The following is a 44694-nucleotide window of genomic DNA, read 5'->3' as shown; positions in this document are numbered from 1 at the left end:
GCCGACAGCGGCGGAGACCGTGTGGCCGCCGAAGGTGTAGCCGTGCAAGAAGGTGTTGTCGCCCTTGTAGCCCTTCCCTCCCCTCCCTCCCTCCCCCCCCCCCCCCCCCCCCCTCCCCTCCCCCCCCTCCCCCCCCCCCCCCCCCCCCCCCCCCACCCGGGCGGCCACTGCCGCCTACCAGGCGAATGCGGTGCTTTTCCCCGCATCCGTCCGGCCCCGGGGTCGTTGGCCCAGACGTGCACGCATACGATCCCTCACCCCACCGGCCGTACCAGAGCCCCATCCCGTCCATGCGCACGGCGCAGGACGTCTCGGGCGCCCACTCGGCCACGCCGATCTACGACGCGCTGTACTCGGAGTACATGAGGGCGTTCCGCGCCCTGCCCGGCGACCGGATCGGCGAGGAGGAACTCAGGTTCAACGCGTTCGGCACCGCGCCCTACGGCAGCCAGCACGGCGCCGGTCAGCACGACGCCCGGTACGAACCGCGCCACCCGGTCCGGCACGACCCGCGCTACGACCCCCGGCACGACCCCCGGCACAGCCCCTTCCACGTCGCCCGCTACGGCCAGCCGAGCCAGGCCGACCACACCGGCTACGGCCAGCTCTTCCCGGCGGCGCTCCCGCCGGGCCCGCGCCGCGAGCGCTGACGCCGGGCGCCGCGGGCCCCGCCCCCACAAGCCGATGCCCGGCCTTCCCCGTGGAAGGCCGGGCATCGTCGCGTGCGCGCGCTCGGGGGCGGGCACGCCCCCTGCCTCGTACCGCCGTTACTTCTTCTTCTGGGTCTTCTGGCCGCGCTTCTCGCGCACCCGCACCGAGATGTGGATCGGGGTGCCCTCGAAGCCGAACTCCTCACGGAGCCTGCGCTCCACGAAGCGGCGGTAGCCGTGCTCGATGAAGCCCGAGGCGAAGAGCACGAACCGCGGCGGCTTCGTGCCCGCCTGGGTGCCGAACAGGATGCGGGGCTGCTTGCCGCCGCGGACCGGGTGCGGGTGGGCGGCGATCAGCTCGCCGAGGAAGGCGTTCAGACGCCCCGTCGGCACGCGCGTCTCCCAGCCGTCCAGGGCCGTCTCGATCGCCGGGACCAGCTTCTCCATGTGCCGGCCCGTGCGCGCCGAGACGTTCACCCGCGGCGCCCAGGCGACCTGCGCGAGCTCCGTCTCGATCTCCCGCTCCAGGTAGTAGCGGCGCTCCTCGTCGAGGGTGTCCCACTTGTTGTACGCGAGGACGACGGCGCGGCCCGCCTCCACGGCCATGGTGACGATGCGCTGGTCCTGCACACTGATCGACTCGCTGGCGTCGATCAGGATGACGGCGACCTCGGCCTTCTCGACGGCGGCGGCGGTGCGCAGCGAGGCGTAGTAGTCGGCGCCCTGCTGCAGGTGCACGCGCTTGCGGATACCGGCGGTGTCGACGAACTTCCAGGTGACGCCGCCGAGTTCGATGAGCTCGTCGACCGGGTCGCGGGTGGTGCCCGCCAGTTCGTTGACAACGACGCGCTCCTCGTTCGCGACCTTGTTCAGGAGCGAGGACTTGCCGACGTTCGGGCGGCCGATGAGCGCGATGCGGCGCGGGCCGCCGATGGCCGTGCCGAAGCTCTGCTCGGGCGCCTCCGGCAGCGCCTCCAGGACGGCGTCCAGCATGTCGCCGGTGCCGCGGCCGTGCAGCGCGGAGACCGGGTGCGGCTCGCCGAGGCCGAGCGACCACAGCATCGCCGCGTCCGCCTCGGCGGAGGGGCCGTCGACCTTGTTGGCGCACAGCACGACGGGCTTGCCCGCCTTGCGCAGGAGGCGCACGACGGCCTCGTCGGTGTCCGTCGCGCCGACGGTGGCGTCCACGACGAAGACGACGGCGTCGGCCGCCTCGATCGCGTACTCCGCCTGGGCGGCCACGGACGCGTCGATGCCGAGGACGTCCTGCTCCCAGCCGCCGGTGTCGACGACCTTGAAGCGGCGGCCCGCCCACTCGGCCTCATAGGTGACGCGGTCGCGGGTGACGCCCGGCTTGTCCTCGACGACGGCCTCGCGGCGGCCGATGATGCGGTTCACGAGCGTCGACTTGCCGACATTGGGGCGGCCGACGACGGCGAGCACCGGCAGCGGGCCGTGCCCGGCCGCCTCGATGGCGCCCTCGACGTCCTCGATGTCGAAGCCCTCTTCGGCGGCGAGCTCCATGAACGCTGCATACTCGGCGTCGCCAAGCGCACCGTGGTCGTGCTCGGCGTGCTGGGCCGAGCCCTCGCCCTCGGGCTGGATCTGGTCGTTCATGAAGTCCGTACCTCGTCGTTCATCGTGGTGATCGGTGGCCGCCGCGCGGCGGTCCACTACTGAAAGTCTTACTCAGCGCCCGGTGAGGCGCCTGGCGTTCTCCAGGTGGGCGGTGAGCTGCCCCTGGATGCGCACGGTGGCCTCGTCGAGCGCCTTGCGCGTACGCCGCCCGCTGCCGTCGCCCGCGTCGAACGGGTCGCCGAAGACGACGTCGACGCGGCTGCGCAGCGGTGGCAGCTGCTTTATGAGGCGGCCGCGCCGCTCCGTGCTGCCGAGGACGGCCACGGGCACGATCGGCGCCCCGGAGCGCACCGCGAAGTACGCGAGGCCCGCCCGCAGCGAGGCGAAGTCGCCGTCGCCCCGGGTGCCCTCGGGGAAGATCCCGAGGACCCCGCCCTGGTCCAGGACGGCCAGCGCGTCCGTGATGGCCGTGCGGTCGGCCGTGGTCCGGTCGACCTGGAGCTGGCCGATGCCCCGCAGGAACGGGCCGAGCGGCCCGACGAACGCTTCCTTCTTGATCAGGAAGTGCGTCGGCCGGGGCGCCACGCCCATGACCATGGGGCCGTCGACGTTGTGCGAGTGGTTCACGGCGAGGATCACCGGGCCGGTCGCGGGGACCCGCCAGGCGCCCAGGACGCGGGGCTTCCACAGGCCGTACATGAGGCCCACGCCGATGCGGCGGCCGACGTCGGCGCCGCGCTCGGAGGGGGCGACGCGCGGGGCGGACGCACCGCGCGTCGATGGAACCGGACTCACTTCCCGGCCCGCTTCTCCTCGACGAGCGTGACGACGCACTCGATGACCTGCTGCAGCGTGAGCTCGGTGGTGTCCACCTCGACGGCGTCGTCCGCCTTGGCGAGGGGCGAGGTCTTGCGGCTGGAGTCGGCGGCGTCCCGCTTGATGAGGGCCTCGCGGGTGGTGGCGACGTCGGCGCCCTTCAGCTCGCCGGAGCGGCGGGCGGCGCGGGCCTCCGGGGACGCCGTCAGGAAGATCTTGAGGTCGGCGTCGGGCAGCACCGTGGTGCCGATGTCCCGGCCCTCGACGACGATGCCGAGCTCGGCCGCGGCGGCGATCGAGCGCTGCAGCTCGGTGATCCGGGTGCGCACCTCGGGGACGGCGCTGACCGCGCTCACCTTGGAGGTGACCTCGGGGGTGCGGATCGGGCCCGCGACGTCCGTGCCGTCGACGGTGATGGTCGGGGCGGACGGGTCGGTGCCCGAGACGATCTCCGCCTTGCCGGCCGCGGCGGCGATGGCGGACGGGTCCGTGAGGTCGATGCCGTTGGCCACCATCCACCACGTGATCGCCCGGTACTGGGCGCCGGTGTCCAGGTAGCTCAGGCCGAGCTGGGCCGCGACGGCCTTGGACGTGCTGGACTTCCCCGTGCCGGAGGGCCCGTCGATGGCGACGATCACGGGGGCCGGGCCTGCGGCGGCGGTCTTTTCCACGGATTCCACGGGGAGCGGACACCTTTCTCGGTGCGGGGGACGGGGTGGGCCGCCTGCTCGGCGCCCCGCACAAGGTTACTGGCTCCTGAGTGGGGCCCTTCCCGGTCCCGGGCCGAGGCCCGCCCGGAGGCTCCGGGCGGCGCCCCCGGCCTGCCCCGCCCCCGGGCCGTGAGCCCCCCGCGCCCCTCACTGCCGCAGCGACCAGCCGCGCTCCCGCAGCCCCGCCGCGAGCCCCGGTGCCGCCTGCGGCTCGACCATGAGCTGGACGAGGCCCGCCTGCTGGCCGGTGGCGTGCTCGATGCGGACGTCCTCGACGTTGACGCCGGCCCGCTCCGCGTCGGCGAAGATCCGGGCGAGCTGGCCGGGCTGGTCGTCGATGAGGACGGCCACGATCTCGTACACGGCGGGTGCGGAGCCGTGCTTGCCGGGGACGCGGGCCTGGCCCGCGTTGCCGCGCCGCAGCACGCCCTCGACGCCGGTGACGCCGTCCTGCCGCTTGGACTCGTCGGCGGACTGCAGGCCGCGCAGCGCGGTCACGGCCTCGTCGAGGTCGGAGGCGACCTCCGCGAGCAGGTCGGCCACCGGGCCGGGGTTCGCGGACAGGATGTCGATCCACATCCGCGGGTCGGACGCCGCGATGCGGGTGACGTCGCGGATGCCCTGGCCGCAGAGGCGTACCGCCGCCTCCTCCGCGTTCTCCAGGCGGGCGGCGACCATGCTGGCGACGAGGTGCGGCATGTGCGAGACGAGCGCGACCGCCCGGTCGTGGGCGTCGGCGTCCATGACGACGGGCACGGCCCGGCACAGCGCGACCAGCTCCAGGGCCAGGTTCAGGACCTCGGTGTCGGTGTCCCGCGTCGGCGTGAGGACCCACGGCCGCCCCTCGAAGAGGTCGGCGGTGGCCGCGAGGGGCCCGCTGCGCTCCCGCCCCGACATCGGATGCGTACCGATGTACGGCGTGAGGTCCAGGCCGAGGGACTCCAGCTCCCGGCGCGGCCCGCCCTTGACGCTGGCCACGTCGAGGTAGCCGCGCGCCGATCCGCGCCGCATCTCCTCGGCGAGGGTGGCGGCGACGTGCGCGGGCGGCACGGCGACCACGCACAGGTCGACGGGTCCGGCCGGGGGCTCGCTGGTGCCCGCCCCGAGCGCGGCCGCGGTGCGTGCCTGCTCCGGGTCGTGGTCGGCGAGGTGGACGGTGACGCCGCGGCGGGCCAGGGCCTGGGCGGCGGAGGTGCCGATGAGGCCGGTGCCGATGACGAGGGCGCTTCTCACTGGGCGATGTCCTTGCGGAGTGCGGCGGCCGCGCCGAGGTAGACGTGTGCGATCCCGGACCTCGGCCGGTCGGACTCGACGTGGGCGAGGATCCGCACGACGCGCGGCATGGCCCCGTCGATGTCGAGTTCCTGGGCGCAGATCAGCGGCACGTCGGCGAGGCCGAGCTCGCGGGCCACGGCGGCCGGGAAGGCGCTGTGCAGGTCGGGGGTCGCCGTGAACCAGATGGAGATCAGGTCGGCGGCGGTCAGTCCGTTCCGCTCAAGGACGGCGGTGAGCAGCGCGCCGACCTGCTCACTCATGTGGTCGGCCGCGTCCCGCTCCAGTTGGACGGCGCCCCGCACCGCTCGTACCGCCACCGTGCTGCTCCTCGCTCGCGTGCGCTGTTCTTTCTGTACGGCAAGGGTAGTCAGGCCCCCGGACACGCGTGCACGGCGCCCGTCTGCCGAGACGGCCGCCGCGCACCTCGCGTCCGCGTCAGAGCTGCTGCTGGCGGATGATGTCCTCCAGGGACCCGGACGGCACCTGGCCGTCCGGGGTGAGCTGGTCGACGGCCCCCGGCAGCGCCTGGGCGATCTCGTCCGCGGCCTGCTCGGGCGAGACGCCCGCCTGCTCGGCGACCTGCCGGAGCGTGTCGTCGGGCACCGCCTGCCGCACCTGCTCGCCGTTCACCGGCTGGTTCTCGCCGGGGCCCACCCACGACTGGGCCTGGTCGGCGAACCCGGCCTTGGTCAGCCCGTCCAGGAGTCCGCCCAGCGGGTTGTTGCCGCCGCCCTTGCTCATCAACGCGCCGAGCAGCGCGCCGAGGATGTTGGCGCCGCCTCCGGACGCGGCCCCGCCCTGTCGGCCGCCGCCGAGAAGACCGCCGAGAAGACCGCCCAGATCGTTACCCGCCATGGTCGTACTGCCTTTCGGTTCGTGGCCGGGCCCCGCCCGCGCGGGCAGGGGCCCCGGACCTTGCCAATGTCACCCGCGGCGACGCCCCCCGCCACTTGGCGCAACCGGCGCGCGCCCCACCCGCACCACGGGCGCACAGCCTCCGTGCGCCTCTGGACGCCGGGGTGCGGGTCGGCTTGCATGGAGGGTCAGGCCACGCGCCTCGGGGGGCACGTATGAAGCGCTCAGGACCCTTGTTCACGCTGCTCGCGGGGCTGGTGCTGGCCCTGTTCATGCTGTCGGTCAACGCGACGTCGGGGACGGGCAGTTCGTCGTACTCGGACTCCTCGTCCGACACGGTCGAACCGGCCGCGTCACCCACCACGAGCGCCCCGGGCGACCGCCCGAACCCCAGCCGCACGCCCTCGCCCAAGCCCACCGAGAAGCCCCCGGCCGACGCCCGGTACGCGGGCCGCACCGACGACGACTCGGCCTCGATCGCCATCACGCTCCGTGACGGCGAGGCGGTCGCGTACTTCTGCGACGGCCGCACCACCGAGTCCTGGCTCAAGGGCGATGTCGAGGACGACGGGTCGATGCGTCTGACCGGCAAGCACGGCGCGAAGCTGGACGGCAGGATCGTCGGCGACAAGGTCCGCGGCACCGTCGACATCCGCAAGCGGACCTGGGCGTTCACCGCCCCGAAGACCCGCAAGCCTGCGGGGGTGTACCGGGCCACGTCCGAGGTGCGCGGCGAGAAGCTCGACGGCGGCTGGATCGTCCAGGCCGACGGCAGCCAGGTCGGCATCCTCACCCGCGACGGGGAGCCCGCCGAGGCCCCCCGGCTCGACCCGGCCACCGGAGCCGTCGCCCTGGCCGACGGCGGCCGCCTCACCGCACGCCCCGTGGTGCCCTGACCCCGCCCGCACGCGACCCCGCGTCCCCCAGGGAGCCCTCATGAGCGTCGACCCGAACGCCCCCACCCAGGGCGGTTTCCCCGTGCCGCCCGGCGCCGGCGGCCCGCCCCGCGCGCACCCGGCCCGCTATCTGGTGCCCGCCCTGGTCGCCGCCGTGGTCGCGGTGGGCCTCGGGGCGTACGGCAAGGTCCACGACCCGGAGGGCACCGCCTTCAACCTGGCCGGGTTCAGCAGCACCGGCGCCGTGAAGTCCTGGCTCGGCACGACGGCCCTCGGCTTCGCGGTGCTCCAGGTCGTGTCGGCCCTGATGGTGTACGGCAAGCTGCCGGGCCCGTCCTGGTCGGCGGGGCTGCACCGCTGGTCGGGCCGGGTGGCGTTCCTGGTGGCGGTGCCGGTCGCGGTGCACTGCCTGTACGCCTTCGGGTACCAGACAACGACGACGCGCGTCCTGTGGCACTCCGCCCTCGGCTGCTTCTTCTTCGGGGCGTTCAGCGCCAAGATGCTCCTGCTCCGCTCGGAACGGCTGCCCGGCTGGCTGCTCCCGGTGGTGGGCGGGCTCGTCTTCGCGGTGCTCACGGTGGTGTGGCTGACGTCGGCGCTGTGGTTCTTCCGTACGTTCGGGGTGAGCACGTGAGCGGCGGCGGGCGCCCCACCCGGCGCACGGCCCTGGCGGCGGGAGCGCTGGCCGCCGCCGCGGCCACCGGGTGCTCGAAGTACGGCGACGAGGGCGCGGAGCCGGAGCCGCCGCCCAGCAGCCCGGCCGCGTCCCGGTCCGGCGGCTCGTCCGACGCGACCGGCGAGGCGCCCAAGGGGCCGGTGCTCGCGAAGACGTCGGACATCCCGGTCGGCGGCGGCAAGGTCTTCAAGGACGAGAAGGTCGTCGTCACCCAGCCCGCCGAGGGCGACTTCAAGGCCTTCTCGGCGGTCTGCACGCATTCGGGCTGCACGGTCCGGGACGTCGACGGCGGCACGGTCAACTGCCCGTGCCACGGCAGTAGGTTCCGGGTGGCGGACGGGACGGTCGCGGGCGGCCCTGCGCCGCGCCCGCTGCCGCCGCGCGGCATCGACGTCAGCGGAAATTCCATCAGGCTCACCTGAGCGAGGCCGTACCCTCCGGGCATGAACCCGGCGCCGCTCCCCCCGGACCCGCTCGACCCGCACGACCTGGTGCGCGACCACACGATCTACGCCTGCGTCATGGGCTCGCGCGCCTTCGGCCTGGCCACGGACGACAGCGACACCGACCGTCGCGGGGTGTTCCTCGCGCCGACCCCGCTGTTCTGGCGCTTCGAGAAGCCCCCGACGCACGTGGACGGCCCCGCCGACGAGCAGTTCGGCTGGGAGCTGGAACGCTTCTGCGAGCTGGCTCTGCGCGCCAACCCGAACGTCCTGGAGTGCCTGCACTCCCCGCTCGTCGAGCACGTCACCGACACCGGCCGCGAACTCCTCGCCCTGCGCACGGCCTTCCTGTCCCGCCAGGCCCACGAGACCTTCGCCCGCTACGCCCTCGGCCAGCGCAAGAAGCTCGACGCGGACGTCCGCACCCACGGCGCCCCGCGCTGGAAGCACGCCATGCACCTGCTGCGCCTCCTGATGAGCTGCCGCGACCTGCTCCTGACGGGCGAGCTGACCATCGACGTCGGCGACCGGCGCGACGCGCTGCTCGCCGTCAAGCGCGGCGAGGTCGGCTGGCCCGAGGTGGAGGCGTGGATGACGCGCCTCGCGGCGGAGGCGGACGCGGCGGCGGACCGCACCCCGCTGCCCCCGGAGCCGGACCGGCGGCGCGTCGAGGACTTCCTGTTCCGCGCCCGCCGGGCCTCAGCCCTGGAGGCCCTGGAGGCCCTGGAGGCGGGCCCGTACGACGAGGTCGTGCAGCGCGTCGTACGCGACGGGGGCGTCCGGCAGGTCTGAGGCCGCCTGGGCCTCGTCCAGGACGGTGTGCAGGCGCTCGACGTCGGCCGCCACGCGCGCGTGGTCGACGTCGGCGGCGCCGTGCTCGGCCTCGCGCTTGGCCGCGATCAGCTCCGGCAGGTAGGCGGGGGCGTGCGCCTCGTCGAGCAGCGTGGGCAGATGGGCCTGGAGTTCGCCGGTGCGCATCAGGTGGATGCCGGTCAGCAGCACCCGGAACGTGTACAGGAGCGGCTTCAGCTCGCCGCTGCGGTCGAACAGCTTCCACTGGGTGGCCGCGAAGCCCCGGTAGTGGTGCGCGTGGTGCGAGGTGAGCACGCCGGGCGCGAGCGCGACCAGCTCCTCGTGCAGCGCGCCGGTGTGCACCACGAGCGGCGAGAGCAGCTGCTCGAGAACGTAGCCGTTGCGCCGCAGCAGCAGCCGGACGAACTTCCTGAGGTCGTGCGTGACGAGGTCCAGCTCGACGCCGTCGCGCACCCGCCCCCGAGTTCCCGGCTCCGCTCGAACAGGGAGGTACCCCCCTCGCGACCGCGTCTCCTCCGGCTCCCGCAGCCCCACCAGGTCCCGCACCGGCAGCAGATGGACCCCGCGCAGGTCCACGTCGGAGTCCCGGGACGGGAACCCGTACAGATGGGCCCCCGAGACCGTGGCGAAGACCAGCGGGTCGGGCTGTTCCGCGACGACGGAGCCCAGGTCTGCCGCGCTGATTTCGATCATCCGCACAGCATCCCAGACGGCCGGACACGGCAGCCGGGCGCCCACCCGGGAACGACGGCGGCCGCCCGCACCCGATCCGGGAGCGAGCGGCCGACGACGTACCCACGAAGACCTGGGGCAGGCCTACAGGTCGACTTCCTTCATCAGCATGCCGACCTCGGTGTTGGACAGGCGGCGCAGCCAGCCCGACTTCTGGTCGCCCAGCGTGATCGGGCCGAAGGCGACCCGCACCAGCTTGTCGACCGGGAACCCGGCCTCGGCCAGCATGCGGCGCACGATGTGCTTGCGGCCCTCGTGGAGGGTCACCTCGACCAGGTAGTTCTTGCCGGTCTGCTCCACGACGCGGAAGTGGTCCGCGCGGGCGTAGCCGTCCTCAAGCTGGATGCCGTCCTTGAGCTGCTTGCCCAGGTCGCGCGGGATCGGGCCGACGATGTGCGCGAGGTAGACCTTCTTCACGCCGTACTTCGGGTGGGTCAGGCGGTGCGCCAGCTCGCCGTGGTTGGTGAGCAGGATGACGCCCTCGGTCTCGGTGTCGAGCCGGCCCACGTGGAACAGCCGCGTCTCGCGGTTGTTCGTGTAGTCGCCGAGGCACTGGCGCCCTTCGTTGTCCTCCATGGTGGAGACGACACCTGCGGGCTTGTTCAGGGCGAAGAACTGGTACGACTGCGTGGCCACCGTCAGGCCGTCGACCTTGATCTCGTCCTTGTCCGTGTCGACCCTGAGGCCCTGCTCCAGGACGATCTCGCCGTTGACCTCGACGCGGGACTGCTCGATCAGCTCCTCGCAGGCGCGCCGCGAGCCGTAGCCCGCGCGGGCGAGGATCTTCTGCAGCCGCTCGCCCTCCTGCTCGGCGCCCGGGAAGGTTTTGGGCGGGCTCACCTTGGGCTTGCCCGCGTACCGCTCGCGGTTGCGCTCCTCGGCCCGGGTCTCGTACTCGCGCGAGTACGCCGGGGCCGGGCGGCCGCGACCGGCGCCGCGCTGCTCCTGGCCGCGCTTGGGGCCGCCCTTGGCGCCGCCGCGCGCCGACGCGCCGCGACCCGACTTCGGGCCGTCCTGGGTGCCGCCGGGGCCCACGTCGTAGCGCCGCTCCTCGGGGCGGGGCTTGCTGGGGCGGCCGCTGCCCTGCCGGTCGTCGCGACCGCCACCGGCACCCCGGTAGTCGCCGCGGCCGCCGCCACCGCTGTTGCCGCGGCCACCGCCCGTGGGACGGCCGCCGCTGTTGCCTCGGCCGCCACCGCTGGGGCGGCCGCCACTGTTGCCGCGGCCGCCGCTGTTGCCACCACGGCTCCCGCCGTTGTTTCCGCTGCTGTTCCTGCCGCTGCTGCTTCGCATCAAATGTCCGTCTTAGTCGTCTGCGTCCTCGTAACCCGGCGCATCGGGTGCGTCCGGGTCGAACGACGGGACACCCTCCTGGGTCTCCGCCTCGATCGCGTCCGCCTCGGGGAGGAAGGGCGCGAGCTCGGGGAGCTCGTCCAGGCCGCGCAGGCCCATCCGCTCCAGGAAGTAGTTCGTCGTCCTGTACAGGATCGCACCTGTTTCGGGTTCCGCGCCCGCCTCCTCCACCAGACCCCTCTGCAACAGGGTGCGCATGACCCCGTCGCAGTTCACTCCGCGCACCGCCGAGACCCGCGACCGGCTGACCGGCTGGCGGTAGGCGACGACGGCGAGGGTCTCCAGGGCCGCCTGGGTGAGCCGGGCGTGCTGCCCGTCCAGGACGAAGCCCTCGACGGCGGGGGCGTACGCGGGCCGGGTGTAGAACCGCCAGCCGCCCGCCACCAGGCGCAGCTCGAAGCCGCGGCCCTGCACGGTGTACTCGTCGGCCAGCTCCCGCAGCGCGTCGGCGACGGCCCGCCGGGGGCGTTCGAGGACCTTCGCCAGGTGCTCCTCGGTCGCGGGCTCGTCCACGACCATCAGGACGGCCTCCAGGGCGGGCTTGAGGTCGAGCTCGGCGACGGCGGCCCGCAGGTCTCCTGTGGGGCTCTCCTGCTGCCCTGCGCTCCCCTGCTGCACTGCGCTCACGGCTTCCTCTCCTCGTCCGGCTCGGGGGCCCGGTCGAACTCGTCGGTCACGGTCGGCTCCGCCTCGCCGTCCCCGCCGGTCCAGCGCACCGTCAGCTCGCCGAGCGCGTCCTCCTGCTCCAGGGCGACGGCCTTCTCCCGGTACAGCTCGAGGAGCGCCAGGAAGCGGGCGACGACGGTGAGGGTGTCGTCGGGCCCCAGCTCCTCGATCAGGGCACGGAAGCTGGCCTCGCCCTGCTCCTTCAGCCGTGCCACGACCACGGCGGCCTGCTCGCGCACGCTCACCAGCGGGGCGTGGATGTGGTCGATGTACACCTGCGGCTTCGCCTTGGGCTGCATCGCCTTCACGGCGAGCTTGGCGAACCCCTCGGCGCCGATGCTGATGACGACCTCGGGCAGCAGCTCGGCGTGGTGCGGCTCCAGGCCGACGGTGCGCGGATAGCGCCGTGCCTCCTCGTCGAGCCGCCCGCTGAAGATGTCCGCGATCCTCTTGTACGCGCGGTACTGCAGCAGCCGCGCGAACAGCAGGTCCCGTGCTTCGAGCAGCGCCAGGTCGGCCTCGTCCTCGACCTCGGCGGCGGGCAGCAGCCGCGCCGCCTTCAGATCGAGCAGCGTCGCCGCGACCACCAGGAACTCGGTCGTCTGATCGAGATCCCAGTCCGGCCCCATGCTCCGGATGTGCGCCATGAACTCATCGGTCACCTTGGACAGCGCGACCTCGGTGACGTCCATCTTGTGCCTGGAGATGAGCTGGAGCAGCAGATCGAAGGGCCCCTCGAAGTTCGCGAGCCGAACCTTGAACCGCCCGTCGTCGGGCGACGGCTCGGCCTCCTCGCCGACAGGCTCCGGATCCCGCTGCCGCTGCTCTTCGTCGCCCAGGGCCTCCGGGGGCTCCGGGGCCTCGCCGCCGGTCTCGGGAAGGGGCGGGCTCGGGGAAGGGGCCGCCCCGCCCCGCCCCAGCGCCCGTCTCGGACGACGGGACTCGGCGGAAACGGCGTCGGCAGACATTCACGATCCAAGGAAGCGGCAACGGCGGGGCACTACGCGGAAAGGTACCGCTACCGCCCACGCAGCCGTCGTACGAGAATGCTCGCGTCCCCCCGCGATTCGAGGTCGGCGAGCACCACGGCCACCGCCTCGCGCACGATGCGCCCCCGGTCCACCGCGAGCCCGTGCTCCCCGCGCAGCACGAGCCGCGCGTGTTCGAGGTCCATCAGCTCCTCGGCGGAGACGTACACGGTGATCTTCTCGTCGTGCCGCTCACGCCCGCTGGGCCGCCGGTTGGCGGCACGGGCCCGGCGCCGCGCCTGCGCGGACGTACCCCCGGCCGCGTTCGCGGACTTGCCCCCGGCGGCGGGGCTGGCAGAACCTTCCTGCGCCGCCCGCCGCCCCGACGCCTTCTCGGCGTCGGTACCGGCCGCGGACCGGCTGCGCGAACCGCCGCCGGACTCCGCGTCCGCGGCGGCGTGTTCCGCGTGCTCGGAGGACTCCTCGTCCCCCTGCGGGGCGGCGTGGGACTCCTCGGCGGCCGCCTCGTCGCTCTCGCCCGCAGGAGCGGGCACCCTCGCCTCGCCATTCGCCTGGCGCCGCGGGGTGGACGCCTGCAGCGCCATCCCCCCGGTCGTGCGGAACAGTTCGTCGGCCCCCGGCAGACTCACTCGGCGTGACACCGGGCGAGCACCTCCCTGGCGAGCTGGCGATAGGCGGCCGCGCCGACCGAGTTCGAGGCGTACGTCGTGATCGGCTCACCGGCGACCGTGGTCTCCGGGAAGCGCACGGTCCGCCCGATCACCGTGTGGTAGACGTGATCGTCGAACGCCTCGACCACGCGCGCGAGGACCTCGCGGCTGTGCACCGTGCGCGAGTCGTACATCGTCGCGAGGATGCCGTCGAGCTCCAGGTCGGGGTTGAGCCGCTCCTGGACCTTCTCGATGGTCTCGGTGAGCAGGGCGACACCGCGCAGCGCGAAGAACTCGCACTCCAGCGGCACGATCACCTTGTGCGCGGCGGTGAGCGCGTTGACGGTGAGCAGACCGAGCGAGGGCTGACAGTCGATCACGATGTAGTCGTAGTCGGCCATCAGCGGCTTGAGCGCGCGCTGCAGCGTGGACTCGCGCGCGACCTCGCTGACCAACTGCACCTCGGCGGCGGAGAGGTCGATGTTGCTGGGCAGCAGGTCCATGTTGGGGACCGCCGTCTTCAGCAGGACCTCGTCCGCCGACATGCCCCGCTCCATGAGCAGGTTGTAGACGGTGAGGTCGAGCTCCATCGGGTTCACACCGAGACCCACCGAGAGCGCGCCCTGCGGGTCGAAGTCGACGAGCAGCACCCGGCGCCCGTACTCCGCGAGCGCGGCGCCCAGGTTGATGGTCGACGTGGTCTTGCCGACGCCGCCCTTCTGGTTGCACATCGCGATGATCTTCGCGGGGCCGTGGTCGGTCAACGGCCCCGGGATCGGGAAGTACGGCAGCGGGCGTCCCGTGGGGCCGATGCGCTCGCGGCGCTGACGGGCAGCATCCGGGGCGAGCGTGGCCGCGTACTCGGGATCGGGCTCGTACTCCGCGTCGGGGTCGTAGAAGTGACCCTGGGGCAGTTCCTCGTAGTCGGCGAGAGAGGTGGGGGTGGTGTTCTCGCCACTCCGGTCGCCGGCCATGGCGTTCACGTGATGGCCATCCATGCTCTGGGGTGCTGACTGTGTCGGCTGCGGACTCTGGCGGGCTTCGAAGGTGCGGACAGCGACGGAGCCGACAGCCTGAAGCCCGACGGGGCCTTGGCCTCGTCCAGTCATTCCTGGTTGACCACCCCCGGGAGCAAATGTCGACTCATTCACAAGTCGTCTTACCTCCTTGGTGACCAGGAAATTTCTAGATAGGTCAGCGTGGCACCATGCCGACGGTTGGCGACTCTATGGCGTGTCACCACTCCGCAGCAACACAATCCGCCGGACCCGGCCCGATGTGTCGGCAATGGAACATCCCGATGTCAAGGGCGCACTGCATGGCATCGCCGCGTTTGCGTGGTGGACGAATCGCCCAAATGTTTACGTACAAGGCGAGTTGAGCGAGTGTACGCCCAACCGCCCGCGGCCGGACCCCTCACAAGGTCCGGCCGCGGGCGTGAGATTGACGACTTCCGTTGACCCAAGCCGACGGAAAAGCCGTGGTCGGCGTGGCGGTCAGCCGAGCAGCGACTCGATCTCGACGTGCTCGAGACCGTGCGCCTCGGCGACCTCCTTGTAAACGACCTTGCCGTCATGGGTGTTGAGACCCAGGGCCAGCGCGGGGTCGCGGCGCAGGGCCTCGACCCAGCCCCGGTTCGCCAGCTCGACGATGTACGGCATCGTGGCGTTGGTCAGGGCGTACGTGGAGGTGTTGGGCACCGCGCCGGGCATGTTGGCGACGCAGTAGAAGACCGAGTTGTGGACCGGGAAGGTCGGCTCGGCGTGCGTGGTGGGACGCGAGTCCTCGAAGCAGCCGCCCTGGTCGATCGCGATGTCGACAAGGACACTTCCGGGCTTCATCCGCGACACCAGCTCGTTGGTGACGAGCTTGGGGGCCTTGGCGCCCGGGATGAGCACGGCGCCGATGACGAGGTCGGCCTCCAGGCAGGCCTTCTCCAGCTCGAAGGAGTTGGAGACGACGGTCTGGATCTTCGTGCCGAAGACCTTGTCGGCTTCCTTGAGCTTGTTGATGTCGCGGTCGAGCAGGGTCACGTGGAAGCCCATGCCGATGGCGATCTGCGCGGCGTTCCAGCCGGAGACGCCACCGCCGATGACGACGGCCTTGCCCGCGGCCACGCCCGGGACGCCGCCGGGCAGCACACCGCGGCCGCCGTTGGCGCGCATCAGGTGGTAGGCGCCGACCTGCGGGGCCAGGCGGCCCGCGACCTCGGACATCGGCGCGAGCAGCGGCAGGGCGCGGCTGGGCAGCTCCACCGTCTCGTAGGCGATGGCGGTGGTGCCGGACTCCAGGAGGGCGTCCGTGCACTCCTTGGAGGCGGCCAGGTGCAGGTAGGTGAAGAGCGTCTGGTCCTTGCGGAGGCGGTGGTACTCCTCGGCGATCGGCTCCTTGACCTTCAGGAGCAGGTCGGCCGTGGCCCACACCTCGTCGGCGGTCTCCAGGATCTCGGCACCGGCGGCGACGTACTCGCCGTCCGTGATCGAGGAGCCGACACCGGCGTCGCGCTCGATGACGACCTGGTGGCCGTGGCGCACCAGCTCGTGCACGCCGGCGGGGGTGATGGCCACCCGGAACTCGTTGTTCTTGACCTCGCGGGGGATGCCGACCTTCACGTCGATCACGGTCCTTGGCTCTGAGGGGGGGGTTCGGACAATGGAGTACATACCGGTACGCAAACGAGCGCATCGGAAGACACCACGAAGCACGCGGCGGAGCCAGTCTAATGAAGGATTTCCCGCTGTCCAGCCTTTCAAAGCTTCAATCTTGGCCGGATGCACTACGGATTTCGTAGGCGGAGGCCGGTGGTCCATCTTCATTGTGATGTTCTTCCCGATCCTGGGGCGCAGGCCCTGCGACCTCGGGAAACTCACTTCCCAGCATGCGCTCGGCGGCCGCCCGGTGCAGCCCGGCGGCGGTCGGATCGCCGAGGCGCTCCAGGGTGTCCGCGAGCCGCACCTGCAGCGCCGCCTGGAGGCGTACGTCCGCCGCCTCGCGCGCCCATTCGGCCGCTTCCTGGCAGGTGCGCAGGGACTCCTCGGGCCGCCCCGCGTACTCCTGGACGCGCGCCATCTCGCTCAGCGCCCGCGCCCGGCCCGCGACGTCGCCGAACTTGCGCAGGCCCGCGACGGCCGAGCGCCAGTTGCGCAGGGCCTCGCCGTAGCGGCCCGCGTAGGTGTGGGTGGTGGCGATGCGGCCGTACAGCCGGGCGGCGTCGGCGCGCTCGTCGCGGGCCAGGCGCTGGGCGAGGGCCCTGCCGTACCAGTCGGCGGCCCGCGCCCAGTCCCCCAGCTCCTGGTAGGCACCGCCTACGGATTCCATCGCGCGGCCGGTCGCATACGGGTCCCCGGCGGCCCGGCCGTGGTCGAGGGCGGCGCGATAGCGGGCCAGGGCCTCGTGGGTCCGCCCCGTCTGCGCGTCCAGGTCGGCGAGGTTCAAAAGCGCGGCGGCCCGCTCCCGCGGCAGGTCGCGGCGCTCGGCCACGCCGAGGACGAGCTGGTGGACGGCGTACAGCTCGGGCGCCGCGTCCCGTGTGCCCCGGTGCGCGACCAGGGCCCGGGCGAGGGCGGCCATCAGACGGCGGGCGAGGGTGTCGAGGTCGCCGTCCGCGACCGCGAGCCGGGCCGCGGCGAGCAGCGCCGGCTGCCGGATCCGCAGCCACTCGGCGGCGGCGCGGGGGGTCGGGAAGCGCAGCGCCCGGGGCAGCCCGGCGAGTCTCTTGCGCGCCGCCGAGCCGTCGGGCTCGGTGACCGCCCGGCAGGACTGGAGCAGCCGCACGGTCCGCTCCAGCATCCGGGCCCGCGCCAACTGCACCTCCCCCGGCCGGTCCTGAGTCTGCGTCAACTCCCGCAGGAGCGGCACCAGACACCCCGGCACCTCGTACTGCGGCAGCGGCGAGGCCACCGCACGCAGCAGGCCGAGCGCGACGAAGTCGTCGAGCGTGGCGCAGGCCGCGGACACCGAACAGCCCGCGAGCGCCGACGCGGTGTGCGGGTCGACGTACCCGGCGGGGGCGAGGCTCAGCAGTCGCAGTATCCGGGCGGCGGGCGCGGGCAGCGCGGCATAGGTGTGCTGGAAGACCCGGGCAAGACCTGAGTCCGCGGCGCCCTCCTCCGGGCAGTCCCTGACCTGCTTGGCGAGGTCGGCGACGGCGGCCTTGGGGCGGGCCGCGAGCCAGCCGCCCGCGATGACGAGCGCGGCCGGGTTCCCGCCGCACGCCTCGACCAGGCTCTCCGCGGAGCGCGGGTCGACGGTGATGCGCACCGATCCAGCGCTGCGGGCGAGCAGGTCGAGGGCGGCCTTGGTGTCCAGGCCGCCCAGGGTGCAGGGGCGGACGTCCGGGATGCCGGTCAGCGGGCCCGCGGACACGGCGAGGACCAGGCAGTCGGGGGTGTCCGGGAGCAGCGGGTCGACCTGTGCGCCGCCCTCGCCGTCGGTCACGTCGTCGAGCAGGAGCAGGGCGCGGCGGCCGTCGAGCGCGTCCCGCAGGGCTCCCGCGAGGTCGTCCTCGTCCGCCCCGGCGGGCGCGGGCGCGCCGAGCGCGTCGAGCAGCTCGCGGGCGGTGCGCTCGGTGGGGACGGCGGCGCCGTCGGGGTCGGTGAGGCGGGCGCGCAGGACCCCGTCGGGGTAGGCGTCGGCGAGCTGCCTGGCGAGTTCCTCGGCGAGGGCGGTGCGGCCGGATCCGGGGCGGCCCGCGACGAGCAGGACGCGGGCGCGGGGCGCCTTGCGGCCGGCGAGGGTGTCGAGCCCGGCGCGGTCGATGTCGGCGCGGAGTTCCTTCAACTCCCGGTGGCGGCCGACGAATCGGCTGCCGTCCGCGGGGGCCGCCGCGCCGCTGGGCGAGGGCGCGCCACGCGCCGAACCGTCCGTGTCGACCGCCTGATCCGTCACGGGTAACGCTCCCGTCCGCCTGCGCACGAACCCGCCGGGACTCCGGTCGGGACGCTTTCAGAGCCTAGTTCAGGCCCTGCCGCGTTCCGGGCCGCACGGGGCCCACAAGTCGCCCGATCGGATCAGGAGATCGTCAGACCGCGCGCCGCCGGACGGGGGACGAGGGGCGCCGGGAGCGTTCGCCGCTCAGGCCTCGAACGGCCGTGCGGGCCACGGCGCGTCGGCCGGGCGCAGGGAGTCCACGCCGTCGCCCTGGAGCGCCGCGGTGAGCGACAGGGCGCCCACGACGAGGCAGTTGTTGTGCAGCTCGCCGGCGAGCACGCCGCGTACCAGGTCCGCGAGGGGGACCCGCGCCAGCTCCATGTCGGACTCCTCCTCGGAGACCTCGAAGCGCTCGCCCTCGGCCTCGGAGAGGCCACGGGCGAGGAACACGCGCACGGCCTCGTCGCAGCCGCCGGGCGTGGTGTACACGTCGGTGAGCACGCGCCAGTCCTCGGCCTTGACGTGGGCCTCTTCGTACAGCTCGCGCTGGGCGGCGTGCAGCGGGTTCTCGCCGGGGACGTCGAGCAGCCCCGCGGGGATCTCCCACAGCTTGTGGCGCACCGGGTGGCGGTACTGGCGGATGACCAGGACGCGGTCCTCCTCGTCGAGCGCGAGGACGGCGACCGAGCCGGGGTGGACCTGGTAGTCGCGGCGGACCACTGTCCCGTCCGGCATGACGACGTCGTCGGTGCGCACCGAGGTCTTGTTGCCGACGAACGGGGTCTCGCTCGCCGTGACCTGCCACTCCTCGGCGGTGTCCTTGATCGTCATGTCGCGCTGTCCTCCCACGTACAAAAAACAGAAACCGGGGTCCGCGCCCGCAAGGCGCGCACCCCGGCAACCGTATCCCGCCGCTACTTGCCCGCGGCCTGCTGGCGCTGGACGGCGGCCTTCACCAGGCCCGCGAAGAGCGGGTGCGGCCGGGTCGGACGCGAGCGCAGCTCCGGGTGGGCCTGGGTCGCGACCAGGTAGGGGTGGACCTCGCGCGGGTACTCGACGTACTCGACGAGCTTGCCGTCGGGCGAGGTGCCGGAGAACAGGATGCCCGCCTGCTTCTCCAGGTCGGCGCGGTAGGCGTTGTTCACCTCGTAGCGGTGGCGGTGGCGCTCCTCGACGTACTCCTTGCCGTCGTACACCTCGCGCACGATGGAGCCCTCGGCGAGCTTGGCCGGGTACATGCCGAGCCGCATGGTGCCGCCCATGTCGCCCTCGCCCGCGACGATGTCGAGCTGCTCGGCCATGGTGGAGATGACCGGGTGGGAGGTGGCGGAGTCGAACTCGGTGGAGTTGGCGTCGGGGATGTCCGCGAGGTTGCGGGCCGCCTCGATCACGATGCACTGCAGGCCGAGGCAGAGGCCGAGCAGCGGGATCTTGTTCTCGCGGGCGAACTGGATCGCGCCGACCTTGCCGGACACGCCGCGGTCGCCGAAGCCGCCGGGGATGCAGATCGCGTCGACGTCGCCGAGCTGCTTGGCGGCGCCCGCCGGGGTCTTGCAGTCGTCGGACGTGACCCACTTGATCTTGACGCGGGCCTTGTTGGCGAAGCCGCCGGCGCGCAGCGCCTCGGTCACCGAGAGGTAGGCGTCGGGCAGGTCGATGTACTTGCCGACCAGCGCGATGGCGACCTCGTGGTCGGGGTTGTGGACCCGGTCGAGCAGGTCCTCCCACTGGGTCCAGTTCACATCGCGGAAGGGCAGGTCCAGCTTGCGGACGACATAGGCGTCCAGGCCCTCGGTGTGCAGGACCTTCGGGATGTCGTAGATCGACTTGGCGTCGATGGCGGCGACGACCGCGGCCTCGTCGACGTCGCACATCAGCGAGATCTTGCGCTTGATGGCGGTCGGCACGTCGCGGTCGGCGCGCAGCACGATCGCGTCCGGCTGGATACCGATGTTGCGCAGGGCGGCGACGGAGTGCTGGGTCGGCTTGGTCTTCAGCTCGCCGGAGGGGCCGATGTAGGGCAGCAGCGAGATGTGCACGACGAAGACGTTGTCGCGGCCGACCTCGTGGCGGACCTGGCGGACGGTCTCCAGGAACGGCAGCGACTCGATGTCGCCGACCGTGCCGCCGACCTCCGTGATGACGACGTCGACGTCGTCGGTGGCCATGCGGCGGATGCGGTGCTTGATCTCGTTGGTGATGTGCGGGATGACCTGCACGGTGTCGCCCAGGTACTCACCGCGGCGCTCCTTGGCGATGACCTGGGAGTAGACCTGGCCGGTGGTGACGTTGGCCGAGCCGTCGAGGTCGACGTCGAGGAAGCGCTCGTAGTGGCCGATGTCCAGGTCGGTCTCGGCGCCGTCGTTGGTGACGAACACCTCGCCGTGCTGGAAGGGGTTCATCGTGCCGGGGTCGACGTTCAGGTACGGGTCGAGCTTCTGCATCGTGACGCGCAGGCCCCGGGCCTTGAGGAGCGCACCCAGGCTGGAGGCAGTCAGACCCTTGCCGAGGGAGGAGGCGACACCCCCGGTGACGAAGATGTGCTTGGTCGTCGTGGATGTGGGCTGCATGGCCAAAGGGGGGCTCCCGTGCGTCGCGGTCTGAAGGTGCGTACCGGCGTCCGCTCCTGTTCGGAGGGAGGTGCCGTCGCTGCGGTTCGGGGGTTCTAGGACCACCGGCTCACGGGCTACCAGGGTATCAGCGACAGACGGGGGCTGCTTCCGGCCACGTCTTGACACGCGCTTTCACATCACGTACATGATCTTCACCCCTCGAACACCGGACGGGTACGGGACGGGCACCGCTTTCACCCGGAACTCGTTCGGCGTAGTCACGTTGGCGGGACGAGCGGGCAGATATCCGGGGCGTCGATGTATGTTGCTCGGACACTCGCTGCCGAGCCGTGCGCACGGGCTGAACCATCCCCCGTCGGCACTTCTGGACATCACTGGAAACCTTCGGGCCCGGCAGTTCGTTTTACAGCGAACCCTTGACCGTAGAACGAGCGCCCCGTGAGCGGGCGAACGTGGCCGTTTGAATGGGGATGCACGTGGCCGGGCGCATCGAGGATTACGCACTGATCGGAGACATGCAGACCGCCGCGCTGGTCTGCCGGGACGGCACGGTCGACTGGCTGTGTCTGCCCCGCTTCGACTCCCACGCCGTCTTCGCCGGCCTGCTCGGCACGGAGGAGCACGGCTTCTGGCGGCTGGGTCCCGCCCACGGTCCGGGCACGAGTCCCGCACCGTCGACCCGGCGTACGTACCGCGGCGACTCCCTGATCCTGGAGTCCGAGTGGGACACCCCGCGCGGCACGGTCCGGGTCACGGACTTCATGCCGCCGCGCGACTCCGACGCCCCGCAGCTGGTGCGGATCGTGGAGGGCGTCAGCGGCCGGGTGCCGATGCGCTCCGCCCTGCGGATGCGTTTCAGCTACGGCCGCGTGGTGCCGTGGGTGCACAAGGTCGACGGGCGCACGGTGGCCGTCGCCGGGCCGGACTCGGTGTGGCTCGACACCACCGCCGAGACCTTCGGCAAGGACCTCACGACGTACTCGGACTTCACCGTCGCCCCCGGCGACCGGATCGCCTTCACCATCTCCTGGCAGCCCTCTCACAAGGGCCAGCCCGCCCAGCCCGAGCCGGAGGCGGCGCTCACGGCGACGGAGGAGTTCTGGCGCGACTGGGTGGCCCAGTGCACGTACCACGGGCCCTACCGCGAGGCCGTGGTCCGCTCCCTCATCACCCTCAAGGCCCTGACGTACGCCCCCACGGGCGGCATCGTCGCCGCGCCCACCACCTCCCTTCCGGAGGACATCGGCGGCTCCCGCAACTGGGACTACCGCTTCACGTGGCTGCGCGACGCCGCCATCACGCTCTCCTCGCTGCTGCGCACCGGCTATCGCGAGGAGGCCCGCGCCTGGCGCGAGTGGCTGCTCCGCGCGGTCGCGGGCGACCCGGAGAACCTGCAGATCATGTACGGCATCGCGGGCGAGCGCGAGCTGGGCGAGGCGGAGCTGGACTGGCTTCCGGGGTACGAGAACTCGGCGCCCGTCCGCGCGGGCAACGGCGCGGCCCACCAACTCCAGCTCGATGTCTACGGAGAGGTCACCGAGGCCCTGCACCTGGCCCACATGACCGGCCTCGCCCGCAACGACTACGCCTCCCTGCTCCAGCTCAAGCTGATCCGCTATCTGGAGACGCACTGGGACCAGCCCGACGAGGGCATCTGGGAGGTGCGCGGACCGCGCCGCCACTTCGTGCACTCCAAGGTGATGGCCTGGGTCGCCGTCGACCGCACCATCAAGCTCATCGAGTCCGGCGACGCCGACGGCCCTCTGGAGCGCTGGCGCGACCTGCGCGACGACATCCACCGGGACGTCTGCGAGCGGGGCTACGACAAGGAGCGCAACACCTTCACCCAGTCGTACGGCTCCAAGGAGCTGGACGCCTCGCTGCTCCTGATCCCGCAGGTCGGCTTCCTGCCGCCCGACGACAAGCGCGTCATCGGCACGATCGAGGCCATCCAGCGCGAGCTGTCCACGCCGGACGGCTTCATCCTGCGCTATCCGACCTCCGGGGACGACGCGGGCGTGGACGGCCTGGAGGGCGACGAGGGCGCGTTCCTCGCCTGCTCGTTCTGGATGGCCGACGACCTGGCGATGATCGGCCGCGTCGACGAGGCCCGCAAGCTCTTCGAGCGCCTGCTCGCCCTGCGCAACGACCTCGGCCTGCTAGCCGAGGAGTGGGACCCGCGCCTGCAGCGCCAGGTCGGCAACTTCCCCCAGGCGTTCAGCCACGTGCCGCTCATCGACACGGCACTGCGCCTGACGGCTTCGGGGGCGTACGGGGGCTAGCGCGGGGGCCCATGGGGACGGCGTCGAGGCTCACGGAGCGGCGCCGGGTCGTACGAGGGCGGGGCCGGCCGGCCCCGCCAAGTCCCGGCGGCCAGGACACCCACCCGTCGTGCGGAGCCCCGCCGTCCGCACGGCGACCGGCCCGCCGGGCCTGGTCAGGTAGCGTCCGCCCCATGGACAGTCAGGACGCTCAGGGCGGCATCACCGTACAGCGGGCGCTGGAACTCCCCGGTCTGCGCGGCGGTCTCCCCGAGATCGTCGCGGGCGCCGACCGGCTGGGCCGCACGGTGCGCTGGGTGCACGCGGGCGAGGTGCCGAACATCGCCTCGCTCCTCAAGGGCGGCGAACTCCTGCTGACCACGGGCCTCGGCCTCGGCTCCCGCCCGGCCGAGCAGCGCGCCTTCGTCCGCGACCTCGCCGAGCGCGGCATCGCGGCCCTGGTCGTCGAGCTGGGCCCGCGCTTCGCCCGCCTGCCCGCCGCGCTCGTCGACACGGCCCGCGCGGCCGGTCTCCCCCTGGTCCAGCTGCACCGCGAAGTGCCCTTCGTGACCGTCACCGAAGAGGTGCACACGGAGATCGTCAACGGCCACTACACACTTCTGCGCCGCGCCGAGGAGGTGCACCGCCGCTGCACCGGGGCGCTGCTCTCCGGTGGCGGCATCCCCCAAGTGCTCTCCGTCCTCGCCGAGTTCAGCGGCAACCCGGTGTTCCTGGAGACGGCGGACGGCCAGCTCCTGTACGCCGCCGGGGCGGGCAGCGCCTGCGCCGACCCGCTCCAGGTCTGGGAGGGGCTGCGGGGGCGCCCGGAGGACCGGGACGAGCCCCCGGCGGGCGCCGTCCTCGTGGACGTGCCCGGCGGCGGGCCCGGCGCCGGATCGGTGCGGGCCCGCCTGGTCCTGCTCGCCGTGGAGTCCGCGCTCCTGCCCGTCCACCGGATCGCCGCCGAGCGGGCCGCGGGCAGCCTCGCGGTGGTCCTGATGCAGGCGAGGCAGGAGGAGGAGCTGGCGGCCCGCGGCCGCGGCGACTTCCTCACCGACCTCGCCGAGGGCCGCATCACCGCCGAGGACGCCCCCGCCCAGGCCCGCGTCCTCGGCTTCAAGCCGGGGTCGAGCCCGCTGCTCCCCGTGGTCATGCGGATCCCCGACGGCCTGCCGACCGGCGGCGGTTGGGCGGTCCTCGCGCGCGCGGTCGCGGAAGAGCTGGCGTCGGTGGGAGTGCCGGTCCTGCTCGGCGTACGCCCCGTGGAAGGGAGGGTTCCGCTCCTGCTCGGGCTGCGCACGGAGCCCGAGCGCACGACGGTCGCGGACCGGGTCTCGGCGGCGCTGCGGGCCGGGGTCGAGCGGGCGGGCATGCGGCGGGCCGGGGCGCAGCCGCCGATCGTGGTGGTCGGCGTGGCGGGCGGCTGGGCGGCGGCAGCGTCGGGCCTGCGGCACGCGGCGGAGACGGCGACGGCGGCGCAGGGGCTGCCGGACAGGCCCTGGTACGACGCGCGGCGCCTGGACATCGACCTGCTCCTGTGGCGCCTGCACCAGCACGACGGCACCGCGCTCGCCGCGTTCGTGGACCGCGCGATCGGCCCCCTGCGCGACCACGACCAGCGCTCCAAGCCGCCCCTGCTGCCCACCCTCCAGACCTACCTGGCGCACGCGGGCCGCAAGGCGGAGACGGCCCGCGAGCTCCACCTCAACCGCCAGACCCTCTACAACCGCCTGGCCCGGATCGGTGAACTCCTCGGCACGGACCTGGACGACCCGCAGACCGTACTCGCCCTCAGCCTGGCGCTGCGGGCCCGCAGGCACGTGCCGCCGACGCCGCCGAGCGACTGACCGACGAGAGGGCTCGTCGGCTGATCAATAGGAACTGATCGGCTGAGTCAACTCGTCATAGACACTCAGCACTTGAGTGACCGTTTCGTCCTCCGTGGGCCAGGTGACGGCCTGGGCGGTGCCCAGGTCCTTCAGCTCCTGGCGCCGTGCGCCGTCGGCGAGGAGGCGGACGACGGCGTCGGAGAGGGCCCGGGCGTCCCCGTACGGGACGAGTTCGGCGGCGTCGCCGACGAGTTCGGGGATGCCGCCGACGGCGGTGGCGACGAGCGGCACGCGCGCGTGCAGGGCCTCCTGGGCGAGCAGGGAACGGGACTCCCACTCGCTGGGCAGCACCACGAGGTCGGCGGCGGCGAGGAGTTCCGGTACGTCGTCCCGGCGCCCGACGAGCCGGGCGGGCAGGCCTTCGGCGTCGATGCGGTCCTGGAGGGCGGCGCGCTCGGACCCCTCGCCCGCGACGACGAGCAGCGGCAGCGGGGCGAGTCCGGCCCAGGCGCGGGCGGCGTCGAGGAGGATGTCGTAGCCGCGGTGGGCCTCCAGGGAGCCGACGGCGAGGAGCAGGGGGCGGTCGACAGCGCCGAGTTCGGCGCGGATCTTGTGGCGGGGCCCGGTGGGTTCGTCGTCCGTGCGCTCGGCGCGGCGGGGCGTGGGCAGGGCGACCGGCGCGAGGCGGGCGTCGCGGGCGCCCCGGCCGCGGGCCCGGACGACCAGGTCGGACGAGGTGCCGAGGACCACGGCGGCGGCCCTGGCGACGCGCCGCTCCAGGACCCGCAGGACGTGGGCGCGGGCGCCCGAGGCCTGGGCGCGGGTGTGCCAGGTGACGACGAGCGGGATACGGCGGCCGGTGAGGGCGATGGCGGCGCGCAGCGCGGCGTGCAGCCCGTGCGCGTGCACGAGGTCGGCGTCGGCGCAGGCGGTCCGCAGGGCGGCGACGGACGCGGGGTCGCTGCGGCGCGGCACGGGGACGTGGCGGGCGCCGGTGCCCGCGAAGTCGTACGCCTCGTCGGCCTCGGTGGGGGCGCACACGGTGACGCGCACGCCGCGCGCGGCCAGCCCTGTCGCCAGGGACCTGACGTGCGCGCTGCTTCCCGCGCTGCCGCCGCCGAGGACCTGCACGGTGTGCAGCGGCGGCTGGCCTTGCGGTGCGGGGGTGCTCACGTGGCTCACGTGGCCGGGGCTCCTGGGTCGGGTCGGCGGCTGGGCGGCGCGCCGAGGGATGGGTGGGCGCCGGCGGTACGGGCGGTCGGTGGCCCGCCCACGCACAGCGCCAAGAATGCCAGTACGTACGGCCGTTCCGGCACTGCTGAAAGGTCCCTTCCGCGTCGGGCCGGACAACTTCACGCACGGGATCACCCACTCGGGTGAGCACAGGCGCGAGGCCCAGGGCCAGGGCCGGGTCCGCGACCGAACGCCCCCTCCGGCCAACGGCCCGTCGGCCCCCGCATCTTCGCAAGCCGGAGGCCGCGCCGGAAAGCCTTTGCGAAAGTTGGACACAACAGAGCGGCCGGGGCCACCTACCGCCACCCTGACACCCCAGACACCCACCCCCATCCAGGCCTCCCGCCCACCCTTCGGCCAGCCCCTTCGCCCTGCCTTCCGCCCGCCCCATCGCCCGGGCCTTCGTCCGGCCTTCCGCACGACCTTCCGCCCGGCCCCCTTCGGCCCGGCCCTCTGCCCGCCTTCGTCCGGCCCCCTCGCCCGGCCTTCCGCCCGCCCTGCCTCCCGCCCTCTCACCCGGCCCTCCGCCACCTTCCTCCGGGCCCTACGTACGCCCCATCGCCCGGCCTCTGATCCGACCCCTCCGCCCGGGCCTTCCTCCAGGCCCCTCGTGCGCCCCATCCCCCAGCCTCTGGTCCGGCCCCTCCGCCCGGCCCTTTGTCCGCCCCTCCGCCCAGCCCTCCTCTCCCTGCTACTCAGCAGCCCGCACCCGCTCCCCCTCCGGCGCGAACCCGGACCGGGCCAGCCTGCTCACCGTGTCCCCGCACACAGCCGCGGCGACCAGTCCCGCCGCGTGGACGGCGAGACCGGCGCGACGGTTGCCCGCGACGATGGCCGCGCCCAGGGCCGCGCCGAGGGCGTGCGCCCCCGTGTCGCCGATCATCGTGCGCTGCGCCATGTCGTCGGGCAGTACGGCGGCCGCCGCGCCCATCGACGCGGCGGCGAGCGTGGCGCCCGGGCCCGGGCGCAGCAGGCCGGGCGCGCCGAGGGCGAGCACCGTGGCGGCGGCCCGGCCGGGGCGTACGTCCACGAGGTTCACGAAGTGAGCGGTACCGGCGATGACGACGCCCGCGAGCACCTTGTCGACGGGGCGTTCCTTGAGCAGGGCGCCCGCGGCGAGCGCGGCGGCCGAGACGCCGAACAACTTCACGGCGCCGCTGGTCACTTCGCCCCCGCGCAAGGCGGCCGTATGCGCACGGAACCCGCGCCGGGGGTCCGCCGCGCCCGCCACGTCGTCGTACGCCCCGCAGGCCCCCGCCGCCAGCACGGCGAGGGCCGCTGCCGCGCGTGGCCGGGGAGCGAGCGCCGCCGCGCCGAGGGTGGTGCCCACGACGGCCGCGGGGCCCGCGTGCAACTCGACGGTGCGGCCCGTGAAGTTCGTCCGCTGCCAGCGGGTGGGGCCGCCGGGTGGGCGGGTGCGGAGTGCCGTGAGGGCACCGCGGGTGGCGGTGGCGGCGAGGAGGAAGGCGGTGCGGCGGCGGGAGGGGGTGATCATGGGGTGAGGGTACGGGGGCCTTGCCGGGGGCTCCCCAACCCCGCCCCTTCCCGAACCCGGGGCTCCGCCCCGGACCCCGTATCGGCGCTCCGCGCCTCGTCCTCGAACGCCGGACGGGCTGGAAAATCCAGCCCTCCGGCGTTTGAGGAGCGGGGGTCTGGGGGCGGAGCCCCCAGTTACGGGAAGGGGCGGGACTGGGGCGCACCGAGAGGCCCCACCCTCACCCCTCCCCCCGAGCCGCAGCCAACAACTCCTCCGCATGCGCCCGAGCAGTCTCGGAGTCCTCCTGCCCGGCCAGCATCCGGGAAAGCTCCCGCACCCGGTCCTCCCCTTCGAGGACCTGCACCCCGGACCGCGTGACGGACCCGTCGTTGGTCTTCTCGACCAGAAGCTGCCGATCGGCGAACGCCGCCACCTGCGGAAGGTGGGTGACGACAACGACCTGCGCGGACTTGGCGAGCCGAGCCAACCGCCGCCCGATCTCGACGGCCGCCTTGCCCCCGACCCCGGCGTCGACCTCGTCGAAGAGGTAGGTGGGCACGGGATCCGTACCGGCGAAGACGACTTCGACGGCGAGCATGACGCGGGACAGCTCACCGCCGGAGGCCCCCTTGGCGATGGGCCGGGGCGGCGCGCCGGGGTGCGGGGCGAGCAGCAGCTCGACCTCGTCGACACCGGCGGGCCCGTAGGCGACGGTACGGCCGTCGATCTCGACCCCGTCGGGATCGTCGGCCTGGCGCACGTCGATGGTCACGCGCGCGTGGGGCATGGCGAGCGAGGCCAGCTCCTCGGTGACGGCGGCGGCGAACCGCGAGGCGGCCTCGACGCGGGCCTCGGTGAGGGCCCGGGCGAGCCCGGAGAGCTCGGCGCTCAGGGCATCACGTTCGGCGGTGAGCCCGGCGAGCCGATCGTCGTCGCCCTCCAGCTCGACGAGCCGCGCGGACCCGTCCTCGGCCCAGGCGAGCACGGCCCCGACGTCCTCGCCGTACTTGCGGGTGAGCTGCGTCAGGGCGGCCCGCCGCTCCTCGACGGCGGCGAGCCGCAGCGGATCGGCGTCGAGGTCGTCGGCGTACCCCGCGAGTTCGCCCGCGACGTCCGACAGGAGGATGCCGATCTCGCCGATGCGCCCGGCGAGGACGGCGAGGGCGGGGTCGTGGGAGCGAACGGCTTCGAGGGCGCGATGGGCGCCCGCGACGAGGGTGGTGGCGTCCACGCCCTCGGGGTCCTCGGGGTTCCCGGCGAGGGCGGCGTGGGCGAGCGTCGCGGCGGAGGCGAGCGCCTCGGCGTGCCCCAGGCGCTCGGCCTCGGCGGCGAGTTCGGTGTCCTCGCCCGCGCGGGGTTCGACGGCGGCGATCTCCTCCAGGCCGAAGCGGAGCATGTCGGCTTCCTGGGCGCGCTCGCGGGCACGCGTGGTGATCTCGTCGAGCTCCGTGGCGACGGCTCGCAGCCTGCGGTACGCGGCGGAGTACTTGTCGAGGGGCACAGCGACGGCCTCGCCCGCGTACCGGTCGAGCGCGCCGCGCTGCCGGGCGGGCTTGAGCAGGCCCTGCTGGTCGCTCTGCCCGTGCACGGCGATGAGGTCGTCGGCCAGCTCGGACAGCACGCCGACCGGCACCGAGCGCCCGCCGAGGTGGGCGCGGGAGCGCCCCTCGGCGGAGATCGTCCGGCTGACGAGCAGCGCCCCGTCGTCGAGTTCGGCCCCGGCCTCCTCGGCGCGCACGGCCGCGGCGGCGTCCGAGGGCACGGTGATGCGCCCCTCCACGACCGCCGACTTGGCGCCGATCCGCACCAGGGCGGGGTCGGCGCGCCCGCCGAGCAGCAGGCCGAGGCTCGTGACGACCATCGTCTTGCCCGCTCCGGTCTCGCCGGTCACGGCGGTGAAGCCGGGCGACAGCTCGACCACCGCGTCGTCGATGACTCCGAGCGACCGTATCCGCATCTCCTCCAACACGCACACGACCTTACGAGGTCAGGAGTCCGCTGTGCGACGTGCCCTGGCGTCCTTGCGTGAACGCGCAGGTGGCGAAGGCACCGAAAACGTCACCTGTCACCCGCCGGGGTGGGGTTTTCCCCAGGGGGATTCTGCGGCCGCCTTCATGGTGGGCGGCCGCCCCGCCGCAGGATCATGATCGATATGAGTACAGGACTGGCACGGGCTGCGCTGCGCGCGCACCGCCCGGCCTTCATCGGCACGGCCGTCGCCGCACTGTTCGCGGCGACCGTCGTGAGCGCCTCGACGATGGTGCTGCGCACGACGAGCACGGACGGCCTTTCGCGCGAGGCCCGCGCGACGCTCACGGAGAACGGCGTGGGCGACACGGCGACCGTGCTTCTGATCGGCTCGATCTACATGTCGATATTCGTGGTCGCGTCGACCATGGGCACGGCCGTGGTGCAGCAGCACCGCGAGCTTGCCCTGGTCCGCTCCATCGGCGCCAGGCCCCGCCAGGTCCGCCGCGCGGTGGCCGTCCAGTCCCTGGCCGCGTCCGTGCCCGCGGCCCTGGTCGGCTTCATGCTCGGCGGCGTGCTGGCCCGCGTGTGGTTCCGGGGCATGGTGACGCACGGCCTGGTCCCGGCCGAGGTGTCCTTCCGCTTCAGCTGGCTCGCGCTGCCCGTGTGCCTGGGCGTGGCCGTGATCACCTCGGTGCTGGCCGCGGTGCTGTCCTCGCTGCGCTTCTCCCTGCTGCGGCCCGCACGCGCGCTGCACGAGGCGGCGGCCGGGCGGCGCGGGCTGGGGCTGCTGCGGGCGCCGCTCGGGGTGCTCGCGGTCGCGGGCGGTGTCGTCCTGTCGGTGCTGCTCTCGCGGCAGCCCGCGGACGAGGCGGGCGAGGGTGCGTTCCTGGTCCTCATCCTGTTCTGCGTGGGCGCGGGGCTGCTCGGCCCGCGGCTCATCGGGCCCGCGGCCTGGCTGGTCTCGGCGGCCGTGGGCCGTCTGGGCGGCGGCGCGGCACGCCTGGCGATGCTCAACGTCCGTTCCCAGCCGCGCCGTTTCTCCGCGGCGGTGGTGCCGCTGCTCCTCGTCGTCGGCTTCGGCCTCACGAAGATCGCGATCCATACGACGGCCGAGCACCACACCGGCTCCGCGGGCAGCACGGGCGAGGTCTGGATGGACTACATGGGCACGTCGTTGTACGCGGGCTTCGCCGCCATAGCCTCGGCCAACACCCTCGCCATGATCTCCTTCGAGCGCCGCCGCGACCTGGCCCTGCTGCGGGTCGTGGGCTCCCAGCGCCGCCAGGTGCGGGCGATGGCGGCCTGGGAGGCGGTGGTCGTCGCCGGGACGGCGCTGTTGCTCGGCGGTGTGATCGCCCTCGCGACCCTCGCCCCGATGCTCAGCACCGCCTTCGGCTCGGCCGTCCCGTATCTGCCCTGGGCGGTGCCGACGGGCATAGCCGTCGGCACACTGCTCCTTGCCCTCGGTGCCACCGGTCTGCCGGTGATGGCGGTGCTGCGGCGCCGGGCCATCACCGTGGTCAACGCGACCTGACCCCGCCCGCCCCGGGACGGCTCCGGCGAGGTCCAACGCGCCCCGTAAGGGGCGCGGGGAACTGCACGCCCAGCCCCCACCGTCCCGCGGGCACAAGCACACCCCCTCCAGCGAAGTGCTATTGCGGCGCCCCCCGCCACCCCGACACCGGCAGGGCGAACTTGGCCACGAGCCGGTCGGTGAACGACGCGTGGTGCAGCCGCGCGAGCCGCACCGGCACGGCGCCCCGGCGCACCTCGACGCGCGCCCCGGCAGGCAGCTCGACGGTCCGCCGCCCGTCGCACCACAGCACCCCGTGCGGCGTGTGCGGCTGGACCTCGACGGCGAGGACGGAGTCCGGCGAGGTCACCAGCGGCTTGGCGAAGAGGGCGTGCGCGCTGATCGGCACCATGAGCAGCGCCTCGACCTCCGGCCACACCACGGGCCCGCCCGCCGAGAAGGCGTACGCGGTCGAGCCGGTCGGCGTCGCGCACACGATGCCGTCGCAGCCGAAGCCGGTCACGGGACGGCCGTCGATCTCCAGGACGACCTCGAGCATCCGCTCGGCCGACATCTTCTGCACGGCGGCTTCGTTGAGCGCCCAGTCCCGGTGCACGACGTCGCCGTTGCTGTGCACGACGACGTCGACGGTCATGCGCTCCTCGACCTCGTAGGCCTTGGTGACGACGCGGTCGACGACCTTGTCCAGGTCGTCCCGCTCGGCCTCGGCGAGGAAGCCGACGCGGCCGAGGTTCACGCCGAGCATCGGCACGCCGGAGGCGCGGGCGAACTCCGCGCCGCGCAGCAGCGTCCCGTCACCGCCGAGCACGATGAGGAGTTCGCAGGCGTCGAGGCACGCGGGTGTCGCCTCCTTGACCAGCTCCACCTCGTCGGGCAACGGCAGGTCCGCAGCCTCCGCCTCAAGCACCCGCACACCGAGGCCGCTGCGCAGCAGCCCCTGCACGACGAGTTCGGCACTGCGGATGGCCGCGGGCCTGCCGGTGTGGGCAAGGAGAAAAACAGTACGAGCTCGGGTCTGACTCAACGGGGCCCCTCCGCCACGGCACGGTCGACGTCCGCCGGGTCGAGTTCCGGCGCCCCGGCGCGCAGCCACAGAAAGTACTCGACATTCCCGGAGGGCCCGGGCAGCGGGCTGGCGGTCACGCCGCGCACCCCGAGGCCGAGCCCCCACGCCTGCCGTGCCACGGTCCGCACGGCCTCGGCCCGCAGCTCCGCGCTGCGCACCACACCTCCGCTGCCGAGGCGCTCCTTGCCGACCTCGAACTGCGGCTTCACCATCAGGACGAGGTCCGCGTCGGGTGCCGCGCAGCGCGCGAGGGCGGGCAGGACGAGCCCCAGCGGGATGAAGGACAGATCGCCGACGACCAGGTCGACGGGCTCGCCGTCGATGAGGTCGAGCGTCAACTCGCGTACGTTCGTACGGTCCTTGACGGTGACCCGGTCGTCGCTCTGCAGCGACCAGGCGAGCTGGCCGTAGCCGACGTCGACGGCGACGACGTGCGCCACGCCCGCGCGCAGCAGCACATCGGTGAAGCCGCCGGTGGAGGCGCCCGCGTCGAGGGCGCGCCGTCCCTCGACGGCCAGCCCTTCCGGTACGAAGGTCTGCAGGGCGCCGGCGAGCTTGTGGCCGCCGCGCGAGACGTAGTCGGGATCGTCGTCGTCCTGGGTGACGACGATCGCGGCGGCCGTCTCCACCTGCGTCGCCGGTTTGGTCGCGAGGGTCTTGCCGACGCTCACCCGGCCGGCGGCGATCAGCTGGCTCGCGTGCTCGCGCGAGCGCGCGAGCTTCCTGCGGACCAGCTCGGCGTCGAGGCGGCGGCGTGCCACTCCTGCCACGTTCGGTTCAGCTCCTGTTGTTGATCGGTGCGGGCGCCCCCGAGGGTGCGGGCGGTCCGGGGCGTGCGTCCAGCGCGGTCAGCGCGTCGCGCAGGCCCCGGTGCACATCCTCGTACACCTCGATGTGGCCGTCGGTGGCGAGGTGGTCGGCGTCGCCGAGACGCTGGAGCTGGGCGTCCACCTCGGCGTACCCGGTGGGAGTGCGGACGACTTCCAGCGGGGCGGGCTCGGAGGGGGCGGCGTCGGCGTCCGGACCCACCGGAACACCGGCGTCCGCACGCACCGGAGCATCAGCCTCCAGGCCCACCGGAACACCGGCGTCCGCCTCCGCCGGAATCTCGCACTCCGCCTCCGTGAGCTCGGGCTCGCGGCCCGGCGTCCAGTCGCTCATGCCACGACGCTACATCGAAGCCCTGCGGTACCGTCGATCACGATGGCGACCATGGCGGAGTGCCGCAGCGCACTCGACAAACTCTCGGACAACCTCGCGACCGCGGACGGCGACGTACGCAGTGCCGCGGCGCTCGACCGCACCCTGAGCTGCCATCTCAGAGACCTGGACGTCACCCTCGCGGGCCGCCTGCAGAACGGCCGGATCGAGGTCCTGGACGAGCACCCCGGCCCACCCCGCGACAAGGCCCAGATCCGCCTGGCCATGACCGGCGACGACCTGGTCGCCATGGTCAACGGCGACCTGAACTTCGCCAAGGCATGGGCCTCAGGCCGAGTAAAACTGGAGGCAGGCCTACGAGACCTCCTACACCTACGCAAGCTCCTCTGAGGCCCGCGGCGCTAGAGGACGAGCCATCACAGCCCGTCCGGCGCTGGAGGACGAGCCATCAAAGCCCGTCCGGCGCTTGAGGACGAGCCGCGAAGCGGCAAAAAAAGGGGGGAACGGGGGCGAAGCCCCCATACACATCACCCCAGACCACCGCTACGCGCCCACGCGAGCCTTACGCGCAGCAGGCACCACCAACGGCGTCCCCGTCTCCGGATCATCAATCACCTGGCACTTGATCCCGAAGGTCTCCGCCACCAGCTCGGCGGTAACGATGTCCCCAGGAGCCCCCTCGGCCAGCACCTTCCCGTCGCGCAGCGCGATGAGGTGCGTGGCGTACCGGGCGGCGTGGTTCAGGTCGTGCAGCACGGCGACCAGCGTCCGCCCCTGCTCCTCGTGCAGATCGGCGCACAGGTCGAGGACGTCGATCTGGTGCTGGATGTCGAGGAACGTGGTCGGCTCGTCGAGCAGCAGCAGCGGCGTCTGCTGGGCGAGCGCCATGGCGATCCACACGCGCTGGCGCTGACCACCGGAGAGCTCGTCGACGTACCGGTCCCCCAGCTCGGCGACGCCGGTCGACTCCATGGACTCGCGTACGATCCGCTCGTCCTCCTTGGACCACTGCCGCAGCAGCCCCTGGTGCGGGTAGCGGCCGCGCGCCACCAGGTCGCCGACCGTGATGCCGTCGGGGGCGATGGACGACTGCGGCAGCAGGCCGAGCGTGCGCGCGACCTGCTTGGCGGGCAGCGACTGGATGGTCTGGCCGTCGAGGAGGACCCGCCCTGCGGAGGGCTTGAGCATCCGGGACAGGGCGCGCAGGAGCGTCGACTTGCCGCAGGCGTTCGGGCCGACGATCACCGTGAAGGAGTTGTCGGGGATCTCCACGGACAGCTTCTCCGCGATGACACGCTGGTCGTAGCCGATGGTCACGTCGTCGGCGATGAGCCGGTTCACGGGGGCACGCTCCTGGTCGTGGGGTTCTTCGTACGAGGTCCGGGTCCGCGGCGTCATGCGCGCCCCCGCCGTGGCACGCGGGCGCTCAAGCGGGCACTCATATGCGCCCCGCCTTGCGCTCGGTGACGAGCAGCCACAGCAGATACACGCCACCGAGGACACCGGTGACGACGCCGACGGGCAGCTGGTCGGCGCCGAAGGCCCGCTGCGAGGCCCAGTCGGCGACGATCAGCAGGGTCGCGCCCATGCACATGGCGGGCACCAGGTTCGGGCCGGGCGAGCGGGTCAGGCGGCGGGCCAGCTGCGGCGCGGTGAGGGCGACGAAGCTGACGGGCCCGGCGGCGGCGGTCGCGGCCGCGGTGAGCAGCACGGCGGCGCCCATGAGGACGACGCGGGTCCGTTCGACGGGCACCCCGAGCGCGTACGCCGTGTCGTCACCCATCTCCAGCATCCGCAGCGGCCGCGCGTGCATGACGATCAGCGGAAGCAGCACGGCGCACAGCGTGAGCAGCGGCCAGACCTGGTCCCAGTCGCGGCCGTTGAGCGAGCCCGTCATCCACACGACCGCGCGCGCCGCGTCGACGAAGTCCGCCTTGGTCAGCAGGTAGCCGTTGATGGCGACGGCGAGGGCGTTCATGCCGATGCCGACGAGGACGAGCCGGTAGCCGTGTACGCCACGGCGCCAGGCGAGCAGATACATCGCGGCGCCGGTGACCAGGCCGCCGACCAGCGCGGCGCCCGCGACCTGGCTCGCGCTGCCGCTGAAGACCACGATCATGAGGAGCGCGCCGGCGGTCGAGCCCTGCCCGATGCCGAGGACGTCCGGGCTGCCCAGCGGATTGCGGGAGATGGACTGGAACAGCGCGCCGCCGAGGCCGAGGGACGCGCCCACCAGGAGCCCGACCACGACCCTCGGCAGCCGCAGGTCGTTGATGATGAACTCCTGGCCGGGGTCGCCGTTCCCCAGGAGGGTGCGGATGACGTCGGCGGCCGGGATGTCGAAGTCGCCGGTGCCGATGAGCACGACGCTCGCGACGAGTGCGGCGAGGACGAGGGTCACCACCACGACGGCCGTGCGGACGTCGAGGCGGACCGAGAGCCCGCCGCGGGTACGTATCGCCTTCACAGCTGGGCCGTCCTCCGCCGTCGTACGAGCAGGATGAACACCGGGGCGCCGATGGCCGCGGTGACGATGCCGACCTGGACCTCGGCGGGGCGCGAGATCACCCGGCCGAGCACATCGGCGCCGAGCAGCAGGACGGGCGAGAGGACGGCGGCGTAGGGGAAGATCCAGCGCATGTCGGGGCCGGTGAAGGAGCGCACCATGTGCGGCACCATCAGGCCGACGAACGCGATGGGCCCGCAGGCGGCGGTCGCGGCGCCGCACAGCAGCGTCGCGGAGGCCATGGACAGGGCGCGGGTGCGGGTCAGCCGGGCGCCGAGCGCGCGGGCGGTGTCGTCGCCCATCGCCACGGCGTTGAGCGGCCGGGCCAGGCCGAGCGCGAGCAGGGTGCCGACGGTGAGGAACGGCAGGACCTGCTGGATGGTCTCCATCTTGGCGGAGGCCAGGGAGCCGACCGTCCAGAAGCGCATCTTGTCGAGCGCGGCGTTGTCCGTGATCATCACGGCCTGGAGATAGCCGGCGAGTGCGGCGGTCAGCGCGGTTCCGGCGAGCGCGAGCCGCACGGGGGTCGCGCTGCGCGTGCCGCCGAGCGCGTACACGAGGACCCCGACGATCGCCGCGCCCGCGAAGGCGAACCACACATAGCCGCTCAGCGAGGTGACGCCGAAGAAGCTGATGGCGGTGACCACGGCGGCCGACGCGCCCATGTTGATGCCGAGCAGGCCGGGGTCGGCCAGCGGGTTGCGGGTCAGGGCCTGCAGGACCGCGCCGGAGAGACCGAGTCCGAGGCCCGCGAGGACTCCGAGCAGCGTGCGCGAGACCCGCTCACCGACCACGACATCGGCGTACGTCCCCGAGTCCTCGAACAGTCCGTGCCAGACCTGGTCCATGGAGAGCTGTTTGGCGCCCACGGAGATGCTGACGGCCATCAGGGCCAGCAGCAGGACGAGGGAGAGGACGAGCCCGGCACCGCGGAGCGCGCGGCGGCCGGGCGGCGCGGGAGCGGTTTCCGCGCGGGGTTCAGGGGGACTGTCGACCAACACGCGGTTAGGTTAGCCTACCCTCCCATCGCTCTTCGACGAGAGAAGCGGCACGTATGCCCCGGTCACGCCCCTCTCCTGGGTCTCCCCTCGCGCCCCTGTCGCCCATGTCACGGCGGGCACTCCTCGGTGCGGGCGGCGCGCTCGGCGCGAGCGTGCTGCTCACGGCGTGCGGCGATGACAAGGGCGACGGCGGCAAGGGTGACAACTCCTCGAAGGGGAGCGGCCCCTGGGCGTTCAAGGACGACCGCGGCAGGACGGCGAGGGCCGACAAGCAGCCGCGCCGCATCGTCGCCTACATCGGCGCGGCCGCCGCCCTGCACGACTTCGGCATCGAGTGCACCGGCGTCTTCGGCCCCACCAAGCTGAAGAACGGCGATCCCGATGTGCAGGCCGCGGGTGTCGATGTCGACAAGGTGACCGTCATCGGCAACGCCTGGGGCCAGTTCAGCATCGAGAAGTACGTGGGTCTGCGCCCCGAACTCCTCGTCAGCACCATGAACGTCTCCCCGACCCTCTGGTACGTCCCCGAGGAGTCCGCCGACAAGATCCTGCCGATCGCGCCCAGCGTCGGCATCCTCACCGGCAAGACGACCCTGACCAAGGCCATCGGCCGCTTCGCCGAACTCGCCGAGTCCCTGGGCGCCGACCTGCGGGCCGCGAAGGTGACGGCGGCGAAGAAGCGCTTCGAGGACGCGTCCGAGCGGCTCCGCAAGGCCGCCAAGGCCGCGAAGTCCCGCGGCGGCGTCCGGGTCCTCGCGATGGCCGCCACCGCCGACCGCATGTACGTGGGCGACCCGCACGACTTCACCGACCTGCGCCACTACAGCGACCTCGGCGTCGAGTTCGTGAAGCCCACAAGCACCATGAAGGGCGGCTTCTTCCAGGACCTCAGCTGGGAGAACGCCGACCGGTACGAGGCCGACCTGATCCTTGTCGACAAACGGACCGGGAACCTCCAGCCCGCCGAGCTCAAGAAGGCCAAGCCGACGTGGGCCCGTCTGCCCGCCGCCGAAGCCGACCAGGTCGCCCCCTGGTTCAACGAAGCCCAGTTCAGCCACGCCGGATTCGCGCCGCTCATCGAGCGGCTCGCCAAGGCGATAGAAGACTCGAAGAAGGTCGTCTGATGCGCGCGCTCCGCCCCTCCCGCACCCTCACCGCCGCCCGCGCCTCCGGCGGTGTCAGCCGCCGCGGCCTGCTCACCGGCGGCGCCGCCCTCGGCCTCGGCGCCGTGCTCACCGCCTGCGGCAGCGAGGACTCCGGCGACGAGAACGGCAAGAAGCCGGGCTCGGGCTCCGACGGCAAGGCCTGGAGCTTCAAGGACGACCGCGGCAAGACCGCGCGCTCCGACTCGACCCCGAAGAACATCGTCGCGTTCATCAGCACGGCCGCGGCCCTGCACGACTACGGCGTCGAGGTCACCGGCGTCTTCGGCCCCTCCAAGCCCGTCAACGGCAAGCCCAACCCGCAGGCCGGCGATCTCGATGTCGACAAACTGACCAGCCTCGGCGAGACCTGGGGCCAGTTCAACATCGAGAAGTACGCGGCCCTCAAGCCCGACCTCCTGATCAGCAACATGTTCCCGCCGCCCAACCTCTGGTTCGTCCCCGACGAGAGCAGCAAGAAGATCGCCGCCCTCGCCCCCACGGTCGGCATCAACGGCGCCCGCGCCTCCCTCCTCGAACCCCTCAAGCGCTACACCGACCTGGCCGCCTCACTCGGCGCGGACCTGGAGTCCCAGAAGGTCAAGGCCGCCAAGTCCCGCTTCGAGAAGGCCGAACGGACCCTGCGCAAGGCCGCGAAGGCCAGCGGCGGCCTGAAGGTCATGGCGATGACGGGCGACGCCCAGCAGATGTACGTCGCCGTCCCCGACTCCTACTGCGACCTGAACTACTTCAAGGACCTCGGCGTCGAGTTCGTCGAGGGCAAGAAGAGCGACGAGTGGGGCTTCTGGGAGTTCCTGAGCTGGGAGAACGCCGACAAGTACCACGCCGACCTGATCATGGTCGACAACCGCTCGTCGGCACTGACCGAGGAGCAGCTCGCGAAGAAGCCCACCTGGGCGAAGCTCCCCGCCGTCAAGGCCGGCCAGACCGTCCCCTGGTCCATGGAGGAGCGCTACAGCTACGCCGGTTACGCCCCCGTGCTCGAACAGCTCGCGGCGGCCATCGAGAAGTCGAAGAAGCTCAAGCGGTAACCGATCCCCCGGCCCCGCCGGTCCCACCCGTCCTCCCGCCACGACGCACAGGAGAAAGGCTCACCCCATGACCGAGACCCCGTTCCGGTTCTTCGACGCCCAAGTCCTGCGCACCGAACGGCTGACGCCGTCGATGGTCCGCGTGGCCTTCGGCGGCTCCGAGATGGCCCAGATGGCCTCGGGCGGCCGCGACCAGCGCGTGAAGGTGTTTCTGCCGCAGCCGGGCCAGAGCGCGCCGGTCATGCCGGACACGGACTCCCCCGACTGGTACGCGGCCTGGCGGGACCTGGACCCCGACGTACGCGGCATCATGCGCACGTACACCATCCGTGAACTGCGCCGCGACCCGCACGAGTTGATCGTCGACTTCGCCGTCCACGCACCCGCCCCGGACACCCGCTCCCCCGAGGGCCCCGCCTCGCGCTGGGCCCGCACGGCACGCCCCGGCACCCGCGTCGGCGTCCTCGCCCCGGTCGAGGAGGAGAACGCCGCGTACGACTTCCGGCCGCCCGCCGACACCGACTGGATCCTCCTCACCGGCGACGAGTCGGCACTCCCCGCCGTCGCGGGCATCCTCGAAGCACTCCCGCCGTCGGCCCGGGTCCTGGCCTGGCTGGAACTCCACGACCCGGCGGACCGCCAGGAACTGCTCACCAAGGCGGACGCCGACATCACCTGGCTCACGGGCGAGGGCACGACAACGCCCGCCATCCGCGCCGCCACCCTGCCCACCGGCGCCCCCTACGCCTGGATCGCCGGCGAGTCAGCGACGGTCAAGGCAGTACGCCGCCACCTGGTCACCGACCGAGGCTTCGACCGCAAACGCATCAAGTTCACGGGCTACTGGCGCAAGGGCGCAACAGAAGACCAACTCCTGTCCGACGGCGAGGAAGCGTAACGCCCACCGGCACCCCGGTCAGCCCGTCCGGCGCTTGAGGACGAGGCCGAAGGCCGATCCGGCGGAGGTCCGTCCCACCCACCCGCGACCCCCACCCCCCATTTCAGCCCGTCCGGCGCTTGAGGACGAGGCGCGCAGCGCCGACAACGGGGTCCGGGGCGGAGCCCCGGCTTCGGGAAGGGGCGGGATCGGGGAAACCTAAACCCCCAGCCGAGCCAACACCTTCCCCCCGTCCAACCCACACACCCCGTCCCCCGCCGCCGCCCAGGCCACCGCACACAACGCCCGCAACCCATCCAAAGCCGCCCCCTCCCCCTCAAGCACCAGCGCCTCCCCCCGCACAGAGGCAACCCACCCCCCACAAGCAAACCCCTCGCCCACCTGCCCCACCTCAGGCTGCCCCCGCAGCATCCCCCGCAGATCGGCGTCCACATACGTCGGCCGATGCTCAGGCCGAGCGGCCAGCAACTGCGCCCCGTCCGTGACCCCCGTCAGGACGAGCAGCGAATCCACACCCCCGTTGAACGCCCCCTCGATGTCCGTGTCGAGCCGATCCCCGACGACCAGCGCCCGCTCCGCCCCGGTCCGCAGAATCGTCTCCCGGTGCATCGGCGGCAACGGCTTCCCCGCCACCTGCGGCTCCGCCCCGGTCGCGATGCGCACGACCTCCACGGCGGCCCCGTTCCCCGGGGCGATTCCCCGCCCGCTCGGGATGGTCAGATCGGTGTTGGACGCGAACCACGGCACACCCCGCGCGATCGCGTAACAGGCCTCCGCGAACCGCCCCCACGCCAACTCCGGCCCGCCATACCCCTGCACCACGGCCACAGGATCGTCATCGGCGGACTCCACCGGCTCAAGCCCACGCTCACGCAGTGCGACCCGCAGCCCTTCACCGCCCACCACCAACACCCGCGCCCCTGCGGGCACTTGCTCACTCACGAGCCGCGCGACGGCCTGCGCCGACGTGATCACGTCCGCCGGGCCGGTGGGAATGCCGAGCTCCGTCAGATGACCGGCCACCGCGTCCGGCGTACGCAGCGCGTTGTTCGTCACGTACGCGAGATGCATGCCCCCGGACCGGGCCGTCTCCAGCGACTCGACGGCGTGCGCGATGGCCTTCCCACCCGCATACACGACCCCGTCGAGGTCGAGCAGCGCCGTGTCATAGCTCTCGCTCAGGGCCCGCTCACTGCCCGCGGGACGCGTCCGCACAGACTGATTCCCACCCTGGCTGCCGGTCTGGCTCATTACGCATCTCTCCTCGCTAATTCCACTCCCCCGATCATCGCTCATGCCACTGACACACTTACGATGCACTAATGAACACAGCGGGTCACACGGACGTCCACGGCCTCGACCTGATCCCGTTCCGGGGGGTGCGGTACGACTCCGAACGGGTCGGCTCCCTCGCCGCCGTGACCTCACCGCCGTACGACGTGATCGTGCGACCGGACGGCCTCCTGGAACTGGAGTCGTCCGACCCGCACAACATCGTCCGCCTGATCCTGCCGCAGGCGACCACCCCGGCGGCCCGCAACCGCCAGGCCGCGGACACCCTCCACGACTGGCTCGCCGAGGGCATCCTGGCCCCCGACCCCATCCCCGCCCTGTACGTGTACGAACAGCAGGGCGACGGCATACTCCAGCGCGGCATCATCGGCGCGCTGCGCCTGTCCGAGCCCGCGGACGGCATCGTCCTGCCGCACGAGGACGTCATGCCGCACGTCGTCGAGGACCGCGCCGCCCTGATGCGCGCGACGGCCGCGAACCTGGAGCCGCTGCTCCTCACCTACCCCGGCGACGACCCGACGGGCGGCGCCGCGGCCGCCATAGAGCGCGCGACGCACCACAAGCCGCTGCTCTCCACAACCACGGAGGACGGCTTCAGCCATCGTCTGTGGTCGGTGACCGACCCCGCGGAGATCGCTGAAATCCAGTCAGATCTGGCCCGCCACCAGGCTCTCATCGCCGACGGCCACCACCGCTGGGCCACGAACCTGCGCCTGCGCGCCGAGCACGGCTCGCCGGGGCCGTGGGACTTCGGCCTGGTCCTGCTGGTGGACACGGCCCGCTATCCGCTGCGGGTCCGCGCGATCCACCGCTATCTGCACCGGCTCCCGGTCGCGGAGGCCCTGGCCGCGCTCGCGGACTCGTTCCGGGTACGCACTCTGGAGTGCTCCTTGTCCGAGGCCAGGGCGGCCCTCGGCGTCGCCGCGTCCGAGAGCAACGCGTTCCTCCTGGCCGGCGACGGCTCGTACCACCTCGTGGACCGCCCCGACCCCGCCCTGCTGGCCCGCACGGTCCCCCTCGGCCGCCCGGAGGCCTGGCGCACCCTGGACGCGACGGTCCTGCACGCCACGCTCCTCGACCACCTCTGGCGCATCCCGGACGCCCCGGAGCACATCGCGTACATCCATCACACGGACGCGACGGTCGAGAAGGCCGAGCGCGAGGGCGGCACGGCGGTGCTGATGCACCCGGTCCGCGAGGAGGTCGTACGCGACCTGGCACGCCAGGGCGTCACGATGCCCCGAAAGTCGACGTCCTTCGGCCCGAAGCCCGCGACGGGCCTGGTCCTGCGCGACCTGGCGTTCTGAGCACAGACCGTACGTACGACACAGACCGCACGCACGACAAAGGGGCGGGCCTCCGGCTGGAGACCCGCCCCTTCACCTGCGACCGCCACGACACTCACTGCCGCGGCGGCGACCGCCATCAGTCCTTGTCGCGCTCGACACCCTGGTCGTCATCGGCGACATCAGCGTCGACGTCATCGGCAGTGACGTCATCGGCAGCGGCCACGTCGGCGTCAATGTTGCTGTCGACGGCCTCGGGGGCCACCGCTTCCACCTGCTGCGGCTTCTCCGGCTCGGCGTCGGCCGACTCCGTCACCTCGGTCCCGGCTTCCGCCTCGTCGCCCTGGAGCGCGTCGACGAACTCGACGCCGTCCAGCTCGGCGAGCCGGTCGGACGCGTCGGTGCTGCCGTCCTTGTCGGCCTCGATGGCCTTGGCGAACCACTCCCGGGCCTCGTCCTCACGCCCGGCGGCGAGCAGCGCGTCACCGTAGGCGTACCGCAGGCGCGCGGTCCACGGCTGCACCGAGCTGGAGGCCAGCTCGGGGCTCTGCAGCGTGACGATGGCGGCGTCGATCTGCCCCATGTCGCGCCGAGCTCCGGCGGCGACGAGCCGCATCTCCACCTGTCCGGCCTTGTCGAGCTTGTGCACCTCGGGCGCCCCGGCCATGTCGAGCGCCTTCTCGGGCCGCCCGAGCCCACGCTCACAGTCCGCCATGACGGGCCACAGCTCCACACCACCGGTCATCCGCCGCGCGGCCCGGAACTCGGCGAGCGCCTCGCTGTACTTCTGGTTCGCGTACGCCGCGAAGCCCGCGGCCTCGCGTACGGCGGCGACGCGCGAGGCGAGCCGCAGCGCGACCTTGGAGTATCCGTAGGCCTGCTCGGGGTCCTCGTCGATGAGCTTGGCGACCATCACCAGGTTCCTGGCGACGTCCTCAGCGAGCCCCTTGGGCAGGCTCTGCAGCTCCTGCCGTACGTCCTGGTCGATCTCGTCGCCCGTGACGTCGTCCGGGATCGGCAGCCGCTTGATCGGCTCACGGTCCCGCTCGCGGTCGTCGCGCCGGAACCCACCACGGTCACCCCGGTCACCGCGGTCGTCACGCCCACGGAACCCACCGGGCCGCCCACGGCTGTCGTCACGACGGGGGCCACGGCCACGGTCGTCGCGTCCACGGTCGTCACGCCCGCGGTAGCCGCCTCCGCCGCGGTTGTCGTCGCGGCGGAAGCCGCCACGGTCACCGCGGTCGCCATCGCGGCGGTCGTCACGCCGATCGTCACGGCGGTCATCACGACGGAAGCCACCGCGATCGCTGCCACCACGGTCGTCCCGACGGAACCCACCACGATCACGGTCATCACGCCGATCGTCACGACGGTCGTCGCGCCGGAAGGCCGGACGATCGCCGTCACGGCGGTCATCACGCCGATCGTCACGACGGTCGTCACGGCGGAACCCACCACGGTCGCCACCGCGGTCGCGGTCATCACGCCGGAAGCCGGGGCGGTCACCACCACGGTTGTCGTCGCGGCGGAAGCCACCACGGTCACCGCGGTCGCCATCGCGCCGATCGTCACGGCGGTCATCCCGGCGGAAGCCACCGCGATCGCTGCCACCACGGTCGTCCCGACGGAACCCACCACGATCACGATCATCACGCCGCTCGTCACGACGGAAAGCCGGACGGTCACCATCGCGACGGTCATCACGGCGGTCGTCGCGCCGGAAGGCCGGGCGGTCCCCGTCACGCCGGAATGCGGGACGGTCGCCGTCACGGCGGAAGCCGCCGCGGTCGCCACCACGGTCACGGTCGTTGCCACCACGATCGTCGCGGCGGTCGTCACGCCGGTCATCGCGGCGGAACCCGCCGGGCCGGTCGTCGCGCCGGAAGGAGGAGCGCCCGCTGTCGCGGTCGTCACGTCCGCGGTAGCCGCCTCCTCCGCCACGGTTGTCGTCGCGACGGAAGCCACCACGGTCACCGTCACGGCGGTCGTCACGGCGGTCGTCGCGACGGAATCCGCCACGGTCACCGCGGTCGTTGCGGTCGTTGCGGTCGCGGTCGTCGCGGCGGAAGCTGGGGCGATCCCCGTCCCGACGGTCGTCGCGGCGCGGGCCGCGGTCGTTGTCGCGACGTGGCCCACCGCGGTATCCACCCCGGTCGCCACCATCCCGGCGGCGCTGGTCGCGCTCCGGTCGCTCGTCGGGAGAGTTGGTGGACATGGGTGACTCCTAGTCTTCGGTACCGCAGTCATTCTGACGCAGCCGCGTAGCCGGCGCTCTTCGAGCAAAAACAAAAAGGACCCTTGGTCCCAGCGTGAACGCTGGGACCAAGGGTCCTCCAAAGATTGTTCGGCGGCGTCCTACTCTCCCACAGGGTCCCCCCTGCAGTACCATCGGCGCTGTAAGGCTTAGCTTCCGGGTTCGGAATGTAACCGGGCGTTT

41 protein-coding genes and 1 rRNA gene are annotated in these 44694 nt (G+C 72.8%); 13 read left to right on the top strand and 29 right to left on the bottom strand.

All coding sequences use genetic code 11. The features are described from left to right. The first annotated feature begins 290 nt into the window (after positions 1-290). Positions 291-650 carry a hypothetical protein gene (locus ACZ6AA_RS40355; protein ID WP_469006114.1) on the top strand — a complete coding sequence of 120 codons (360 nt, stop codon included), beginning with the start codon at positions 291-293 and terminating at the stop codon, positions 648-650. 117 nt (positions 651-767) lie between these two features. Here ACZ6AA_RS40355 and der read toward each other — a convergent pair whose 3' ends face one another. The 6 genes from der to ACZ6AA_RS40325 all read right to left on the bottom strand — a co-directional run bounded on the left by der (position 768) and on the right by ACZ6AA_RS40325 (position 5932). Beyond that, complete coding sequence (der, locus tag ACZ6AA_RS40350) at positions 768-2267, bottom strand: ribosome biogenesis GTPase Der (RefSeq protein WP_468452722.1); 1500 nt, start codon at positions 2265-2267, stop codon at positions 768-770. 72 nt (positions 2268-2339) lie between these two features. After that, positions 2340-3062, bottom strand: coding sequence for a lysophospholipid acyltransferase family protein (locus ACZ6AA_RS40345; protein WP_471463497.1), 723 nt, complete (start codon positions 3060-3062; stop codon positions 2340-2342). Then, positions 3020-3715 carry a (d)CMP kinase gene (cmk, locus tag ACZ6AA_RS40340; protein WP_471463502.1) on the bottom strand — a complete coding sequence of 232 codons (696 nt, stop codon included), beginning with the start codon at positions 3713-3715 and terminating at the stop codon, positions 3020-3022. The genes ACZ6AA_RS40345 and cmk overlap by 43 nt, the downstream gene beginning before the upstream one ends. 186 nt (positions 3716-3901) lie before the next feature. Beyond that, positions 3902-4987 (bottom strand): prephenate dehydrogenase, encoded by a 1086-nt coding sequence (locus tag ACZ6AA_RS40335; RefSeq protein WP_468452718.1) that lies wholly within the window; start codon positions 4985-4987, stop codon positions 3902-3904. After that, entirely contained in the window at positions 4984-5346 is a 363-nt protein-coding gene (aroH, locus tag ACZ6AA_RS40330) for a chorismate mutase (RefSeq protein ID WP_468452717.1), read from the bottom strand. Before aroH ends, ACZ6AA_RS40335 begins: the two co-directional genes overlap by 4 nt. Before the next feature lie 118 nt (positions 5347-5464). After that, positions 5465-5932 (bottom strand): YidB family protein, encoded by a 468-nt coding sequence (locus ACZ6AA_RS40325; protein WP_471463500.1) that lies wholly within the window; start codon positions 5930-5932, stop codon positions 5465-5467. 167 nt (positions 5933-6099) lie between these two features. Here ACZ6AA_RS40325 and ACZ6AA_RS40320 point away from each other — a divergent pair, with 167 nt between their 5' ends. From ACZ6AA_RS40320 to ACZ6AA_RS40305, 4 genes are read left to right on the top strand one after another with little or no spacing between them, the layout of a single operon-like run. Next, positions 6100-6780, top strand: coding sequence for a hypothetical protein (locus ACZ6AA_RS40320; RefSeq protein WP_471463495.1), 681 nt, complete (start codon positions 6100-6102; stop codon positions 6778-6780). Between the two features lie 40 nt (positions 6781-6820). Further along, positions 6821-7414 (top strand): DUF6529 family protein, encoded by a 594-nt coding sequence (locus ACZ6AA_RS40315; RefSeq protein WP_468452714.1) that lies wholly within the window; start codon positions 6821-6823, stop codon positions 7412-7414. Continuing rightward, positions 7411-7878, top strand: coding sequence for a Rieske (2Fe-2S) protein (locus tag ACZ6AA_RS40310; RefSeq protein ID WP_468452713.1), 468 nt, complete (start codon positions 7411-7413; stop codon positions 7876-7878). Before ACZ6AA_RS40315 ends, ACZ6AA_RS40310 begins: the two co-directional genes overlap by 4 nt. Positions 7879-7899: 21 nt before the next feature. Beyond that, positions 7900-8691 carry a nucleotidyltransferase domain-containing protein gene (locus ACZ6AA_RS40305; protein ID WP_471463493.1) on the top strand — a complete coding sequence of 264 codons (792 nt, stop codon included), beginning with the start codon at positions 7900-7902 and terminating at the stop codon, positions 8689-8691. Here the strand turns inward: ACZ6AA_RS40305 and ACZ6AA_RS40300 are convergent. The 10 genes from ACZ6AA_RS40300 to ACZ6AA_RS40255 form a co-directional block, all read right to left on the bottom strand. Beyond that, a complete protein-coding gene (locus ACZ6AA_RS40300) occupies positions 8599-9405 on the bottom strand; it encodes a nucleotidyltransferase domain-containing protein (protein WP_471463491.1) in 807 nt (268 codons plus the stop codon). The two genes, ACZ6AA_RS40305 and ACZ6AA_RS40300, sit on opposite strands and share 93 nt — an antisense overlap. Before the next feature lie 123 nt (positions 9406-9528). After that, positions 9529-10737, bottom strand: coding sequence for a pseudouridine synthase (locus ACZ6AA_RS40295; protein WP_468452708.1), 1209 nt, complete (start codon positions 10735-10737; stop codon positions 9529-9531). A gap of 12 nt (positions 10738-10749) precedes the next feature. Further along, positions 10750-11370: an SMC-Scp complex subunit ScpB gene (gene scpB, locus ACZ6AA_RS40290; protein WP_468453471.1), complete on the bottom strand. Its 621-nt coding sequence runs from the start codon at positions 11368-11370 to the stop codon at positions 10750-10752. 50 nt (positions 11371-11420) lie between these two features. Next, positions 11421-12431 (bottom strand): segregation and condensation protein A, encoded by a 1011-nt coding sequence (locus ACZ6AA_RS40285; protein WP_471463489.1) that lies wholly within the window; start codon positions 12429-12431, stop codon positions 11421-11423. Positions 12432-12481: 50 nt separating this feature from the next. Further along, positions 12482-13093 (bottom strand): hypothetical protein, encoded by a 612-nt coding sequence (locus tag ACZ6AA_RS40280; protein ID WP_468452705.1) that lies wholly within the window; start codon positions 13091-13093, stop codon positions 12482-12484. After that, complete coding sequence (locus ACZ6AA_RS40275; RefSeq protein WP_468452703.1) at positions 13078-14211, bottom strand: ParA family protein; 1134 nt, start codon at positions 14209-14211, stop codon at positions 13078-13080. The genes ACZ6AA_RS40280 and ACZ6AA_RS40275 overlap by 16 nt, the downstream gene beginning before the upstream one ends. A 387-nt stretch (positions 14212-14598) precedes the next feature. Continuing rightward, the gene (gene ald, locus ACZ6AA_RS40270; protein WP_471463487.1) at positions 14599-15723 is read right to left on the bottom strand and encodes an alanine dehydrogenase; all 1125 of its coding nucleotides are present in this window, start codon (positions 15721-15723) and stop codon (positions 14599-14601) included. 136 nt (positions 15724-15859) lie between these two features. Continuing rightward, positions 15860-17989 (bottom strand): tetratricopeptide repeat protein, encoded by a 2130-nt coding sequence (locus ACZ6AA_RS40265; RefSeq protein ID WP_471463485.1) that lies wholly within the window; start codon positions 17987-17989, stop codon positions 15860-15862. 186 nt (positions 17990-18175) lie between these two features. Next, the gene (locus ACZ6AA_RS40260; protein WP_468452697.1) at positions 18176-18802 is read right to left on the bottom strand and encodes an NUDIX domain-containing protein; all 627 of its coding nucleotides are present in this window, start codon (positions 18800-18802) and stop codon (positions 18176-18178) included. 83 nt (positions 18803-18885) lie between these two features. Continuing rightward, positions 18886-20541, bottom strand: a complete 1656-nt coding sequence (locus ACZ6AA_RS40255) for a CTP synthase (protein ID WP_468452695.1) — start codon at positions 20539-20541, stop codon at positions 18886-18888. Between the two features lie 473 nt (positions 20542-21014). Here ACZ6AA_RS40255 and ACZ6AA_RS40250 point away from each other — a divergent pair, with 473 nt between their 5' ends. Next, on the top strand, positions 21015-22826 hold the full coding sequence (locus tag ACZ6AA_RS40250) for a glycoside hydrolase family 15 protein (protein WP_468453469.1): 1812 nt from the start codon (positions 21015-21017) through the stop codon (positions 22824-22826). Between the two features lie 173 nt (positions 22827-22999). After that, on the top strand, positions 23000-24652 hold the full coding sequence (locus ACZ6AA_RS40245) for a PucR family transcriptional regulator (RefSeq protein ID WP_468480608.1): 1653 nt from the start codon (positions 23000-23002) through the stop codon (positions 24650-24652). Positions 24653-24676: 24 nt separating this feature from the next. On the opposite strand, the gene ACZ6AA_RS40240 is transcribed toward ACZ6AA_RS40245, so the two are convergent. From ACZ6AA_RS40240 to recN, 3 genes are all read right to left on the bottom strand, one after another. Further along, positions 24677-25816 carry a glycosyltransferase family 4 protein gene (locus tag ACZ6AA_RS40240; RefSeq protein ID WP_468452691.1) on the bottom strand — a complete coding sequence of 380 codons (1140 nt, stop codon included), beginning with the start codon at positions 25814-25816 and terminating at the stop codon, positions 24677-24679. Between the two features lie 742 nt (positions 25817-26558). Continuing rightward, positions 26559-27362, bottom strand: coding sequence for a hypothetical protein (locus tag ACZ6AA_RS40235; RefSeq protein WP_468452689.1), 804 nt, complete (start codon positions 27360-27362; stop codon positions 26559-26561). A 220-nt stretch (positions 27363-27582) separates the two neighbouring features. Then, on the bottom strand, positions 27583-29301 hold the full coding sequence (gene recN, locus ACZ6AA_RS40230; RefSeq protein ID WP_468453467.1) for a DNA repair protein RecN: 1719 nt from the start codon (positions 29299-29301) through the stop codon (positions 27583-27585). Positions 29302-29496: 195 nt separating this feature from the next. Between recN and ACZ6AA_RS40225 the strand changes: the two genes are divergently transcribed. Then, on the top strand, positions 29497-30849 hold the full coding sequence (locus tag ACZ6AA_RS40225; RefSeq protein WP_471463481.1) for an FtsX-like permease family protein: 1353 nt from the start codon (positions 29497-29499) through the stop codon (positions 30847-30849). Between the two features lie 118 nt (positions 30850-30967). On the opposite strand, the gene ACZ6AA_RS40220 is transcribed toward ACZ6AA_RS40225, so the two are convergent. The 3 genes from ACZ6AA_RS40220 to ACZ6AA_RS40210 are packed head-to-tail and all read right to left on the bottom strand — an operon-like array spanning position 30968 to position 33076. Next, positions 30968-31873 (bottom strand): NAD kinase, encoded by a 906-nt coding sequence (locus ACZ6AA_RS40220; protein WP_190119106.1) that lies wholly within the window; start codon positions 31871-31873, stop codon positions 30968-30970. Further along, on the bottom strand, positions 31870-32685 hold the full coding sequence (locus ACZ6AA_RS40215) for a TlyA family RNA methyltransferase (RefSeq protein ID WP_471463479.1): 816 nt from the start codon (positions 32683-32685) through the stop codon (positions 31870-31872). The genes ACZ6AA_RS40220 and ACZ6AA_RS40215 overlap by 4 nt, the downstream gene beginning before the upstream one ends. A 7-nt stretch (positions 32686-32692) precedes the next feature. Further along, positions 32693-33076: a hypothetical protein gene (locus ACZ6AA_RS40210; RefSeq protein WP_468480604.1), complete on the bottom strand. Its 384-nt coding sequence runs from the start codon at positions 33074-33076 to the stop codon at positions 32693-32695. Positions 33077-33118: 42 nt separating this feature from the next. Here ACZ6AA_RS40210 and ACZ6AA_RS40205 point away from each other — a divergent pair, with 42 nt between their 5' ends. Then, a complete protein-coding gene (locus tag ACZ6AA_RS40205; RefSeq protein WP_468452681.1) occupies positions 33119-33466 on the top strand; it encodes an SCP2 sterol-binding domain-containing protein in 348 nt (115 codons plus the stop codon). Positions 33467-33619: 153 nt separating this feature from the next. On the opposite strand, the gene ACZ6AA_RS40200 is transcribed toward ACZ6AA_RS40205, so the two are convergent. Genes ACZ6AA_RS40200 through ACZ6AA_RS40190 form a run of 3 tightly spaced genes read right to left on the bottom strand, consistent with a single transcriptional unit; the run spans position 33620 to position 36583 of the window. Then, positions 33620-34474, bottom strand: coding sequence for an ABC transporter ATP-binding protein (locus ACZ6AA_RS40200; protein ID WP_468452679.1), 855 nt, complete (start codon positions 34472-34474; stop codon positions 33620-33622). Between the two features lie 40 nt (positions 34475-34514). Continuing rightward, complete coding sequence (locus ACZ6AA_RS40195) at positions 34515-35543, bottom strand: FecCD family ABC transporter permease (protein ID WP_468480603.1); 1029 nt, start codon at positions 35541-35543, stop codon at positions 34515-34517. Continuing rightward, positions 35540-36583 carry a FecCD family ABC transporter permease gene (locus ACZ6AA_RS40190; RefSeq protein WP_471463476.1) on the bottom strand — a complete coding sequence of 348 codons (1044 nt, stop codon included), beginning with the start codon at positions 36581-36583 and terminating at the stop codon, positions 35540-35542. Before ACZ6AA_RS40190 ends, ACZ6AA_RS40195 begins: the two co-directional genes overlap by 4 nt. A 104-nt stretch (positions 36584-36687) precedes the next feature. Between ACZ6AA_RS40190 and ACZ6AA_RS40185 the strand changes: the two genes are divergently transcribed. From ACZ6AA_RS40185 to ACZ6AA_RS40175, 3 genes are all read left to right on the top strand, one after another. After that, a complete protein-coding gene (locus ACZ6AA_RS40185; protein WP_471463474.1) occupies positions 36688-37707 on the top strand; it encodes an ABC transporter substrate-binding protein in 1020 nt (339 codons plus the stop codon). Continuing rightward, on the top strand, positions 37707-38777 hold the full coding sequence (locus ACZ6AA_RS40180; RefSeq protein ID WP_468480601.1) for an ABC transporter substrate-binding protein: 1071 nt from the start codon (positions 37707-37709) through the stop codon (positions 38775-38777). The genes ACZ6AA_RS40185 and ACZ6AA_RS40180 overlap by 1 nt, the downstream gene beginning before the upstream one ends. Before the next feature lie 67 nt (positions 38778-38844). After that, complete coding sequence (locus tag ACZ6AA_RS40175) at positions 38845-39675, top strand: siderophore-interacting protein (RefSeq protein WP_471463472.1); 831 nt, start codon at positions 38845-38847, stop codon at positions 39673-39675. Positions 39676-39873: 198 nt separating this feature from the next. Here ACZ6AA_RS40175 and ACZ6AA_RS40170 read toward each other — a convergent pair whose 3' ends face one another. After that, positions 39874-40926: an HAD-IIA family hydrolase gene (locus tag ACZ6AA_RS40170; protein WP_471463470.1), complete on the bottom strand. Its 1053-nt coding sequence runs from the start codon at positions 40924-40926 to the stop codon at positions 39874-39876. Positions 40927-40997: 71 nt separating this feature from the next. Between ACZ6AA_RS40170 and ACZ6AA_RS40165 the strand changes: the two genes are divergently transcribed. Then, entirely contained in the window at positions 40998-42275 is a 1278-nt protein-coding gene (locus ACZ6AA_RS40165) for a DUF1015 domain-containing protein (protein WP_468480598.1), read from the top strand. Positions 42276-42393: 118 nt separating this feature from the next. Here the strand turns inward: ACZ6AA_RS40165 and ACZ6AA_RS40160 are convergent, their stop codons facing one another. The 3 genes from ACZ6AA_RS40160 to rrf form a co-directional block, all read right to left on the bottom strand. After that, on the bottom strand, positions 42394-43275 hold the full coding sequence (locus tag ACZ6AA_RS40160) for a tetratricopeptide repeat protein (RefSeq protein ID WP_468453465.1): 882 nt from the start codon (positions 43273-43275) through the stop codon (positions 42394-42396). Then, positions 43167-44504: a hypothetical protein gene (locus ACZ6AA_RS40155; protein WP_471463503.1), complete on the bottom strand. Its 1338-nt coding sequence runs from the start codon at positions 44502-44504 to the stop codon at positions 43167-43169. Before ACZ6AA_RS40155 ends, ACZ6AA_RS40160 begins: the two co-directional genes overlap by 109 nt. Before the next feature lie 95 nt (positions 44505-44599). Next, positions 44600-44694: ribosomal RNA gene (gene rrf, locus ACZ6AA_RS40150) — 5S ribosomal RNA — on the bottom strand; the annotation flags it as partial.

Source organism: Streptomyces sp. NPDC040610, from assembly GCF_055594065.1.
Note: the sequence above shows the minus strand (reverse complement) of the source record. Positions and strands in the feature narration are given on the sequence as shown.

What these genes read in the sequence shown, in the direction of transcription:
- ACZ6AA_RS40155 (WP_471463503.1), bottom strand. Translation starts at nt 44,504, where the DNA reads ATGACTGCGGTACCGAAGACTAGGAGTCACCCATGTCCACCAACTCTC.
- ACZ6AA_RS40205 (WP_468452681.1), top strand. Translation starts at nt 33,119, where the DNA reads ATGGCGACCATGGCGGAGTGCCGCAGCGCACTCGACAAACTCTCGGAC.
- ACZ6AA_RS40295 (WP_468452708.1), bottom strand. Translation starts at nt 10,737, where the DNA reads ATGCGAAGCAGCAGCGGCAGGAACAGCAGCGGAAACAACGGCGGGAGC.
- ACZ6AA_RS40210 (WP_468480604.1), bottom strand. Translation starts at nt 33,076, where the DNA reads ATGAGCGACTGGACGCCGGGCCGCGAGCCCGAGCTCACGGAGGCGGAG.
- recN (WP_468453467.1), bottom strand. Translation starts at nt 29,301, where the DNA reads ATGCGGATACGGTCGCTCGGAGTCATCGACGACGCGGTGGTCGAGCTG.
- ACZ6AA_RS40275 (WP_468452703.1), bottom strand. Translation starts at nt 14,211, where the DNA reads ATGACTGGACGAGGCCAAGGCCCCGTCGGGCTTCAGGCTGTCGGCTCC.
- ACZ6AA_RS40305 (WP_471463493.1), top strand. Translation starts at nt 7,900, where the DNA reads ATGAACCCGGCGCCGCTCCCCCCGGACCCGCTCGACCCGCACGACCTG.
- ACZ6AA_RS40170 (WP_471463470.1), bottom strand. Translation starts at nt 40,926, where the DNA reads ATGAGCCAGACCGGCAGCCAGGGTGGGAATCAGTCTGTGCGGACGCGT.
- der (WP_468452722.1), bottom strand. Translation starts at nt 2,267, where the DNA reads ATGAACGACCAGATCCAGCCCGAGGGCGAGGGCTCGGCCCAGCACGCC.
- ACZ6AA_RS40200 (WP_468452679.1), bottom strand. Translation starts at nt 34,474, where the DNA reads ATGACGCCGCGGACCCGGACCTCGTACGAAGAACCCCACGACCAGGAG.
- ACZ6AA_RS40255 (WP_468452695.1), bottom strand. Translation starts at nt 20,541, where the DNA reads ATGCAGCCCACATCCACGACGACCAAGCACATCTTCGTCACCGGGGGT.
- ACZ6AA_RS40185 (WP_471463474.1), top strand. Translation starts at nt 36,688, where the DNA reads ATGTCACGGCGGGCACTCCTCGGTGCGGGCGGCGCGCTCGGCGCGAGC.
- ACZ6AA_RS40180 (WP_468480601.1), top strand. Translation starts at nt 37,707, where the DNA reads ATGCGCGCGCTCCGCCCCTCCCGCACCCTCACCGCCGCCCGCGCCTCC.
- ACZ6AA_RS40250 (WP_468453469.1), top strand. Translation starts at nt 21,015, where the DNA reads ATGCACGTGGCCGGGCGCATCGAGGATTACGCACTGATCGGAGACATG.
- ACZ6AA_RS40260 (WP_468452697.1), bottom strand. Translation starts at nt 18,802, where the DNA reads ATGACGATCAAGGACACCGCCGAGGAGTGGCAGGTCACGGCGAGCGAG.
- ACZ6AA_RS40245 (WP_468480608.1), top strand. Translation starts at nt 23,000, where the DNA reads ATGGACAGTCAGGACGCTCAGGGCGGCATCACCGTACAGCGGGCGCTG.
- ACZ6AA_RS40320 (WP_471463495.1), top strand. Translation starts at nt 6,100, where the DNA reads ATGAAGCGCTCAGGACCCTTGTTCACGCTGCTCGCGGGGCTGGTGCTG.
- ACZ6AA_RS40235 (WP_468452689.1), bottom strand. Translation starts at nt 27,362, where the DNA reads ATGATCACCCCCTCCCGCCGCCGCACCGCCTTCCTCCTCGCCGCCACC.
- ACZ6AA_RS40285 (WP_471463489.1), bottom strand. Translation starts at nt 12,431, where the DNA reads ATGTCTGCCGACGCCGTTTCCGCCGAGTCCCGTCGTCCGAGACGGGCG.
- ACZ6AA_RS40315 (WP_468452714.1), top strand. Translation starts at nt 6,821, where the DNA reads ATGAGCGTCGACCCGAACGCCCCCACCCAGGGCGGTTTCCCCGTGCCG.
- ACZ6AA_RS40225 (WP_471463481.1), top strand. Translation starts at nt 29,497, where the DNA reads ATGAGTACAGGACTGGCACGGGCTGCGCTGCGCGCGCACCGCCCGGCC.
- ACZ6AA_RS40165 (WP_468480598.1), top strand. Translation starts at nt 40,998, where the DNA reads ATGAACACAGCGGGTCACACGGACGTCCACGGCCTCGACCTGATCCCG.
- ACZ6AA_RS40175 (WP_471463472.1), top strand. Translation starts at nt 38,845, where the DNA reads ATGACCGAGACCCCGTTCCGGTTCTTCGACGCCCAAGTCCTGCGCACC.
- ACZ6AA_RS40355 (WP_469006114.1), top strand. Translation starts at nt 291, where the DNA reads ATGCGCACGGCGCAGGACGTCTCGGGCGCCCACTCGGCCACGCCGATC.
- ACZ6AA_RS40300 (WP_471463491.1), bottom strand. Translation starts at nt 9,405, where the DNA reads ATGATCGAAATCAGCGCGGCAGACCTGGGCTCCGTCGTCGCGGAACAG.